The sequence below is a fragment of the Cobetia sp. 4B genome, assembly GCF_018831605.1.
GTDB classification, from domain to species: domain Bacteria; phylum Pseudomonadota; class Gammaproteobacteria; order Pseudomonadales; family Halomonadaceae; genus Cobetia; species Cobetia amphilecti.
The window spans coordinates 1,377,177-1,434,847 of record NZ_CP059843.1 but is presented as its reverse complement, the minus strand read 5'-3'; the positions used below and the strand labels follow the sequence as shown (position 1 = coordinate 1,434,847).

At 63.2% G+C, this 57,671-nt stretch carries 48 protein-coding genes and 1 tRNA gene; 18 read left to right on the top strand and 31 right to left on the bottom strand.

Annotated elements, in window-relative coordinates:
• Positions 1-303: 303 nt before the first annotated feature.
• A complete protein-coding gene (locus H2O77_RS06145) occupies positions 304-510 on the top strand; it encodes a cold-shock protein (protein WP_043334489.1) in 207 nt (68 codons plus the stop codon).
• A 265-nt stretch (positions 511-775) separates the two neighbouring features.
• Here H2O77_RS06145 and gcvT read toward each other — a convergent pair whose 3' ends face one another.
• Together gcvT and H2O77_RS06135 are read right to left on the bottom strand one after the other, a co-directional pair.
• Entirely contained in the window at positions 776-1,891 is a 1,116-nt protein-coding gene (gene gcvT, locus H2O77_RS06140; protein WP_213114338.1) for a glycine cleavage system aminomethyltransferase GcvT, read from the bottom strand.
• Positions 1,892-2,163: 272 nt separating this feature from the next.
• Positions 2,164-3,531: a sodium:alanine symporter family protein gene (locus H2O77_RS06135; RefSeq protein WP_043334493.1), complete on the bottom strand. Its 1,368-nt coding sequence runs from the start codon at positions 3,529-3,531 to the stop codon at positions 2,164-2,166.
• 891 nt (positions 3,532-4,422) lie between these two features.
• Here H2O77_RS06135 and gcvH point away from each other — a divergent pair.
• Both gcvH and gcvP read left to right on the top strand, forming a co-directional pair.
• On the top strand, positions 4,423-4,815 hold the full coding sequence (gene gcvH, locus H2O77_RS06130) for a glycine cleavage system protein GcvH (RefSeq protein ID WP_043334495.1): 393 nt from the start codon (positions 4,423-4,425) through the stop codon (positions 4,813-4,815).
• Between the two features lie 311 nt (positions 4,816-5,126).
• Positions 5,127-8,021 (top strand): aminomethyl-transferring glycine dehydrogenase, encoded by a 2,895-nt coding sequence (gcvP, locus tag H2O77_RS06125; RefSeq protein ID WP_215824173.1) that lies wholly within the window; start codon positions 5,127-5,129, stop codon positions 8,019-8,021.
• Between the two features lie 169 nt (positions 8,022-8,190).
• Here the strand turns inward: gcvP and H2O77_RS06120 are convergent, their stop codons facing one another.
• From H2O77_RS06120 to H2O77_RS06090, 7 genes are all read right to left on the bottom strand, one after another.
• Positions 8,191-9,843 (bottom strand): ABC transporter substrate-binding protein, encoded by a 1,653-nt coding sequence (locus tag H2O77_RS06120; RefSeq protein ID WP_225348116.1) that lies wholly within the window; start codon positions 9,841-9,843, stop codon positions 8,191-8,193.
• Between the two features lie 305 nt (positions 9,844-10,148).
• Positions 10,149-12,194 carry a DUF4955 domain-containing protein gene (locus H2O77_RS06115; RefSeq protein ID WP_215824172.1) on the bottom strand — a complete coding sequence of 682 codons (2,046 nt, stop codon included), beginning with the start codon at positions 12,192-12,194 and terminating at the stop codon, positions 10,149-10,151.
• Between the two features lie 156 nt (positions 12,195-12,350).
• Positions 12,351-12,623 carry a DUF2160 domain-containing protein gene (locus tag H2O77_RS06110; protein ID WP_043334560.1) on the bottom strand — a complete coding sequence of 91 codons (273 nt, stop codon included), beginning with the start codon at positions 12,621-12,623 and terminating at the stop codon, positions 12,351-12,353.
• Between the two features lie 73 nt (positions 12,624-12,696).
• Complete coding sequence (locus H2O77_RS06105) at positions 12,697-13,497, bottom strand: carbohydrate ABC transporter permease (protein ID WP_043334505.1); 801 nt, start codon at positions 13,495-13,497, stop codon at positions 12,697-12,699.
• A gap of 11 nt (positions 13,498-13,508) precedes the next feature.
• A complete protein-coding gene (locus tag H2O77_RS06100; protein WP_043334509.1) occupies positions 13,509-14,378 on the bottom strand; it encodes a sugar ABC transporter permease in 870 nt (289 codons plus the stop codon).
• Positions 14,378-15,592, bottom strand: coding sequence for an ABC transporter ATP-binding protein (locus H2O77_RS06095; RefSeq protein WP_215824171.1), 1,215 nt, complete (start codon positions 15,590-15,592; stop codon positions 14,378-14,380). The genes H2O77_RS06100 and H2O77_RS06095 overlap by 1 nt, the downstream gene beginning before the upstream one ends.
• Positions 15,592-16,746 carry an ABC transporter ATP-binding protein gene (locus tag H2O77_RS06090; protein WP_215824170.1) on the bottom strand — a complete coding sequence of 385 codons (1,155 nt, stop codon included), beginning with the start codon at positions 16,744-16,746 and terminating at the stop codon, positions 15,592-15,594. The genes H2O77_RS06095 and H2O77_RS06090 overlap by 1 nt, the downstream gene beginning before the upstream one ends.
• 649 nt (positions 16,747-17,395) lie before the next feature.
• Between H2O77_RS06090 and H2O77_RS06085 the strand changes: the two genes are divergently transcribed.
• Positions 17,396-19,291, top strand: a complete 1,896-nt coding sequence (locus H2O77_RS06085) for a sigma 54-interacting transcriptional regulator (protein WP_215824169.1) — start codon at positions 17,396-17,398, stop codon at positions 19,289-19,291.
• A gap of 193 nt (positions 19,292-19,484) precedes the next feature.
• Here H2O77_RS06085 and H2O77_RS06080 read toward each other — a convergent pair whose 3' ends face one another.
• The 6 genes from H2O77_RS06080 to H2O77_RS06055 form a co-directional block, all read right to left on the bottom strand.
• Entirely contained in the window at positions 19,485-20,336 is an 852-nt protein-coding gene (locus H2O77_RS06080) for an ABC transporter permease (RefSeq protein WP_215824168.1), read from the bottom strand.
• Positions 20,337-20,339: 3 nt separating this feature from the next.
• A complete protein-coding gene (locus tag H2O77_RS06075; protein ID WP_054556762.1) occupies positions 20,340-21,641 on the bottom strand; it encodes an ABC transporter permease in 1,302 nt (433 codons plus the stop codon).
• Between the two features lie 174 nt (positions 21,642-21,815).
• Complete coding sequence (locus H2O77_RS06070) at positions 21,816-22,952, bottom strand: extracellular solute-binding protein (protein WP_225347830.1); 1,137 nt, start codon at positions 22,950-22,952, stop codon at positions 21,816-21,818.
• Between the two features lie 161 nt (positions 22,953-23,113).
• Positions 23,114-24,262: an ABC transporter ATP-binding protein gene (locus H2O77_RS06065; protein WP_215824167.1), complete on the bottom strand. Its 1,149-nt coding sequence runs from the start codon at positions 24,260-24,262 to the stop codon at positions 23,114-23,116.
• Between the two features lie 368 nt (positions 24,263-24,630).
• Positions 24,631-24,792, bottom strand: coding sequence for a YqaE/Pmp3 family membrane protein (locus H2O77_RS06060; protein ID WP_043334518.1), 162 nt, complete (start codon positions 24,790-24,792; stop codon positions 24,631-24,633).
• 100 nt (positions 24,793-24,892) lie between these two features.
• Complete coding sequence (locus H2O77_RS06055; RefSeq protein WP_215824166.1) at positions 24,893-25,171, bottom strand: hypothetical protein; 279 nt, start codon at positions 25,169-25,171, stop codon at positions 24,893-24,895.
• 375 nt (positions 25,172-25,546) lie between these two features.
• Between H2O77_RS06055 and H2O77_RS06050 the strand changes: the two genes are divergently transcribed.
• The 4 genes from H2O77_RS06050 to H2O77_RS06035 all read left to right on the top strand — a co-directional run bounded on the left by H2O77_RS06050 (position 25,547) and on the right by H2O77_RS06035 (position 30,515).
• On the top strand, positions 25,547-26,296 hold the full coding sequence (locus tag H2O77_RS06050; RefSeq protein WP_107335176.1) for a glutathione peroxidase: 750 nt from the start codon (positions 25,547-25,549) through the stop codon (positions 26,294-26,296).
• Between the two features lie 113 nt (positions 26,297-26,409).
• Positions 26,410-27,894: a dihydrolipoyl dehydrogenase gene (locus tag H2O77_RS06045; RefSeq protein WP_192837919.1), complete on the top strand. Its 1,485-nt coding sequence runs from the start codon at positions 26,410-26,412 to the stop codon at positions 27,892-27,894.
• Positions 27,895-28,052: 158 nt separating this feature from the next.
• On the top strand, positions 28,053-28,472 hold the full coding sequence (locus H2O77_RS06040; RefSeq protein ID WP_043334523.1) for a CBS domain-containing protein: 420 nt from the start codon (positions 28,053-28,055) through the stop codon (positions 28,470-28,472).
• Between the two features lie 615 nt (positions 28,473-29,087).
• Positions 29,088-30,515 (top strand): D-serine ammonia-lyase, encoded by a 1,428-nt coding sequence (locus H2O77_RS06035; protein WP_215824165.1) that lies wholly within the window; start codon positions 29,088-29,090, stop codon positions 30,513-30,515.
• 4 nt (positions 30,516-30,519) lie between these two features.
• On the opposite strand, the gene H2O77_RS06030 is transcribed toward H2O77_RS06035, so the two are convergent.
• Positions 30,520-31,104: a VTT domain-containing protein gene (locus tag H2O77_RS06030; RefSeq protein WP_215824164.1), complete on the bottom strand. Its 585-nt coding sequence runs from the start codon at positions 31,102-31,104 to the stop codon at positions 30,520-30,522.
• 139 nt (positions 31,105-31,243) lie between these two features.
• Entirely contained in the window at positions 31,244-32,059 is an 816-nt protein-coding gene (gene glcC, locus H2O77_RS06025; RefSeq protein WP_215824163.1) for a transcriptional regulator GlcC, read from the bottom strand.
• Positions 32,060-32,470: 411 nt separating this feature from the next.
• On the opposite strand from glcC, the gene glcD reads away from it, so the two are divergent.
• The 4 genes from glcD to H2O77_RS06005 all read left to right on the top strand — a co-directional run bounded on the left by glcD (position 32,471) and on the right by H2O77_RS06005 (position 37,201).
• Complete coding sequence (glcD, locus tag H2O77_RS06020) at positions 32,471-33,970, top strand: glycolate oxidase subunit GlcD (protein WP_153635412.1); 1,500 nt, start codon at positions 32,471-32,473, stop codon at positions 33,968-33,970.
• 173 nt (positions 33,971-34,143) lie between these two features.
• Positions 34,144-35,346: a glycolate oxidase subunit GlcE gene (glcE, locus tag H2O77_RS06015; protein WP_215824162.1), complete on the top strand. Its 1,203-nt coding sequence runs from the start codon at positions 34,144-34,146 to the stop codon at positions 35,344-35,346.
• 28 nt (positions 35,347-35,374) lie between these two features.
• On the top strand, positions 35,375-36,727 hold the full coding sequence (glcF, locus tag H2O77_RS06010; protein WP_215824161.1) for a glycolate oxidase subunit GlcF: 1,353 nt from the start codon (positions 35,375-35,377) through the stop codon (positions 36,725-36,727).
• A gap of 66 nt (positions 36,728-36,793) precedes the next feature.
• Entirely contained in the window at positions 36,794-37,201 is a 408-nt protein-coding gene (locus H2O77_RS06005) for a heme-binding protein (protein WP_043334532.1), read from the top strand.
• Between the two features lie 133 nt (positions 37,202-37,334).
• Here H2O77_RS06005 and H2O77_RS06000 read toward each other — a convergent pair whose 3' ends face one another.
• Positions 37,335-38,240: a LysR family transcriptional regulator gene (locus tag H2O77_RS06000; protein WP_215824160.1), complete on the bottom strand. Its 906-nt coding sequence runs from the start codon at positions 38,238-38,240 to the stop codon at positions 37,335-37,337.
• Between the two features lie 194 nt (positions 38,241-38,434).
• Here H2O77_RS06000 and mgrA point away from each other — a divergent pair, with 194 nt between their 5' ends.
• Positions 38,435-39,463: an L-glyceraldehyde 3-phosphate reductase gene (mgrA, locus tag H2O77_RS05995; RefSeq protein ID WP_213114295.1), complete on the top strand. Its 1,029-nt coding sequence runs from the start codon at positions 38,435-38,437 to the stop codon at positions 39,461-39,463.
• 163 nt (positions 39,464-39,626) lie between these two features.
• Here the strand turns inward: mgrA and xylB are convergent, their stop codons facing one another.
• The 8 genes from xylB to H2O77_RS05955 all read right to left on the bottom strand — a co-directional run bounded on the left by xylB (position 39,627) and on the right by H2O77_RS05955 (position 48,397).
• Positions 39,627-41,144: a xylulokinase gene (gene xylB, locus H2O77_RS05990; RefSeq protein ID WP_215824159.1), complete on the bottom strand. Its 1,518-nt coding sequence runs from the start codon at positions 41,142-41,144 to the stop codon at positions 39,627-39,629.
• 24 nt (positions 41,145-41,168) lie between these two features.
• Entirely contained in the window at positions 41,169-41,870 is a 702-nt protein-coding gene (locus H2O77_RS05985; RefSeq protein WP_346428201.1) for a nucleoside/nucleotide kinase family protein, read from the bottom strand.
• 59 nt (positions 41,871-41,929) lie between these two features.
• Positions 41,930-42,772 carry an L-iditol 2-dehydrogenase gene (locus H2O77_RS05980; RefSeq protein WP_215824158.1) on the bottom strand — a complete coding sequence of 281 codons (843 nt, stop codon included), beginning with the start codon at positions 42,770-42,772 and terminating at the stop codon, positions 41,930-41,932.
• Between the two features lie 21 nt (positions 42,773-42,793).
• Positions 42,794-43,504, bottom strand: coding sequence for an HAD family phosphatase (locus H2O77_RS05975; RefSeq protein ID WP_240548727.1), 711 nt, complete (start codon positions 43,502-43,504; stop codon positions 42,794-42,796).
• A gap of 41 nt (positions 43,505-43,545) precedes the next feature.
• Positions 43,546-44,793, bottom strand: a complete 1,248-nt coding sequence (gene ugpC / locus H2O77_RS05970) for a sn-glycerol-3-phosphate ABC transporter ATP-binding protein UgpC (protein WP_215824157.1) — start codon at positions 44,791-44,793, stop codon at positions 43,546-43,548.
• 208 nt (positions 44,794-45,001) lie between these two features.
• The gene (locus H2O77_RS05965) at positions 45,002-45,889 is read right to left on the bottom strand and encodes a carbohydrate ABC transporter permease (RefSeq protein ID WP_199852368.1); all 888 of its coding nucleotides are present in this window, start codon (positions 45,887-45,889) and stop codon (positions 45,002-45,004) included.
• 28 nt (positions 45,890-45,917) lie between these two features.
• Positions 45,918-46,805: a sugar ABC transporter permease gene (locus tag H2O77_RS05960; RefSeq protein ID WP_043334545.1), complete on the bottom strand. Its 888-nt coding sequence runs from the start codon at positions 46,803-46,805 to the stop codon at positions 45,918-45,920.
• A 233-nt stretch (positions 46,806-47,038) separates the two neighbouring features.
• Entirely contained in the window at positions 47,039-48,397 is a 1,359-nt protein-coding gene (locus H2O77_RS05955) for a sugar ABC transporter substrate-binding protein (protein WP_215824156.1), read from the bottom strand.
• A 173-nt stretch (positions 48,398-48,570) separates the two neighbouring features.
• On the opposite strand from H2O77_RS05955, the gene H2O77_RS05950 reads away from it, so the two are divergent.
• Positions 48,571-48,750 carry a hypothetical protein gene (locus tag H2O77_RS05950; protein WP_215824155.1) on the top strand — a complete coding sequence of 60 codons (180 nt, stop codon included), beginning with the start codon at positions 48,571-48,573 and terminating at the stop codon, positions 48,748-48,750.
• A 455-nt stretch (positions 48,751-49,205) separates the two neighbouring features.
• Here the strand turns inward: H2O77_RS05950 and H2O77_RS05945 are convergent, their stop codons facing one another.
• Positions 49,206-50,162 carry a sugar-binding transcriptional regulator gene (locus tag H2O77_RS05945; RefSeq protein WP_215824154.1) on the bottom strand — a complete coding sequence of 319 codons (957 nt, stop codon included), beginning with the start codon at positions 50,160-50,162 and terminating at the stop codon, positions 49,206-49,208.
• A gap of 181 nt (positions 50,163-50,343) precedes the next feature.
• On the bottom strand, positions 50,344-50,937 hold the full coding sequence (locus tag H2O77_RS05940; RefSeq protein ID WP_082388794.1) for a Yip1 family protein: 594 nt from the start codon (positions 50,935-50,937) through the stop codon (positions 50,344-50,346).
• A gap of 322 nt (positions 50,938-51,259) precedes the next feature.
• On the opposite strand from H2O77_RS05940, the gene H2O77_RS05935 reads away from it, so the two are divergent.
• The gene (locus H2O77_RS05935) at positions 51,260-52,273 is read left to right on the top strand and encodes a TRAP transporter substrate-binding protein (RefSeq protein WP_215824153.1); all 1,014 of its coding nucleotides are present in this window, start codon (positions 51,260-51,262) and stop codon (positions 52,271-52,273) included.
• A gap of 168 nt (positions 52,274-52,441) precedes the next feature.
• Complete coding sequence (locus H2O77_RS05930) at positions 52,442-53,440, top strand: TRAP transporter substrate-binding protein (RefSeq protein WP_215824152.1); 999 nt, start codon at positions 52,442-52,444, stop codon at positions 53,438-53,440.
• 108 nt (positions 53,441-53,548) lie between these two features.
• Here the strand turns inward: H2O77_RS05930 and H2O77_RS05925 are convergent, their stop codons facing one another.
• Complete coding sequence (locus tag H2O77_RS05925) at positions 53,549-54,187, bottom strand: LysE family transporter (RefSeq protein WP_215824151.1); 639 nt, start codon at positions 54,185-54,187, stop codon at positions 53,549-53,551.
• Positions 54,188-54,508: 321 nt separating this feature from the next.
• Between H2O77_RS05925 and H2O77_RS05920 the strand changes: the two genes are divergently transcribed.
• Positions 54,509-54,967, top strand: coding sequence for an HIT family protein (locus tag H2O77_RS05920; RefSeq protein WP_215824150.1), 459 nt, complete (start codon positions 54,509-54,511; stop codon positions 54,965-54,967).
• A gap of 27 nt (positions 54,968-54,994) precedes the next feature.
• Positions 54,995-56,266, top strand: coding sequence for a PIN-like domain-containing protein (locus tag H2O77_RS05915; protein ID WP_215824149.1), 1,272 nt, complete (start codon positions 54,995-54,997; stop codon positions 56,264-56,266).
• A gap of 60 nt (positions 56,267-56,326) precedes the next feature.
• On the opposite strand, the gene H2O77_RS05910 is transcribed toward H2O77_RS05915, so the two are convergent.
• Positions 56,327-56,400 (bottom strand) — tRNA-Gly (locus H2O77_RS05910).
• A gap of 158 nt (positions 56,401-56,558) precedes the next feature.
• On the bottom strand, positions 56,559-57,581 hold the full coding sequence (locus H2O77_RS05905) for an adenosine deaminase (protein ID WP_215824502.1): 1,023 nt from the start codon (positions 57,579-57,581) through the stop codon (positions 56,559-56,561).
• Positions 57,582-57,671 lie beyond the last annotated feature (90 nt).

The window sequence follows — 57,671 nt, the reverse complement described above, 5'->3', positions numbered from 1 at the left end:
GCTCACACCAAGATAACGGGATAAATAACAAGCGGACTCCTTGCCCTAGGTGTGGCGAAATTCTCAGCACTATTGGCACGGCTTTGCGGGCGAATTCTGCGCACGATTATTAGGCAAAAGGATAAGTTTTTGATATTTCATTTGACCTTGCCGCCCGAGCAGCGCAGTATTGCTCTCGTTGGTTAGCAAGTCGAATATCGTCAGTCGTGATCGAAGCACTTCGGTACCTGGTGTATATCCTCCTTGTTTTACCCACGTTTATCGGGTAACTCCCGGCAATATCATCAGTAAGGAATTACGATCATGGCAACTGGCACAGTCAAGTGGTTCAACGACACCAAAGGTTTCGGCTTCATTTCTCCGGACGACAACGGTGACGACCTGTTCGCACACTTCTCCGAAATCCAGGCTGAAGGCTTCAAGTCTCTACAAGACGGTCAGAAGGTCTCCTTCGACGTCACCCAGGGCAAGAAAGGCCTCCAGGCCGCTAACATCAAGCTGATCGACTAAGCTTTGATTTTAGCTGGAAGAGGCTAACCCCTCCTCCGACAGAAAAGCCCGCTTCGGCGGGCTTTTCTGCGTCTGGCATTCGCGCACGCCGCGGGGTATCGCATCCCTCCGCATGCCCGAGTGCCAGATATGAAAAAAGGGACTGCCTGGGCAGTCCCTTCTTCGTTTCTCTTCCTTTTCGCATCTCTTCAAGGCGCTGCTACCCGCGACGGGTCGTCACGCCTCGCAGCGAGCGCTGACTGTGGCTCACCTGACCACGGCGCGCTTACCCCCGATAGTAGCGCTGCTCGACGAACGGCATCTTCGTCACCGTCATCGGCAGACGCTTGCCACGCACATCGGCAAACACTTCGGTCTCGAGAGCGCTGTGAGCGATGCCCACGTAGCCCATCGCCACCGGCTTGCCATAGGTCGGCCCGAAGCTGCCGGAGGTCACCACACCGATACGGTTGTCCTGAGCATCATAGAGCTCAGCCCCCTCGCGGATAGGCGCACGCCCCTGGGCGACCAGCCCCACCCGCTTGCGGGTGTGATCCTTGTTGGCGATCTGGGTCAGGATGACATCGGCCCCCGGGAAGCCGCCTTCACGCTCACCGCCCTGACGACGCACCTTGCCCAACGCCCAGATCAGACTGCCTTCCACCGGCGAGGTGGTGGTATCGAGATCGTGACCGTACAGGCACAGTCCCGCCTCGAGACGCAGCGAGTCCCGCGCGCCAAGACCGATGAACTCCACCTCCTCCATCGCCAGCAACAGACGCGCGAAGCGCTCTGCATCGGCATCGGGCACGGAGATCTCGAAGCCATCCTCGCCGGTGTAGCCACTGCGGCTGACCCAACACTCGATGCCCTCGATGGTGACGTGGGCATGATGCATGAAGGTCAGCTCGCAGGCCTCGGGCGACAGACGCTGCATCACCGCGTGAGCCATCGGCCCCTGCAGTGCGAGCAGTGCCCGATCATCCAGCACCTCAAGCTCGATATCCATCGGCAGGCCGACCCGCAGGTGCGCGATGTCCTGATCCTTGCAGGCAGCGTTCACCACCACGTAGAGGTGATCACCGCCATTGACGATCATCAGGTCATCCAGGATACCGCCAGTGTCGGAGGTCAGCAGGCCATAGCGCTGCATGCCCACCGGCAGGTCGATGATATCCGTCGGCACCAGGGCCTCCAGCGCCGCCTGCACATTCTCGCCACGCAGGATCAACTGCCCCATGTGCGAGACATCGAACAGCCCTGCCTTGGCGCGCGTGTGTTCATGCTCCTTCTTGACGCCAAGCGGGTACTGCACGGGCATGGAATAGCCGGCGAACTCGACCATCCTGGCCCCCTGCTCGACATGCAGGTCATGAAGGGCGGTCTGCTTGAGACCCGTCACTGCGGCGGAATCGGACATCGTCATTCTCCAGGTTGGCTTGCGATGACTCTCAGAGATGGCGCCCGAACGGCACACGCTCTCTGGAGGCTTGTTGTCATGGGCACTGCTGTCAGGGCACTGCTATCAGGAGCCCTGCCGGCATGGGCACTGCTCTCAAGAGCACTGCCGTCTTGAACAGGGCGCCCTGCGCCTGCACCGCCCAGGTCAGGTGACCCGGGCGATGCAGAAGGCAGTCAGTGGCACGGTAGGGCCAGGCGAGTCATCAGCGTCGTTCAGCGATCTTCGCCAGCCAGCACTTCCTTGCCATCAAAATAATCACGCGTCAGCTTGAAGACCACCGGCGACAGCAGCGCCAGACCGATCAGGTTCGGGATCGCCATCAGCGCATTGAAGGTGTCCGCCATCAGCCAGATCAGGTCGAGCTTGGCCATCGCGCCCAGCGGAATCGCGATCACGAACACGATGCGATACAGCATGATGGCACGCGTGCCGAACAGGTACTGGAAGCACTTCTCACCATAGAAGGACCAGCCAAGGATGGTGGTGAAGGCGAAGACCGCCAGCGCGATGGCCACCAGGTGGTTACCCACGCCCGGCAGCGCCTGATCGAAGGACATCGAGGTCAGGGCCGCGCCGGTTTCCCCGGAAGACCACAGGCCGGAAGTGATGATCGCCAGCGCCGTGATGGTGCAGATGATGATGGTGTCGATGAAGGTCCCCAGCATCGCGACCAGCCCCTGACGGACCGGGTTCTTGGTCTGCGCCGCCGCGTGGGCGATGGGCGCACTGCCCAGGCCCGCTTCATTGGAGAAGATACCGCGCGCCACACCGAAGCGGATGGCGGCCATCACCGCTGCCCCGGCAAAGCCGCCGGTAGCCGCGACCGGATTGAAGGCATAGGTGAAGATGAGGCCGAAGGCATGGCCGATCTGGTCGGCGTTGATCACCAGGATGATGATGCCGGCCAGGAAGTAGGCGATGGCCATGAACGGCACCAGCTTGCCCGCCACGCTGGAGATACGCTTGATGCCACCGAGAATCACGGCGCCGGCCAGCACCATCATCACCACACCTGAGACCCAGTGCGGGATGGCGAAGGACGTTTCCAGCGCATCCGCGACCGAGTTGGACTGCACAGTATTGCCGATGCCGAAGGCCGCGAAGCAACCGAAGAAGGCGAAGGCACCGCCCAGCCAGCCCCACTTGGCGCCCAGACCGTTGCGGATATAGTACATCGGGCCACCGACATGGTTGCCGGTGTCATCGACTTCACGATAACGCACGGCACACACGGCCTCGGCGTACTTGGTCGCCATGCCGACCAGCGCGGTGATCCACATCCAGAAGATCGCCCCCGGGCCACCCAGCGCGATGGCGGTTGCCACGCCCGCGATGTTGCCGGTACCGATGGTCGCGGACAGCGACGTCATCAGGGCATTGAAAGGAGAAATCTCGCCGTCGCCATCCTTGCCCGGCGCACGACCATTCCACAACAGCTTGAAGCCGGTACCCAACTTGCGAAGCGGCATGCCCTTGAGGCCTGCCTGAAGATAGAAGCCGACCCCGAGCAACAGGATCAGCATCAATGGGCCCCAGACGACGCCATTGATGGCACTAAAGACGGAACTGATCATTTCCACGCAGATTTCCTCCGCTGAATTGTTGTTATCACACGATGCGCAGTGACTCGTGGCGGTGCCATCCCCAGGCGGGTGATCGACCCGCGACGAGCCTCCCACGGCATTTTCACCGTTGGGACAGCTCACATTAGCGGAAGCTATCTCACTTCACTAGCCCAACAGGGCTTTACGCTGGCAGGTGAGGCAATCATTGCGTAAAAAGTACGATGAGACTGCGCCAACTCGCATGTTTCATCGCCTCATCGTGTCTTCTGGCAGCAGATCCTGCGCCAGGTGATCTCGAGACTGGCGAAAAAAATCTCACAACAAGCCAAGCCAGATGTCGAGACAAATGTCGAACCGAAAGCCGAGCTGCATGCAGGGCGCGGTAACCCTCAGGTAAAGACTCTCTCAGCGCCACCAGCGCTCTCACGCGCCCTCATCAGGTTCGCTCTGCTCGAACGCATCAGGCATTGACAGCCGGGTCTTCACGACACAACATGGAAACAAGTTTCCGATAAGAAACTGTCGGCACCATAACGCGAGTTTGAGCGCCTCGCAACAGTGACCCGGGCATCCTCGCCCACTGGCGCGACCGATCTCCCGCGCTGCTGCAATGCACTCAACCTCTCACGAGGTGTCACGGCGCGCTGGAAAGGCGCCGGGCGGCCTGGCCAGCGATGCACAGCCATGGGCCAGGCAGGCCCGTGATGGCGGGCTTCATGAGTGAACCACGCAAGACACTGGACGCCCGAAGAGTGACAGACCACGATAGAGGTACGGCCGTCAGCAACACACGCCCAAAGTCGTAGCATCACGCGGCAGTCTGCCACTGCCACACGCCGGGACCTTGGGGCATAATGACGTACCGATTCCCTGAATCAGAAAATCTTTTCACATAGGAAAACACTCATGAGCAATATTCCCGCCACGCTGAAGTACACCGAGAGTCACGAGTGGGTTCAGGACAACGGTGATGGCACCGTGACCATCGGGATCACCGACCACGCCCAGGAAGCGCTGGGCGACGTCGTCTTCGTCGAACTGCCGGAAGTCGGCCGTGAGCTGGCGCTGGAAGAAGAGTTCGGGGTCATCGAGTCCGTCAAGGCGGCCTCTGATCTGTACGCGCCGCTGGCCGGTGAAGTCATCGCCGTCAACGAGAGCCTCGAAGACGCGCCGGAATCCGTCAACGAAAGCCCCTATGACGATGCCTGGATTCTGAAGATGAAGGTCGCTGACAGCGCCGAACTCGACAAGCTGCTCGACGCTGATGCCTATTCTCAGCTGGTCGAAAGCGAAGCCTGATCGCCGTCAACCTCCTGTCCATGCCGCAGTCGCTCTGGACAGGAGGTTTCAGCGCCTTTCCGCGCTCGCATACAGCCGCACTCGCGCACAGCCACCTTCGTGACTGCGCCACCCCGTTTCGATGGCACGACGCCCCTGACACGACCGCCCTTGCAGGTCGCGCGGGGAGTGAAGCAACTGCAGCATGCTCGGCAGTGATGTCGATGCCCCCATGATTCCCGACGCCCTGCCCGCCGCTTCCTCGCTGGCACGGTGATGTTCCTCCCGCGGACTGCCCTCTGTAGTCCCCGTTGCAGCACAGGATTTCTTGCATGGCTCACGAGACGCTTACCCTGGCCCAGCTGGCCGGACACGACGATTTCATCTCCCGCCACAATGGGCCGACCGATGCCAATGTGACGCGCATGTTGGCGACGCTGGGCGAAGAGAGCATCGCCACGCTCATCGACCGCACGGTGCCCACCGCCATTCGTCTGGGCCGTGAGCTGGATCTCGAAGGGCCACGCACGGAATCCGAAGCACTGGACTACCTGAAGCGCCTCGCGCGTCAGAACAAGGTGTTCAAGACCTATATCGGTCAGGGTTACCACAACACCCACCTGCCGGCGGTCATCCAGCGCAACGTGCTGGAAAATCCGGGCTGGTACACAGCCTATACGCCGTATCAGCCGGAAATCGCCCAGGGTCGTCTCGAAGGGCTGCTCAACTTCCAGCAGGCGGTGATGGACCTGACCGGCATGGAGCTGGCCAACGCCAGCCTGCTGGACGAAGCCACCGCCGCTGCCGAGGCCATGGCGCTGTGTCAGCGCGGCAACAAGAAGAGCAAGAGCAAGCGCTTCTTCATCGCCGATGACGTGCTGCCGCAGACCCTGGACGTCATGCGCACCCGCGCCGACTACTTCGGCTTCGAGCTGATCATCGATGCCGCCGAGAACGTCGGCGAGCACGACATCTTCGGCGCCCTCTTCCAGTATCCGGGCAACACCGGCCAGGTGCGCGACCTCGCGCCACTGCTGGACGCCGCGCGCGCCAATGGCGCGATGAGCGTGGTGGCCGCCGACCTGCTGAGCCTGGTGCTGCTCAAGTCGCCGGGCAGTCTCGGCGCCGATATCGTCGTCGGTACCTCCCAACGCTTCGGTGTGCCGATGGGCTTCGGCGGCCCGCACGCGGCCTTCTTCGCCACCACCGACAAGCTCAAGCGCTCCATCCCGGGCCGCATCATCGGCGTCTCCAAGGACTCGCGCGGCAACCCGGCGCTGCGCATGGCGATGCAGACCCGCGAGCAGCACATCCGCCGCGAGAAGGCGACCTCCAACATCTGTACCGCCCAGGCGCTGCTGGCCAACATCGCCGGCTTCTATGCCGTCTATCACGGTGCCGAGGGCCTCAAGCGCATCGCCACCCGCGTGCATCGCCTGACCAGCATTCTCGCCGAGGGCGTCAGCCGTTGCGGCATGGCACTGGCCCACGACAGCTGGTTCGACGCCATCACCGTGACCGGCGTGGATGAGGGCAAGATCCACGGTCGCGAGCTGACCCACGAGATCAACCTGCGCCACCACGGCGACGGCCGCATCACCATCAACCTCGACGAGACCACCACCGCCGCTGATGTCGGCGTGCTGTTCGACGTGCTGCTCGGCGAGGAGCACGGCCTGTCCGTCGCCGCGCTGGACCAGGACCTGCTGGCCAAGGGCGCAAGCGCGATTCCGGCGGCCTGCCAGCGTGACAGCGACTTCCTGACCCATCCGACCTTCAGCCGCTACCACTCGGAAACCGAGATGCTGCGCTACCTGAAGCGTCTGGAGAACAAGGACCTGTCGCTGACCCACGCGATGATTCCGCTGGGCAGCTGCACCATGAAGCTGAACGCCACCACCGAGATGATCCCGGTCACCTGGCCCGAATTCGCCAACGTCCATCCCTTCGCACCGTCGGACCAGGTAGTCGGCTACAAGCAGATGATCGATGAGCTGTCCGCCTTCCTGGTCGAGATCACCGGCTACGACGCCATCTCCATGCAGCCGAACTCCGGCGCGCAGGGGGAATACGCGGGGCTGGTCGCGATCCGTCGCTACCAGGCCTCCATCGGCGAAGGCGCGCGCGACATCTGCCTGATCCCCAGCTCCGCCCACGGCACCAACCCGGCCTCGGCCGCGATGGCCGCCATGAAGGTGGTGGTGGTCGAGTGCGACGCCAACGGCAACATCGACATCGCCGACCTGCGTGCCAAGGCTGAACAGCACAGCGACAAGCTGTCCGCGATCATGATCACCTACCCGTCCACCCACGGCGTGTTCGAGGAAACCGTGCGCGAGGCCTGTCAGGTCGTTCACGATCACGGCGGCCAGGTCTACATCGACGGCGCCAACATGAACGCCCAGGTCGGCATCTGCCGCCCGGGTGACTTCGGCGGCGATGTCTCGCACCTCAACCTGCACAAGACCTTCTGCATTCCCCACGGCGGCGGCGGCCCGGGCATGGGCCCGATCGGCATCAAGGCCCACCTGGCGCCATTCGTCTCCAACCACGTGGTCACCCCGCTGGAAGGCGTGAAGCCGGAATGCACCGCCGTCTCGGCCGCCGCCTTCGGTTCCGCGGCGATCCTGCCGATCTCCTGGGCCTACATCAAGATGATGGGCGCGCAGGGGCTGCGTGAAGCCACCGAGCTTGCGATCCTCAACGCCAACTACATCGCCACGCGTCTCGATGGGCACTATCCGGTGCTCTATCGCGGCAAGAACGGCACCGTGGCGCATGAGTGCATCATCGATATCCGCCCGCTGAAGGCCGCTTCCGGCATCAGCGAGGAAGACATCGCCAAGCGTCTGATCGACTACGGCTTCCACGCGCCGACCATGTCGTTCCCGGTGGCGGGCACCCTGATGGTCGAGCCCACCGAGTCCGAATCGCTCTACGAGATCGACCGTTTCTGTGAAGCGATGATCGCGATTCGCGCCGAGATCACCCGTGTCGAGCAAGGCGAGTGGACACTGGAAGACAACCCGCTGGTGCACGCGCCGCACACCCAGGCCGACCTGATGGACGCCGAGTGGACGCGCAGCTACTCCCGCGAGATCGGTGCCTTCCCCAGCGAGCACGTCAAGGCCGCCAAGCAATGGCCGGCGGTCAACCGGGTCGACAACGTGCACGGCGATCGTCAGTTGATCTGCTCGTGCCCGAGCATCGATCTCTACCGTGATTGAGAGCCATGATTGAAAGCCGCGATTGAGAGCCAGCAATGAGGCGGTGATGAAACACTGTCGCTGATCGCTGTGGCACAAAAACGCCCCTGCCGGGAAACCGGCAGGGGCGTTGTCGTTGCTGCTGTCTTTCAGCAGGCTGTGCGATGGCGCAGTGTCGCGCCGGCCAAACTTACTCCTTCCAGCTCTTGAGCAGCTCGTCGTAGGCGATGGTCTCGCCCTTGGGCTTCTCGTTGTCCAGCTTGGCCTTCGGCGCACCCGGCTGAGCGAACCAGTACTCCGCATCACGCTCCTCGTTGAGCTTCGGCCCACAGTTGTCCATCACCTTGGCGCGCTCGAGACGCTCGAGGATGCGGTCCTGCGCCTTGGCCAGGCCATCGAGGGCTTCCTGCGGCGTGGCTTCGCCACTGGCGGCCTGGGAGATGTACTGCCACCACAGCTGGGCAAGCTTGGGGTAATCCGGCACGTTGGTGCCGGTAGGCGACCACTGCACCCGCGCCGGGCTGCGATAGAACTCGACCAGACCGCCCAGCTTCGGCGCGGCATCGGTCATCGCCTGGGACTGGATATCCGACTCGCGGATCGGCGTCAGCCCTTCCAGGGTCTTCTTGAGCGAGACGGTCTTGGCGGTGACGAACTGCGCGTACAGCCAGGCCGCGTGACGGTTCTTCTCCGGGGTGGAATCGAAGAAGGTCCAGGCGCCCACGTCCTGATAGCCAAGCTTCATGCCCTCTTCCCAGTACGGGCCATGCGGCGACGGCGCCATGCGCCACTTCGGGGTGCCATCGTCGTTGACTACCGGCAGGCCATCCCGCGTCATGTCGGCGGTGAAGGCGGTGTACCAGAAGATCTGCTGGGCGATGTTGCCCTGGGACGGCACCGGGCCGGACTCGGAGAAGGTCATGCCCTGGGCTTCCGGCGGTGCGTACTTGCCCAGCCAGTCGACATACTTGGTGGTGGCATAGACGGCCGCCGGGCCGTTGGCCGCGCCGCCACGTGTCACCGAGGAGCCCACCGGCTGACATTCCTCGACACGAATGCCCCACTCATCCACCGGCAGGCCATTGGGCAGGCCCTTGTCACCGGCACCCGCCATGGAGAACCAGGCATCGGTGAAGCGCCAGCCGAGTGACGGGTCCTTCTTGCCGTAATCCATGTGGCCATAGACCCGCTCACCGTCGATTTCCTTGACGTCATTGGTGAAGAAGTCGGCGATGTCCTCATAGGCCGACCAGTTGACCGGCACCCCCAGCTCGTAGCCGTACTTGTCCTTGAACTGCTTCTTCAAATCTTCGCGCTCGAACCAGTCGGCACGGAACCAGTAGAGATTGGCGAACTGCTGGTCCGGCAGCTGATAGAGCTTGTCATCCGGGCCGGTGGTGAAATCCAGCCCGATGAAGTCGTCCAGATCCAGCGTCGGCGAGGTGAAGGCCTTGCCGTCGCCTTCCATCATGTCGCTGATCGGCACGACCTTGCCATAGCGGAAGTGCGTGCCGATCAGGTCGGAGTCATTGACGTAGCCATCGTAGATATTGCGCCCGGACTGCATCTGGGTCTGCAGTTTCTCGATGACGTCGCCTTCCTGAATCAAGTCGTGGGTCAGCTTGATGCCGGTGATCTCGCTGAAGGCCTTGGCCAGCACCTTGGACTCGTATTCATGGGTGGTCAGGGTTTCCGAGGCCACCTTGATTTCCATGCCGCGCAGCGGTTCAGCGGCCTTGATGAACCATTCGAGCTCGGACATCTGCTCGTCCTTGCTCAGCGTGGAGGGTGAGAACTCCTGATCGATCCACTTCCTTGCCGCATCCTGATACTGATCGGCCATGGCCTGACTGGAAAGGCCGGCGAGCCCCGCCGCCGTGGCGAAGGCGATGGCGTAACGCAGGCGTGCGGGTCGAATGATGTGCTGACTCATGGGATGTCCCTTCATTGGCGTTATTGTTGTGTCGCGTCTTCCAACAACCACTTCCGTCAATCACGTGTCGCGCGGCGCGATTCGCCGCCTTGCTTGCTCTCGGTGCTGCTCTTCCTCCTGCCGTTGCGATCTGCTGTCGTTGGCTGCTGCTCTGTTGCCCTTGTTGCTCTGATTTCTCTGATTGCTCTGCTGCCCTGATGCTCAGCGGCTTGCTGTCACTCTCGCGTCTCCTGCAGCAGCTCGCGCTGGGCGCGGTAGAGCGAGGCGGGCTTCACGGCCTCGCCCGGTGACTCGACGCGTGCCTGCAAGGCATCCATCGGCGGCAAGGAGTCATACTCGGTCACGCCCTTGGCATTCATCACCCGGGCATAGTCATGGCGATTGGCGATGCCCAGCGCATGCCCGGTCGCCCCGACGACCGTCGGCATGATCACCTTGCCGAAGTGAGAATCGGCGCGCATGAAGGGCCAGGCTGCATGCGGCTTGCCGGTATTGACCGGATTCCACAGCACCAGCCCGCGCAGATGATTGGGCTGATGGCCGACACTGGCGCCCCAGCGGTCGCGCACATGACCGCCACGCTTGCGATCGAACACGTTGTCGCGCGATTGCTGACCATGCAGCTCGATACCACTGTCACCGGCGTGCTCCAGTTCAAGGTAGACGTTATGGGTCGCGTAGCGGGCCACCCCGGGCGCATGCCAGGCATGACTTTGGTCGACTACCTGGCGGGCCAGTACCTGATTGCTGTCACTGATCGTCATCGCGATATGCCCGGGCTTGCCGGTCATCGTCACGTCTTCGAGTGTCAGCTGTGAACTGTGGCGCACCTTCACCCCCTGATTGAAACTGTCGAGCCGTACGTCACGTACCCAGCCATCCGTGATGCCATCCAGGTCCAGAAGGCCGAAGCCGCTGTCATCCTCGGCGCTGCGGTGATGCTTGAAGTGCCCCCGCCAGTTGCCCTTGAGCGTGATGCCCTGCACCCCGACTTCCCGCGCCGGGTGCAGGCGTGCGATGCGCCACTGCTCACCGGGAAAGCGCTCATGCACCACCGGCAGCGAGAGCGTGAGGCGCTTGCCGTCACGTGCCACCACGCGATAGCGCGCCCGCTTGATCACTCCGTCACGCTCGATCAACCAGCGTGACTCGCCGGTGCTGGCGTCCTTTTCCATCTGATAGGGCGCCAGGGCACGCGCCACCGCCTCAGGCCGCTTGTCGATGCTCTCCAGCAGCACCTCATCGCCTGGCGAGAGCGCTGCGCCATCGGCCCCATCCGCCTCATCCGCCAGCGTGATCGTGTCCTGCGTATCCGCCGGCTGTCGGTGGCTCGTCGGCGTGACGGCTTGCCATTCTTCCTGCTTGCCACCCTCGGCCAGATTGCCCAGATGCAGCAGCCAGGGAGTGCTCCAGTACCAGCTGGCGTGCAACGGCAGCATCGGCCGGGTCTGCTTGAGGTGCGTCACATCACTGCCCGCGCCCATCAAGGTCCAATGACTGCCTGCCAGACTCAACCCCTGCATCTTGAGCAATGCCTCGCGCAGCGCCTGCTGGCGATCTGCATCCGCCACCGCGGCTTTCAGTGCCACCAGGCGGGAGTAAAACCAGTCGCGCTCGGCCGCCCCATACACCACGTAATCCCCCGCCGGGAAATACAGCACGCCGCGCCGCGCCGGGCGGTCAGCGTCATCACTGCCCTGGCGCTGCCAGTCACGCATGGCGGCATGCGCCCTGAGGATCGCGCGGCGATCACTCAGGGTGTCACTGCCATCCGCGCCGTAGGCCGTGACATCGAACCGGCGCAGCGCGCCCTTTTCGCTCTCACCTGCCGTGCCCTTTTCTGCCTCGCCCTTTCCTGGCGCTTCACCAGCATCATGTGACTCGAGCTCAAGTGCCAGAAGCGCCTTGCCCTGGTGGTAGCCGGCGCGGGAAACGTCAGGCAGTGGCAGTGGCTTGCGCGCCTCGGGTGGGCGAGTCTGATTGGCCTGCCACACGCGCTGATACTGCTGCCACAATGCTGATTGCCCTGCATCTTCCGCCTCGCCATTCCCGACCTGCTGATCAGGCGTCGTGGCGTCCGGGCTTTCGAGCGGTGTACCCGCCCACCAACCGAGGGCGACAACGCAGGCAATGCTCAGCCCTGTCACGCCCGCCCAGAGACGACGGCGGTTCTTGCGGCCCGGCGAGGGACAGTCGCCATGTGAAGCACCCTTTGAAGCACTACCTGTAGACAAGCGATGCGGTGAGCGAGATGACGACATGCAACGAGATTCCAGAGCGGCGAATGACACTGGCGGATGCCAGCCAGAACCGCTTGGGACTCCCCTCAGGCTGTCCGGTTCCGTGTTGCCACCGGGCGACGCTGCCTGTCGTCAGCGCTCTCTCCTCTCCACATCTCCCCGCATGTCATCCCCACTTCATCCCCACTTCATCAACACCAGCATCCAGACGACACACACGATGCTGATCATCCACAGCACCTGATCGGTAAAGCCCAGCCACAGCAGATGCAGCCAGCCACTGGAGAGCAGGCCGATGAACAGTCTGTCGCCCCGCGTGGTCGCGATGGGCAGAAATCCCTGCCGACTCAGTGTCGGGGTCACGAACTGCCAGGCGGTCATGCCCAGCAGCAGGGTGCCGATACCGGCAAAGAAGAGTGACGTGGGCAGTGTCCAGGCCATCCATTCCATCATCATGTCCTCTTGTGGGCCGCCAGCAGAGACTTGCTGACGGCAATGACAGCGGCGCTCGGCCTGGTGCCGATCACACCCGGCCCAGGGCAAAGCCCTTGGCGACATGGTTGCGCACGAAGTAGATCACCAGAATGCCGGGAATCAGCGTCAGGGCACCGGCGGCGGCCAGCACGCCCCAGTCGATGCCCGAGGCCGAGACCGTTCGCGTCATCACCGCCGCTATCGGTTTCGCCTCCGTCGAGGTCAGGGTTCGCGCCAGCAACAGCTCCACCCACGAGAACATGAAGCAGAAGAAGGCGGTCACCCCGATGCCCGGGCGAATCATCGGAATGAACAGCGTCAGGAAGAAGCGCGGGAAGCTGTAGCCGTCGATATAGGCCGTCTCATCGATCTCCTTGGGCACGCCGGACATGAAGCCTTCCAGAATCCAGACCGCCAGCGGCACGTTGAACAGACAGTGCGCGAGTGCCACCGCCAGCGGGGTATCAAACAGCCCCACCGAGGAATAGAGCTGGAAGAACGGCAGCAGGAAGACCGCCGGCGGCGCCATGCGATTGGTCAGCAGCCAGAAGAACAGATGCTTGTCGCCCAGGAAGCGATAGCGCGAGAAGGCATAGGCCGCCGGCAGCGCCACCGCCAGCGAGATGAGCATGTTGAGCACCACGTAGCTCATCGAGTTGAGGTAGCCCATGTACCAGCTGGGGTCGGTGAAGATCACCCGATAGTTGTCGAAGGTGAAGTTCTCGGGCCACAGGGTCAGGCCGCCGAGAATCTCCTGATTCGACTTGAAGGACATGATCAGCAGCCAGTAGATCGGCACCAGCAGGAACAGCAGATAGATCGTCATTACCAGACGCTTGCGTGTGGTCATCACTCGTCTCCTCAGGCGTCGTCACTGTCCTGATGGGTCATGGCGGTATAGAACAGCCACGAGACCAGCAGGATGATGAGGAAGTAGATCAGCGAGAAGGCAGCGGCACGTCCGAGATCGAACTGGCCGATCGCCATCTGGGTCAAGGTCTGGGACAGGAAGGTGGTGGTGGTACCCGGCCCGCCACCGGTGAGCACGAAGGGCTCGGTGTAGATCATGAAGCTGTCCATGAAGCGCAGCATGATGCCGATCAACAGCACGCTCTTGAGCTTGGGCAGCTGGATGTAGCGGAACACGGCCCAGGGCGAGGCACGGTCGATGCGCGCGGCCTGGTAATAGACATCGGGAATGGCACGCAGCCCCGAATAGCACAGCAGCGCCACCAGCGACGTCCAGTGCCAGACATCCATCACCAGCACCGTCACCCAGGCGTCAGCCGGATTGGAGGCGTAGTTGTAGTCGATGCCCAGCTGGCCCAGTGCCCAGCCGTAGAGTCCGATGTCCTCACGACCGATGATCTGCCAGATGGTGCCGACCACGTTCCAGGGAATCAGCAGCGGCAAGGCCAGCAGAATCATGCACAGCGAGACCATGAAGCCCTTGCGCGGCATCGAGAGCGCCACGGCGATCCCCAGTGGAATCTCGATGGCCAGCACCGCGAAGGAATAGACGAACTGACGGATCAGCGAATCGTGCAAGCGCTCGTCACGCAGGATCTCGCGATACCACTCGGTGCCGACGAAGAAGCGCGTGGAGGGATCGAAGATGTCCTGCACCGAGTAGTTGACCACCGTCATCATCGGGATGATGGCCGAGAATGCCACCACGATGACCACCGGCAGCACCAGCCACCAGGCGCGATTGTTGTGTGTGCGTTGCATCAGGCGTGTCCTCCCGGCCGCTGGTCATCTTCCCCTCTGGCAAAGCCGTCCGCCTCGCCACTGTCGTGCGCGCCGGCCTGTGACAGATCCAGCAGATGCTCATCGAGATAGAAGCGCTGCCAGCGGGCGGGCAGACGCAGGCGCACGCGGCCTGTCGGCAGCGGCGCATCTTCCTCGATACGCGCCTTGAACAGGCAGCCGCCACCGATGTCGAGATCCACCACCTTGTAGGTCCCCAGGTCCTGCACCAGCGTGACCTGACCACTCAACCAATGCTCGCGGGTGTCGGGAACCGCCGCCGCTGGTGAACTGTCGCTGGCCTCGAGCTCGACGAATTCCGGCCGGATGCCCAGCTTCAACTCGCCCTTGCGCTCCGCCAGTGTCGCCAGCAGCGCCCGTGGGAGATGCAGCAAGGGCGCATCCTCCCCCGTGCCGAGCCGCACGCCCTGCGATTCCAGCGTGATGCTGGCCAGGTTCATGCCCGGTGAGCCGATGAAGTAGCCCACGAAGGTGTGCGCGGGGTCCTCGAACAGCTCGCGCGGGGTGCCGAACTGCACGATGCGGCCTTCATACATCACCGCGATCTTGTCGGCGAAGGTCGAGGCCTCCAGCTGATCATGGGTGACGTAGACCATGGTGATGTTGAACTGCTCATGGATCTGCTTGAGCTTGCGGCGCAGCTTCCACTTGAGGTGGGGGTCGATGACCGTCAGCGGTTCATCGAACAGGATGGCGGCCACGTCATCGCGCACCAGGCCACGGCCCATCGAGACCTTCTGCTTCTCGTCGGCCGTCAGGTTGCTGGCACGCCGCGTCAGCAGGTCTTCCAGCTCCAGCACCTGGGCGATCTCACGCACCCGGGACTGCACCTTGTGCTCCGGCTGGCGCTGATTGCGCAGCGGGAAGGCCAGATTGTCGAAGACCGTCATGGTGTCGTAGACCACCGGGAACTGGAAAACCTGAGCAATGTTGCGCTCTTCCGGCGGCAGCCGATTGACCACGCGATCATCGAAGCGCACCTCGCCCTCGGAGGGGGCCAGCAGCCCGGAGATGATGTTGAGCAGCGTGCTCTTGCCACACCCCGACGGGCCGAGCAGTGCATAGGCGCCGCCCTGCTGCCAGACATGATTCATACGCCGGATGGCGTAATCACTGTCCGCGGTGGGCGCCGCCAGGTAGCTGTGCGCCAGATCATTGAGGTGTATTTCCGCCATCAGGCCAGCCCTCCGCCAGTCGTGGTGGGTCGCTCGGGCGAGCGGATCAGTGCCCCATCGCCATGCTGTTCCGCCCCGTCACCACCATCGGCGGCATAGACGAACAGCTTGTGGGCGGGGGCATAGACGCGGATGGCATCATCCACGGCGAAGTCGTGGATGCCGGCCAGATGCAGGACCAGCGAGTGATCGGCATTGCTGACATGCAGGAAGGTCTCGGAGCCGGAGATCTCGGCGATATCCACCGTGACGGCGAACTCCAGATCATCATCGGCCAGCGGTGCCAGCCCCAGGTGGCTGGGGCGGATACCGAAGCGGTAGGCCCCGCTCTCGATCCCCGCCAGTGGCGCGGGCAGCACGAAACGGCTGCCCTGCTCGCCGGCACTGGCCGCGCCGGAGAACGCCAGCTCACGTCCGCGCACCTCGGCCTCGAACAGATTGATCTGCGGCTCGGAGTAGAGCTTCGCCGCCTCGACACTCAGCGGATGATGGTAGACGGCCTCGGTAGGCCCGGACTGCAGCACCCGCCCTTCATGCATCAGCGTGGTGGTGCCGCCGAGTGCCAGTGCCTCGCCGGGCTCGGTGGTGGCGTAGACGGCAATGGTGTTGCGGGTCGCGAACAGGCTGCGCATCTCGTGGCGCAGTTCTTCGCGCAGCTTGTAGTCGAGATTGACCAGCGGCTCGTCGAACAGCACCAGGTCGGCGTCCTTGACCAGCGCCCGCGCCATGGCCGTGCGCTGCTGCTGGCCACCGGACAGCTCCGCCGGCTGACGCGCAAGAAACTGCTCGATGTGCAGCATCTCGGCGATCTCGTGCACGCGGCGACGGATTTCCTCGGGCGCCATGCGCGCCAGCTTCAGCGGCGAGGCGATATTGTCGTAGACGCTCAGGCTCGGGTAGTTGATGAACTGCTGATAGACCATCGAGATGTTGCGCTCACGCACTGGACGGCCGGTCACGTCCTCGCCGTTCATCACGATGCGGCCGTCACTGGGCACATCGAGACCCGCCATCAGGCGCATCAGCGACGTCTTGCCGGACAGGGTGCGTCCCAGCAGCACATTGAAGGAGCCGGGCTCGAAGGTCAGGTCCACCCTGTCGATATGGGTCTCGCGGCCAACCCGGCGGGTGACCGCCTCAAGGCTCAAGGACATGGCGCTGTCTCGTCTGGTGAAAGTCATCGGGGCAAGGACACGGCCAACCACTGCCGAGTGTTCACACCCACCTGGTGACTATCCTCAAGCGAACCCTGTGCCAGCCGCGCGCAGACACCTGCCCACAGACACCCTCCATCGCCCCTCGGAGGGCGTCAGATTCCGCTCTTCTGTCGATCATTCAGCTACTTGACAGATGCGACCAAGGCAGGGGCAGACCATGGTCTAGCCCGTCATCCGCCGCGTCTGCCGCTACTCTGATGAACAGTGTCTGAACACTAAAGTCCTCGGAACTGAACACTCACCACGCACAAGTGAACATTGCCGTGAACACTCCCCCAAGACCGATCACAGCACCGATAACAGCACCCATAACAACAGAGGCCTGAAAGGCCCGCCGCACAAGGGACGTCGCATGCCACTACCCCACACCGCCAAGCACTCAGCGCGCCACGCTGCCCACCATTCGGCCAATCATTCAGCTCGCCACGCGGAGGATCAGGCGCTCGATCCAGGCGCCGCCTCCACAACGTCTGCGGCTGCTCTTCCCTCTTCTCTTCCCTCTTCTTTCCCCTCGGCGCTGCCGCCCTCAACCCTCAGGTGTCCGCCGGAGGAGCTCGTCTGGCGTCAGCGTCAGGCCGCCAGCCTGATGACGACGGTGGCGTCAGCGGTGGCCGGTCATATCCTCAACCTGCTCGATCACTGGCAGGCGTGTCTGGTACTGACCGACCGCGACGGCGTGGTGCTGGCAAGCTACGGCCATCAACAGCTGCTGGGCAATGACGCCGCCCTGTTGCACCCCGGCGCGCGCTGGCGTGAGGAGTCGCTGGGCCACAACGCCATCGCCGAGACCCTGAATGCACCGCGCGCCAATCGCCTGGCGCGCATCGCGCTCGAAGCGCATGACGCCGAATGCCTCAAGGGGCTGGCCAGTGCCAGTGCCGCGCTGCTGGCCCCCGCCAGCTGGAGTGCCAGTCGCGGCCTGACGCCCGGCGCCTGCGAGGGGTGCCTGGGGCTGATCTGCGACCCCTACCGTGTCCGCCAGTACAGCCTCGGCATGCTCGGGGTACTGGCGGATGACATCGAGCAACGCCGACTGGGCGAAGCGCATGGGCACGACCATCACCTGTTGCGCCTGCATCTCAACCGCTCGCAGCTGGACTCGCCCAGCGCGGCCCTGCTGGCTGTCACGCCGCAAGGTCAGGTCGCGGCTGCCAGTCGCCGGGGACTGCAGCTGCTGGCGGCTCACCTTGAACTTCCTTCAGCCCCTGACAACGCATCGAACAGCGCGGCCAATGCATCGAACAGCGCGGCCAATGCAACGGACAGCGACAGCTGCGCCACCCGCGATGACATCCACCTGCTGCTGGGGCAGCCGCTGGCACGCTGGCAGCTGGACTGGGCGCCGCTGGCCCAGCTCGCCGATGCGCAGTGCCTGACGCTCACACAGCACCCGCGCTTAACGGGCTACACCCTGTGCGCAGCCCCGCCCAGGCCACGGGTCGTGGCCCGTGCGCCGGCCGAGCGCTCCGCAAGCCAGCCACCGACCGAGACCGCCACTCGAGAGACTGCGTGCCACCCGAGCCTTGCGCGCCTGCATCATGGCGATGCCGGCTGGGCCAGGGTCTGCGAACTGCTGGCGCGGCTGGTGAACGCCCGCCTGCCACTGCTGCTGCAGGGCGAGACCGGCGTCGGCAAGGAGGAAGTGGTCAAGGCGCTGCATCAGGCCAGTCATCGCGCCCATCAGCCGCTGGTCGCCATCAACTGCGCCGCCTTGCCTGATGAGCTGGTCGAGGCCGAACTGTTCGGCTATCGGCGCGGCGCCTTTACCGGTGCCGACCCCGCCGGACGCGAAGGCCGCCTGCTCGAGGCCAATGGCGGGCGCCTGTTTCTGGATGAGATCGGCGACATGCCACTGCATGTGCAGGCGCGTCTGCTGCGCGTGCTGCAAGAGCGTGAAGTCACCCCGCTGGGCGGCGGCAAGCCGCAGCGGGTCGATTTCGAACTGGTGGCCGCCACCCATCAGCCCCTCAGCGAGCTGGTCAATGCGGGACGCTTCCGGGCAGATCTCTACTATCGCCTGTGCGGCGCCACCATTGCCCTGCCGCCGCTGAGGGAGCGTCACGACATCGCCGGCCTGAGTCGTGCCCTGCTGACCAGGCTGTGCGGGGAGCAGCAACGTGAGCTGCCGCGCATCACGCCCGCCTTCCTCGATCGCCTCACCCAGCATGACTGGCCCGGCAACGTGCGCGAGCTGGACAACGTGCTGCGTCTGGCGCTGGCACTGTGCGATGGGCCGACCCTGGAGCCGTGCCATGTGATGCTGGCGGGCGACTGTCTCGCCTCACAGGGCGACTGCCACGCGGCAGAGGGCGAGATTGCCCACCAGCCCTCGCAACCGAGCGGCCTGCCCTCGCTGCATGATCTCTCCAGTGCCGAGGAGCTGCAGAGTGCGCTGGACGCGCTGGGCGGCAACGTCTCGCGTCTCGCGCGGGAGCTGGGCATCAGCCGCACCACGCTCTACAAGCGACTCGGCGCGGCCTGACGCAGCAGGCTTTTCCTCAAGCCCTGTCTCCAAGCCCTGTCTTCAAGCCCTGTCTTCAAGCCCTGGCCCTGAAACGCCCTTGCCCCCGCAGACAGACTCTGCGGGGGCAAGGGCGTTTCTTGCGACTCCTGTTTCTCACCGCTATCAAGCGCTCAGCACTCAAGAGCAAAGGGCAGAGGGTCGAGGACAGTGGTCAGCTCGGCGTCAGGCCGCGCAGACGTTCATTGCGGCGGCGAATCAGCTCCAGTGTCGTCAGCAGCAGGATCGAGACCATCACCAGCAGCGTGGCCACCGCCAGAATCGTCGGGCTGATCTCCTCGCGGATACCGGACCACATCTGGATCGGGATGGTGGTCTGCGCCGGCCCGGCGATGAACAGCACCACCACGACTTCATCGAACGAGGTGATGAAGGCGAACAGCGCACCGGACACCACCCCCGGCGTCACCAGCGGCAGGATGATGCGGAAGAAGGTGCGACTCGGACTGGCCCCCAGCGAGTGTGCCGCACGTGTCAGCGAGTGATCGAAGCCGGACAGCGTCGCCGTCACCGTGATCACCACGAAGGGAATGCCCAGCGCCGTATGCGCCAGAATCACGCCCAGATAGGTCTGGGTCAGCCCCAGTTTCGAGAAGAAGAAGAACATCGCCGCGGCGCTGATGATCAGCGGCACGATCATCGGCGAGATCAGGATCGCCATGATGGTATTGCGAAATGGCATGAAGCGGCTGGAAAGCCCCAGTGCGGCAAGTGTGCCCAGTACCGTGGCCAGCACCGTCGCGCACACCGCCACGATGATGCTGTTCTTGATCGAGCGCATCCACTCATCCGAGGTGAAGAACTCCTGATACCAGCGCAGCGAGTAGCCCTCCGGGTCCAGCGACAGCATCTTCTCCGAGAAGGTGAAGTAAGGTTCGGCATTGAACGAGAGCGGAATGATCACCAGGATCGGCCCGATCAGGAACAGGAAGATCAGCGCGCACAGCACGCAGAACACCCAATGCCAGATCCGCTCACCACGAGTTGCATAGGAAGGTATGGCCATCTGTCACCCCAGTTTGACCTTGTCCACACCGATCAGACGGTTGTAGACGAGATAGAAGAGGATCACCACGACCAGCAGAATCGAGCCAATGGCCGCTGCCAGCCCCCAGTTGAGCGAGGTCTGCATGTGATAGGCGATGAAGTTGGTGATGAAGCGGCCCGACTGCCCGCCCACCAGTGCCGGCGTGATGTAGTAGCCGATGGAGAGGATGAAGACCAGAATCGAGCCCGCCCCGATACCCGGCAGGGTCTGCGGGAAGTAGACGCGCCGGAAGGCGGTGATCGGCCCGGCACCCAGCGAGCGCGCCGCGTGCATGTAGCTGGGCGGGATGGTCTTCATCACCGAGTACAGCGGCAGGATCATGAACGGCAGCAGGATGTGGGTCATCGCGATGATAGTGCCGGTCTTGTTGTAGATCATCTGGATACGCGCCTCCTCGGCGAGTATCCCGACACCTACCAGCATGTCATTGAGCACCCCCTGCTGCTGCAGGATCGCGATCCAGGTGGTGGTTCGCACCAGCAGCGAGGTCCAGAACGGCAGCAGCACCAGAATCATCAGCAGATTGCCGCGACTGGCTGGCAGGGTCGCCAGCAGCCAGGCCACCGGATAGGCCAGCAACAGACACAGCCCGGTGATCGCGGCGCTCATCCAGAAGGTTCGAATGAACAGCGAGACGTGGATCTGCAGATACTCCGGTTTCTCGACGATCTCTCCGGTCGGTGAGAACTGGCGATCCACCGCCGCCAGATAGTAGGAAGCGGTGAGAGGCGACGATTCGCGCTTGATCAGACGCCAGATATCCGGGTCCTCCCAGTCCTCATCGGCCTTGATCAGCGCGGCCTTGTAAGGGGCCTCCATGCGACCGGCACGGCGGGCGCTCTTCATGAACAGCGACCGCATGCCGGACTTTTCGTAGTTGAGACGCGAGGCGACGCGTCCGAGATTGCGCGCCTTGAGTCCCGCGGCCAGATCCTGCGCCAGGGCGGCGTAGGCGGCCTCTTCCGGCAGCCCTTCGCCGTCCCAGTCGACCAGCACCTCGCTGGTGCGCGGCAGATAGGTGGAGACTTCCGGGTTGTCGACACTGCGTGACAGCATGTCGAAGATGGGCATGACGAATGCCAGCCCGATGAAGACCAGCAACGGCGCCACCAGCAGCAACGCCTTGATGCGGCTGCGACGGATGGCGCGATTGAGGCTCTGTTTCAGCGGTACGCCATCGGCGGTGGTCAGCGCCGCGCCGGGGGCACCATTGGGGTCATGTGCTGCGCTTCCGGACGTGGCCGGGGCGGAGGAATCGCTCATCCTGCACTCCTTGATCGGCTATCCGAGGATGCCTGGGCCGCCAGCCGGCTTCCGCGTGACAGTGACGGAAGCCAACCTGGCGGAATCGAGCATGGCCGAGGGGCCATCAGGCATGATCAAAAAGGCCCCGGCGCGCGGGTGTGCGCCACCGGGGCCAGCGGGTCAGTGCAGGGGTCAGCGTGCCAGCCAGGCGTTGAAGCGCTGGCTCAGCTCATCGAGGTTGTCGGCCCAGAATTCGTCATCCTTGGGGATGGCGGTCTCGAAGTTGGGGCCATAGGTGGGCATGTGCGGCTTCATGTCGATGCCGGTGTCCGCATGGGTCGAGACCAGTGCCGCGGAGGAGGTGCGCGCCGGCCCGTAGGAGATGTACTTGGCCTGATCCGCCAGACGCTGGGTATCGGTGGCGAACATCAGGTAATCCTTGACCTTGTCGAGCTTGCCGGTCGGCACCACCCAACCATCCAGCTCGAAGACCTGGGCATCCCAGACGATGGAGAATGGCTGCTTCTCGTTGACCTCGGCATCGAAGATGCGCCCGTTGTAGGCCGAGGCGAAGGCCACTTCCTTGTCCGCCAGCAGCTGCGGCGGCTGTGCGCCCTCTTCCCACCAGATCACGCTGTCCTTGATGGTATCGAGCTTGGCGAAGGCACGTTCGATGCCTTCCTCGGAATCCAGCATCTCGTAGACATCTTCCGGGGCCACGCCATCGGCCACCAGCGCCCACTCCATGTTGTTGATCGGCTTCTTCTGCAGGGCACGCTTGCCGGGGAATTCCTCGAGATTGAACACATCATCGATGGAATCCGGCTGCTTGTCCTCGGGGAACATCTCGGTATTGAAGGCCACGATGTTGGAGTAGACGATCTGCGGTACGAAGCACTCGCTGAGCGAATTCTCGATGAAGTCCTCGCTGGCCGGCGTGCCATCCGGCGCTGCCGCGAACAGGGTGTCCGGGTCCAGTGGCTCGATCAGGCCTTCCGAACAGGCGATCAAGGCATCACTGGGCAGCATGTCGACCAGGTCCCAGGTGACGTTGCCGGCCTGGACCTGTGCGCGCAGACCGGACAGCGCATTGGATGACTTGTCGATATTGACGACGGTGTCGCCGCTCTTCTCTTCCCAGGGCTCGTGATAGGCCTTGTTCTGGCTGTCGGTATAGGCGCCGCCCCACGAGACGATATTGAGCGTCTCGGCCTGGGCCGCACCGGCGCTCATGCCGGCCGCTGCCACGGCAACCGCCAGCAGGCTGCGCAGCGGCATGCCCGGGCGCGAGGTAGTGAATGACGCGGTGAACTGATTGATGACTGACATGGATGAATCTCCCTGATTTCTTGTTGTTGTGCTGCACTCTTGTCGCGAAATCTGCTCTTGCTCTGCTGAGGAGGCGTGCTTCACCTCCCTTGCTGCTTTTCCTTTCTCGCCTGCTCTTTTCTAGTCTGTCCTTTACTGGCCTGTTCTGACCTTTGCTGGCCTCAGGCATCCAGCGCCCGGCAGTCGCAGGCGTCCCATCCGACCTGCAATGTCTGCCCGGGCCGCAAGGGCGGATAACCCTCGGCGTTGGGTGTCTTGATGATGAATTCGTCACTGCCACACACCGCCACGCGCGTGCGCAGATGATCTCCAAGATAGATCACCTCGAGCACCTCGGCGGAGAAGACATTGTCGGGAGGGCTTGGCGTGCCCGCGGCGCCTGGCTCTTCCGCCGACAGCAGGCGCACCCGCTCCGGGCGCAGTGACAGCTGGGTGCGCTCGCCGACCTCATTGACGGCCACCTTGAGCGCCCGTACCTGCTCGCCACTGTCGAGGGTTACCGTGCAATGCTCACCCTGAGTGTCGAGCTGCGATACCTGGCCGTTGAGGCGATTGTTCTCGCCGATGAAATAGGCGACGAAGGCATTCTCCGGCGCTTCATACAGCGCCTCGGGGGTTGCCAGCTGCTGGACGATGCCGTCATTGAAGACCGCGATGCGGTCCGACATGGTCAGTGCTTCCGTCTGATCGTGGGTCACATAGAGCATGGTGACGCCGAGGCGCTGGTGAATGCGCTTGATCTCGAACTGCATCTCTTCGCGCAGGTTCTTGTCCAGCGCCCCCAGCGGTTCATCCATCAGCACCAGCTCCGGCTCGAAGACCAGCGCACGTGCCAGGGCGACCCGCTGCTGCTGCCCGCCGGAGAGCTGCCCCGGGCGGCGATCGCCGAATTCGCCGAGTCGCACCATGTCCAGCGCGTTGGCCACCTTGGTCGAGATTTCCTCCTTGCTCATGCCGCGCACTTCCAGCGGGAAGGCCAGATTCTCGGCCACGCTCATGTGCGGAAACAACGCATAGTTCTGGAAGACCATGCCGATACCGCGCTTGTGCGGTGGCAAGTCGTTGATGGGGGTACCGTCGAGGAGGATGTCGCCGTGGGTCGGCGTTTCGAAGCCTGCCATCATCATCAGGCAGGTGGTCTTGCCGGAACCGGACGGCCCCAGCAGGGTGACGAACTCGCCGCGCTGGACTTCAAGATTGAAGCCCTTGACCACCAGCGTTTCGCCGTCATAGCTCTTTTGCACATCATTGAAGATCGCGAAGCAGGAGCTGGTCTCCTGCGGCGCGTCGGGCTCAGCAGTCGTGACCATGCGTGGTATCCATACGTGTTGTTGTTATCGTGGAGCATGTGATCGAACAGGCTTCACCGGCCCTGATCGCTGCCCTCAGTCCCATTTGACCCTACGGGGGCAAGCGAGAGGCGACAAGCGCCGCGCTCGCTGAAAAACGTTGAAATCAGGCTATGCGAAAGTCTAAACATTGAACTACCGTCGCCTGCCATTCACCGAGGGCCCTCGGCAAGCCCCGCCGCTGAGTCACCGACGCCACATGGCGCTTCCCCGGTGAGCGCCCACTGAAAAGCCCCCGCTGCACACAAGGCAGTGGGGGCTTTGGGTCTTTCAACTCTGGGTTGCCCGAGATGGGCAGCCATATCAGAGCCTCTGGGGCTCAGCGGCGGTCAGAACTTGGTAATGACCCACACCGCGTGGATGATCCCCGGCAGGAAACCGAAGCAGGTCAGGATGATGTTGATCCAGAAATGCTTGTTGGCGACACCCACCTGCATGAGAACGCCCAGCGGCGGCAGGATGATGGCCAGAATGATGCGAATGATATCCATGAGTTGCTCCTTGCGATTGTGACAACCGTGACTCCACGGAGGTCATGAATGTTCGGTACTCGTATTGATCAGTGTCCTTCTTGATCACTGTACTTCTTGATCACTGCCCGTCTCGATCAGCGTCGGCCTTGTCGACGTCATCGTCGTGCGCAGAGGCGGATCCGCCGGCGCGGGCCTGACGATCGATCTTCTGGGACAGCTTCTCGGAGTCCGCGGCCAGCTGCTCGTGGTAGCGCTCCCAGTCTTCCCAGTCATGCGGCGTCCCGGTGCGTGGCCGATTGCTGCCGGACTCACGTGCACGTGCCCAGGCATGTTCTTCCAGACTCTGAGGCTTGTCCTCCTCCTTGTCCTTGTCGCCGTCCAGGCCGTGCTTCGCCATGTACTCTCGTGCGTTCATCTATTGCCTCGCTTGCCAGACTCGACGCCTGACGATGCTGTGACGTACCCACTACTTATGGCTGACAGGGGCAAATATCAAGTCTGTATAACTATTTCCGGCAAAAAAGCCGCTTGCCGACCAGCACGTTCCTGCCAAGAACAAGGCCATGAGCCAGCCCACGACTGACTGTCAGCAGTATCATCAAGAAAAGCTATCGCCTCGCTTGATGCAATCAAATTCACCCGCAAGAGGCTTGCCCCTAGACTGGCTCCAGTTTCGCAAGGCACTGATTTCTCATGCACTCGACATTGTCATCGAGCCTCAGTCGCCTGCCATCCCCTTTAGATACGTCTCATCGAGACCGGAGCCAATTTCATGCAACTCGAATCACACGAAGGCCAGCAGGTCCCGAACGTCAGCTTCAAGATCCGTCGCGACGGCCGTCTGGTCGAGCGCACCAGCGAGGAGATCTTCTCGGGCCGCAACGTGGTGGTCTTCGCCCTGCCGGGCGCCTTCACCCCGACCTGCTCCTCCACTCACCTGCCGCGCTACAACGAGCTGGCTGATCGCTTCTATGCTGTCGGCGTCGACGAGATCGTCTGCCTGTCCGTCAATGACGCCTTCGTCATGGAATCCTGGGGCGAGCATCAGGAAGCCGAGAACCTGAGCCTGATCGCCGATGGCAACGGTGATTTCGCCGCCGGCATGGGCATGCTGGTCGACAAGAGCGACATCGGTTTCGGCAAGCGCAGCTGGCGTTATTCCATGCTGGTACGCAACGGCGTGGTCGAGAAGCAGTTCATCGAGCCGCAGAAGCCGGGCGACCCCTTTGAAGTCTCCGATGCCGACACCATGCTCGACTATCTGGACCCGGATGCCGGCCGTCCCAGCTTCGCTACCCTGTTCAGCAAGCCGGGCTGCCCGTACTGCGCACGTGCGAAGCAGATGCTCGACGAAGCACGCATCAGCTACGAAGTCATCGAAGTCGGCACCCGCGGCGTGACCTCACGCACCCTGCGCGCCATGACCGGTCAGGCCACCGTGCCGCAGGTCTGGATCGACGGCGAGCATGTCGGCGGCAGCGATGAAGTCGCCCGCTACTTCGGCAGCCTGACCAGCGCTTGAACGCATCACGCTGACAGGCCCCGATAACTTTCTCTTTTCATCACGCGCGGGCCACGCTCGCGCTTGAGACCCCATTGTCAGGTGCGCCGCTGGCGCGCCTTGAGGAGTACGACGTGAACGAACGCCAGGTTGAAGTCGCCATCATCGGTGCCGGCAGTGCCGGTCTGGGTGCCTATCGCGCCGCCAAGGCACACACCGATTCCGTGGTCATGATCGAAGGCGGCCCCTACGGCACCACCTGTGCCCGTGTCGGCTGCATGCCGTCCAAGCTGCTGATCAGTGCGGCCGAAGCCGCGCATCACGCCCGTGACACCGCACCGTTCGGCATCAATATCGAAGGCGAGGTCAAGGTGGATGGCCGCGCCGTGATGGACCGCGTCAAGCGTGAGCGCGACCGCTTCGTCGGCTTCGTGGTCGAGTCCGTGGAAGGCATTCCCTCCCACGACAAGCTGCGCGGCAATGCGCGCTTCGAGACCGCCAATAGCCTGATCATCGGGGACAACGAGACCCGCGTCACCTTCGAGCGTGTCGTGATCGCCACCGGCTCACGCCCCAGCTACCCGGGCTTCTTCGAGAATGCCGGTGACCGCCTGATCATCAACGACAGCGTCTTCGACTGGGACGACCTGCCGGAATCCGTCGCCGTCTTCGGCCCGGGCGTCATCGGGCTGGAGCTGGGCCAGGCGCTCACGCGTCTCGGCGTGCGCATCCGCATGTTCGGTGTCGGCGGCGCCATCGGCCCGCTGCGTGACGAGAAGCTACGTGCCAATGCCGATCGCGTCTTCAACGAGGAGTTCTATCTCGACCCGGACGCCAAGGTCGAGAAGATCGAACGCGTCGAGGACGAGAACGGCGCCGGTGTCGAGATCACCTTCATCGAGCGTGGTAGCGAAGCGCGTCTCACCGAGCGTTTCGACTACCTGCTCGCGGCCACCGGCCGTCGCCCGAACGTCGATCGCCTCAATATCGAGGCATTGGGTCTGAAGCTGGACGAGCGCGGCGTGCCGATCTTCAATCGCCACACCCTGCAGACTCGTCTGAGCGACGACACGCCGAGCCATGTCTTCATCGCCGGCGACGCCAACAACGACCTGCCGCTGCTGCACGAAGCCTCCGATGAGGGCCGTATCGCCGGTGACAACGCCGGTCGCTTCCCCGACGTGCGTGCCGGTCAGCGCAAGAGCACCATCGCCGTCGTGTTCAGTGATCCGCAGATGGCCACCATCGGCCTCTCGACCGCCGAGATCGAACAGCGCTACGGTGCCTGCGACTGCTACGCGGTGGGCGAAGTCGACTTCACCGGCCAGGGTCGCTCCCGCGTGATGCGCATGAACAAGGGCATGCTGCGCGTCTATGGCGAGCAAGGCACCGGCCTGCTGCTGGGCGCCGAGATCTTCGGCCCGCGTGCCGAGCACCTCGCCCACCTGCTGGCCTGGTCCCATCAGCAACGCATGACCATCGAGCAGATGCTGGAAATGCCCTTCTATCACCCGGTGATCGAGGAAGGCCTGCGCACCGCGCTGCGTGACCTCAACGCCAACCTGCAGCTGGGCCCGGCCATCGTCGAGCGCTGCATGGAATGCGGTCCGGGTGACTGATACCCCCTCAAGGCAACGGGACGCGCAGCTCACGCAGTGATGCCCTATGCTCTGAACAGATGTTGAATGTCGCCGGCAGTCACGAAAGTGGCTGCCGGCATTCATCGCACGGCTCCCTCACCGGAGAGTCGGAGAGCAGTGACGCAGGAGACCTGCCCATGAAAGCCACCCAGCTCAAGGTGCCCTCGACCCTTCGCGACATCATGTCCCGCGACTGTTATCGCGTGAAGGCACGCACCAGCATTCTCGAACTCGCCCAGGGCCTGACCCACCACCGTCTGCCCGGCGTGCCGGTCGTGGATGACCTGGACCGCCTGATCGGCTTCATCTCCGAGCAGGACATCCTCGGCAAGCTGCTCGACAGTGCCTATCACTGCGGCCAGCATGCCCAGGTCGGCGACCTGATGCGTCACGAAGTCCTCAGCGTCGGCCCGAATGACAGCATCACGGACCTGGCGCAGCACATGAATGGCCAGCGTCCCAAGGTCTATCCGGTGGTCGAGCAGGGCCGCCTGATCGGCATGGTCACCCGCCGCGATGTCCTGAGTGCGCTGCTGGTGATGCAGAACGGCTGTTGAGACAGTTCACCCATCAAGAAACAACTCAGAGCCAGACCAAACGCACAGAGCCCCCAGCGGTCATCACCGCTGGGGGCTCTGTGCGTGATGGCTGAGAAAACCGAGTGCATCGAGAGCGTCTTCAGCATGCTTGCACCAGTAGGCCAATGCCTCGAAGATTACCCAATGGCTAATCAATCTCTGCCGCCAGCCTGACATCCAACAATTTACGCGCCGCAACCCGAGGCGGTGACAGTCACTGTAAAGCGCTGTGCCGCGCCCTGCCACCAAGACCTCTGGCCACAGTGAAAGTCGCTGAGAGCTTGGGGATATTCGAACGTCCCCAGCGAAAACCTGCCAAAACCCGCATATTTCAGGCATAAAAAAATCCGCCAGGAAAACCGTGGCGGACCAAAGAACAGTTAAAGCCAGACATAACATCGCGATAACATCATGTCCTTGCTTACTATGACTGCACCTTTTGCATTTCTATCCCGACGGTTGCCAAAAAATTCGGTCTTTTTTGTCACTGACCTTTACGGAATGTGAAAGCTGGGCTACGTGCGTTGCCAGTGGAAGACGCGCTAACCTGTGATCTGACCTGATCGCTGGATCAAGCCCCCACAAGGACACCGCATGTCTGCCACGCCCCATGACCTCCACGCCCTGACGCTGCGTCACCCGGAAATCGCCAGCCTGATGGCCGGCCGCGAAATCGGCTGGCTCAACCCTGAACGCGTCGCGACTGCCCAGGCGCTCGCCTCACCGGCGCTGCAGGCGAGTGGCGTGGGAGCCCAGGACATCGAGGACGCCAACGCACGCCTGATGCGTTTCGCTCCCTGGATTGCCGAAGCCTTCCCCGAGACCGCCGCCGCGTCAGGGCGCATCGAATCGCCGCTGGTGGCAGCGCCCGGCTTGCAGCAGGCGCTGAGCGGCATAGCCTCGGCCGCATCTCCTCTCAGCGCAGCCGAATCCCCGCTGCCCGGCCGCCTGATGATCAAGTGTGACAACGCCCTGCCCATCTCGGGTTCGATCAAGGCGCGCGGTGGCATCCATGAGGTGCTCAAGCATGCCGAGCGTCTCGCCATTGACGCAGGGCTGCTGCATCAGGAAGACGACTACCGCGCCTTCCAGCGTGATGAGATACGTGACCTGCTGGCCGGCCAACAGGTCGTGGTGGGCTCCACCGGCAATCTGGGGCTCAGCATCGGCATCATGAGCGCGCGGCTCGGCTTTCGCGTCACCGTGCACATGTCGGCGGATGCCAAGCAGTGGAAGAAGGACCTGCTGCGCGCGCGGGGCGCGGAGGTCGTGGAGCACAGCGGGGATTACGGCAAGGCCGTCGCCGCGGGGCGCCAGGAAGCGCAGCAGCCCAACGCCCACTTCATCGATGACGAAAGCTCGCGGGACCTGTTCGTCGGCTACGCCACGGCGGCCAGCCGCCTCGCGGAACAGCTCTCGGCGCAGGGCATCCCGGTGGATGCCCGCCACCCGCTCTGCGTCTATCTGCCCTGTGGCGTCGGCGGCGGCCCGGGCGGCGTGGCCTACGGCCTCAAGCAGGTCTTCGGTGACGCCGTGCACTGCTTCTTCGCCGAGCCGGTCAACTCCCCCTGCATGCTGCTGGGCATGTTGACCGGCGAGCATGACGGCATCGCGGTGGAGGATATCGGGCTGGACAATCGCACCTGCGCCGATGGCCTGGCGGTGGGTCGCGCCTCGGCCTTCGTCGGGCGCGTGATGGCACCCTTGCTCAGCGGCATCCATACCGTGCGTGACGAGCATCTGCTCGAACTGCTCGCGCTGGCATATGACAGCGAAGGCCTCATGCTTGAGCCGTCCGCGCTGGCCGGCGTACCCGGTATCCACCACGTACTGCGCAATGATGCCCCCGAGTGGCACGCCTGGCGGGCGGCCAACGGGCTGGATGACGGCGAGGTGCAGGCCAATACCACCCATGTCGTCTGGGCCACCGGCGGCAGCATGGTGCCCGAGGCGATCTGGCAGGCCGACTATCAGCGCGGCAAGGCGTTGCTGTCGCAGGTCAGCGCAAGCCGGCAAGAGTGAGCGATCAGGCGATGAAGGCCTGCCACAGCCACACGCCGGTCAACGCCAGCCCGATCACTCCCAGCGGGCGCGAGTAGCGCTGCCAGAGCGCCAGCGCCTGATCCTCGACCAGTGCCACCAGGGCTGCCAGTCCGAAATAGCGCACCCCGCGCCCGATCAGCGCCGCCAGCAGGAACAACGCGACCGGATAGCCGCTGGCACCGGCGACCAGCATGGCGCTCTGGAAGGGGATCGGCACGATGCCGATCAGCATGATGGCAAGGAAGCCCTGCTCGCTGAAGCGCTGCTGGAAGGATTCGAAGGCCTGCTGCCCGCCGAAGAAGCCGATTAGCCCATCGCCCCACGTCGCCAGCGCGAAGGCCCCCAGATAGAAGCCCAGCAATGCTGCGGTCAGGTTGCCGGCGAGTGCCACCGCGGCCACGCGCCAGCGGCGCTCGGGGTGGCGCAGCATCCACGGGATCAGAACGACCTCGATGGGAATCGGGATCAGCAGGGTTTCCAGCATCGAGGCGATGAACAGCCACAGCATGGCGTGGCGGGAGTGGTTGAGGCGGTCAAGCCAATCACTCGCGGAAGAGAGTTTCCACATGAAGGCAGCACGTTGTCCTGGGCGATGAGCTGCCCACTTTGCCTTGAGTCCGCCCCGCTTGCCAGCCTGCTTGTCCGCCAGCGCGCACTCCATTCCAGCCAGCGCACACGCCTGAGCCTGAGCCAAAAACCCAGACGCGCTACTCGAAGCCTTCCAGGCGCATGGCCGAGCGCACCAGCCGCTCGTCCTCCGCCTCCAGCTCGCGCAGGTTGTCGCGAATGCTGTGCAGATGCTCCAGCGCCGCCTTCTCCGCCGCCTCCGGCTGCTGGTCCATCACCGCGCGGTAGATGGCCGTGTGCTGGGCATTGATCTGGCCGCGGGGGATCGGGCGATGGTAGAGATTGCGCAGCGAGGCGAACACCGAGCTGAGCAGCAGGTCATTGATGCCCTTGAGCGTATGCACCAGCACCGGATTGTGGGACGCCTCACAGATGGCGTGGTGGAAGGCGTGGTCGTGACGCGCCAGCTGCTGGGCATCCGGCAGCGCTTCATCGCCCGGCGCTGAGGACGCGAAGTCGGGCGGATACTCGCGCACGCAGGCCGCCATCGCCTCGTAATGACGCCGGATCAACACTCTATCCGCCGGCGTGCCGCGCTGGGCAGCCAGTCGCGCCGACTGCCCTTCCAGCAGGGCCCGCACTTCCAGCAGGTCATACAGGGTGCGCGGCTGATCCCGAAACAGGTGCATCAGCGGGCTGATATCGCCGCTCGGCAACAGCGACGCGACGCTCGAGCCCTTGCCATGACGCGTCTCGATGATGCCCTTGCCACGCAACAGCCTGAGCCCTTCACGCAGCGAGGCCCGCGAGATGCCCAGCCGCTCACATAGCCGGCGCTCCGAGGGGATCATCTGCCCGGGCTTGAGCACGCCGTCCAGAATCAATTGCTCCAGACGCGCCGCCGCCTGATCCGCGGCGCGCGGATCCGCGCCTGACTCGGCGATGGTTCGCAGCATCCTGCCCCTCCCCTTTTGCTCGACCTTTGTGTGCTCGCCTTGATCAACCCGCTCGTGGCGCTTGATCAACCCGCCGGCGGCGCGTCATTGACTCACTGCCGGCGCCTGGCGATTCTCGACTGGTCAGACCTGTTGATCAGCGGGCGCAAAGCCGCCTGATGGCTCCAAGCGTGAGGCCAGTAAAGCGTGGTTTTCCTTGCGTAAATACTAGACGAATGTCTGGTCAGACCACTGATGTGAAGCATGGACAAGGCCGGGGAGTCAGGCCAGATTGTGTGCAGATCAGGTGCGGCGGAATCGACAGGCGACTCGCTCGAACCCCGCACCAGCCGACAGTAACGACAGACAGTAACGACAGACAGAAACGACAGACAGCAGCCGCGCAGACCCCAACCTCCCGGGAGGCAGTGCATGAATATCCTCTATGACCCGACGCTGGATGGACCGCTGGCCCAGCACGACAAGGGCCAGGTGCTGGCGCATCTCACCACCCTGCTGCCGGACTTGACGCTGCTGCACCGCGAGGAGGACCTGCACCCCTTCGAATGTGATGGCCTGTCCGCCTATCGCGTCATGCCGATGCTGGTTGCCCTGCCGGAGCGGGTCGAGCAGGTCGCCGCCCTGCTGCGTGAATGTCATGCGCTGGGCGTGCCGGTGGTGACACGTGGCGCCGGCACCGGGCTGTCCGGCGGCGCCTTGCCGCTGGCGCAAGGCGTGCTGCTGGTGATGTCGCGCATGGCGCGGATTCTCGAGATCGACCCCGACGCCCGCACCGCGCGCCTGCAGCCCGGGGTGCGCAATCTCGCCATTTCCGAGGCCGCCGCGCCCTTCGGGCTCTACTACGCGCCGGACCCCTCCTCGCAGATCGCCTGCTCCATCGGCGGCAACGTGGCCGAGAATGCCGGTGGCGTGCACTGCCTCAAGTACGGCCTCACCGTGCACAACCTGCTCAAGCTCGAGATGCTGACCATCGAAGGCGAGGCGATGACGATCGGCGCCGACAGCCTCGACTCGCCCGGCCTGGACATGCTGGCGCTGATGACCGGCTCCGAAGGCATGCTGGGGGTGGTCACGGAAGTCACGGTGCGCCTGCTGCCCAGGCCCGAGACCGCCAAGGTGCTGATGGCGAGCTTCGCCGATATCGACAAGGCCGGCCGCGCGGTGGGCGACATCATCGCCTGCGGCATCATCCCCGGCGGGCTCGAGATGATGGACAACCTGGCGATCCGCGCCGCCGAGGACTTCATCCACGCGGGCTATCCGGTCGAGGCCGCCGCCATTCTGCTCTGCGAGCTGGACGGCGCCGAGGCCGATGTCGTCGATGACTGCGCGCGAGTCCGTGAGGTACTGGAGCGCGCCGGCGCCACCGAGATCCGTCAGGCACAGGACGAGGCCGAGCGCGCGCGCTTCTGGGCCGGACGCAAGAATGCCTTCCCCGCCGTGGGTCGCATGTCGCCCGATTACTACTGCATGGATGGCACCATTCCACGTCGTGAGCTGCCCGCCGTGCTGAACGGCATCGCGGAGCTCTCGCGCCAATCGGGGCTCGCGGTGGCCAATGTCTTCCATGCCGGTGACGGCAACATGCACCCGTTGATCCTGTTCGATGCCAATCAGCCCGGCGAGCTGGAACTGGCCGAGGAGGTCGGCGGCAAGATTCTCGAACTGTGTGTGGCCGCCGGCGGCAGCATCACCGGCGAACATGGCGTGGGCCGCGAGAAGATCAATCAGATGTGCGCCCAGTTCAACCACGAGGAGATCAGCGTCTTCCATGCCGTCAAGGCCGCCTTCGACCCCGCTGGCCTGCTCAACCCTGGCAAGAACATCCCGACGCTGGCGCGCTGTGCCGAATTCGGTGCCATGCATGTGCATGACAACCAGTTGCCGCATCCCGATCTGCCGCGTTTCTAGACAGCTGCCGCGTTTCTAGACAGCTGCCACGTTTCTAGACAGCTGCCACGTAGCTGGACAGCTGCCGCGTGGCTGGACGGTTTCTCTGTCATGGACAGCTCTCGAATCCGCTGCCGCCTGACCTTTCGCTACCTGACGTTCGCCAATTCATCGCCAATTCATAGAGACATGCCATGCCAGAGCCATATGATTCGCTCCAGGATCAGGTGCCAAGCCATGCCGAGTGCGCTACGCCTGCCGCCAGCCAGCCTCCACAGCAACAGGATGCCAGCGAGGCACTCCGCGCACAGGTCCGCGCTGCCCATGAGGCGAAGCGCCCGCTGCGCATCGCCGGCAGTGGCAGCAAGGCCTTCCTCGGCCGCGAAGTGGCCGCCGAGGAAGTGCTCGACATGCGCGCGCATCATGGCATCACCCACTACGACCCGGTGGAGCTGATGGTCTCGGTGCGCGCAGGCACGCCGCTGGCGACGCTGGAGGCCGTACTCGCCGAGCAAGGTCAGCACCTGAGCTGCGAGCCGCCCCACTTCGGCCCCGCGGCGACCGTCGGCGGCACGCTCGCCTCGGGACTCAGCGGCCCACGCCGCCCCTGGAGCGGCAGCCTGCGTGACCTGGTGCTGGGCACGCGCATCATCAGTGCCGACGGCAAGGCGCTGCGTTTCGGCGGGGAAGTGATGAAGAACGTGGCGGGCTACGACCTGTCGCGCCTGATGTGCGGCGCTCAGGGCACGTTGGGCGTGATCAGCGAAGTCTCGCTCAAGGTGATGCCGCGCCCGGTGGCAAGCGAATCGCTGTGTCTGGAACTCAGCCTCGCCGAGGCGCTGACTCGCCTGAATGCCTGGGGCCGCACGCCGCTGCCGATCACGGCGACCAGCTGGCATGACGGCCACCTCACCCTGCGTCTGGAAGGAGGCGAGCGTTCGGTCCAGGCCGGGTGCGAGCAGCTGGGCGGCGAGGCCCTGACGGCGGATCAGGCGACGGCGCACTGGATTGAGCTGCGTGAGCACCGCCTGCCCTTCTTCAGCGCGCGCGCGCCGCATCAGGCGCTGTGGCGACTGTCGCTGCCGTTGGCGCTGGACCACCTCGAGTGGCAAGCCGCCGTCAGCGAACTGCTGGGCCCTCTGGATGACGCCGACCTGCTGTGTGACTGGGCGGGTGCCCAGCGCTGGCTCGCAAGCGATGCCCCGGCCCAGCGCATCCGCTCGCTGGCCAGTCGGCTGGGCGGCCATGCCATCTGTTATACCCCGGGCACCGTCGCCGCCGAGGACAGTCCGCTGATGCCGCTGGCCGCCCCCAATGCCCGCTATCACCTTCAGCTCAAGCAGCAGCTGGACCCCCACGGCATCCTCAATCCCGGGCGCCTGTATGCCGAGATGTGACTCACGCCACGACAGGAGACGCACCTGAATGCAGACCCACTTCAGTGACGCCGCGCTTGCCAGACCGCATATCCAGCGGGCCGACAAGGTCCTGCGCAGCTGCGTGCATTGCGGCTTCTGCAATGCCACCTGCCCCACCTATCAGCTGCTGGGCGATGAGCGCGACGGGCCGCGCGGGCGCATCTATCTGATCAAGCACCTGCTGGAGAGCGACCCCGAGAGCCAGGACGCCAGCACCCGCCAGCAGGCCAGCGAGATCACCCGCGAGACCCAGCGGCATCTGGATCGCTGCCTGAGCTGTCGCAGCTGCGAAACCACCTGCCCGTCGGGCGTGCAGTATCACACCCTGCTCGATATCGGGCGCCAGGAACTGGAGCGCCGCGTCGGCCGCCCGTGGCGAGAGCGCCTGCTGCGCAGTGGCCTGCGCCATGCGCTGGTCGAACCCGCGCGCTTCAAGGCCCTGCTGGCACTTGGCGTGCGCTTTCGTCCCCTCGCGCCTGGCGCGCTGGCCGACAAGATCCCGCTGACCCGCGAGCGCGACCGTCAAGCCGAGCACCCAGCTGCGCCCGTCACCGCGACGCCTTCTGATCAGGCGCTTTCACGCCAAGGGCTTCCACATCAAGTGCTATCACGCCAGGTGCTGATGCTGGAGGGCTGCGTGCAACCGGGCCTGGCCCCCAACATCAATGCCGCCACTGCCCGTGTGCTGGCGCGCTTCGGCATCGGCGTCACGCCCATTCAGGAGGCTGGCTGCTGCGGTGCCATCGACTATCACCTCAACGCCCAGCAGGCCGGACGCGCGCGCATGCGTGCCAACATCGATGCCTGGTGGCCGGCCATCGAGGCCGGTGCGGAAGCAATCGTGCAGACCGCCAGTGGCTGCGGAGCCTTCGTCAAGGAATATGGCGAGATGCTGGCCGATGATCCGGACTATGCTGAGCGCGCCGTACGTGTAAGTGCCCTGGCCCGCGATATCGTCGAAGTGCTGGGCGAGGAGATCGCCCGCCAAGATCGACAGAGTCTCGCGGCCGCGCCCGACCAACAACCGCTGGCCTTCCATTGCCCCTGCACCCTGCAACATGCCCAGGGGCTGGGCGGCGAGGTGGAGAAGATCCTGTCGCAACTGGGCTTCACGCTGGCGCCTGTCATGGAGGGCCATCTGTGCTGCGGGTCCGCCGGCACCTACTCGATCACGCAACCGGAGTTGTCACGCCAGCTGCGAGACCGCAAGCTTGAGGCGCTGGAGGCCAACGGGCCTGCGCGCATCGCCACCGCCAACATCGGCTGTCAGACGCATCTCTCGAGCGCCGGACGCACGCCGGTGAGTCACTGGATCGAACTGGTGGATGACGCCCTGCCCGAGACGCTCCCGCAGGAATGAAGCGTCGCTATCTGTTTCACTATCTCTTTCACTGTCCTTTTCCCTCACCACTGCCAAGGAAGCCCGATGATCACTCGCCACGTACTGACCCTCGCTGACGTCAATCAGATGCTGGACGCCGCCCAGAAGGAAGCCGAGGCCAATGGCTGGGCCGTCTCCATCGCCGTTGCCGACGATGGCGGCCACCCGCTGGGCCTGCGTCGCCTAGACGACACCCCGGCGATGACCGGCTACTTCGCCCAGGAGAAGGCCAAGAGCGCCGCCCTGGGTCGCCGCGAGACCCAGCTGTTCGAGGACTCCATCAACGGCGGACGCACCGCCTTCCTGTCAGCACCGCAGCTGGAAGGCATGCTGGGCGGCGGCGTGCCGGTGATGGTCGAAGGCCAGATCGCCGGCAGCATCGGCGTGTCCGGCGTCAAGCCGGAGCAGGATGCCCAGATCGCCAAGGCCGGCGTCGCCGCACTGGGCCTCTAAGGCTCCGCCAGCCTGGATAAAATAGGCGAATGAAAAGACCGCCGCGCCCATCAGGGCTCGGCGGTCTTTTTGCATATGCCCCTCATGCATATGCCGCTTTTACATATGCCCCTCTTACGCCTGTGACTTGCCGTCACGCACTGTGCGGCGGCATCGCGGCTTCCACCGCCGCCATGAAGGCACGCAGCTTGCCCGACTGCGGCAGGCGCTGGGGATAGAGCATGTAGATGCTGTTGGGCTCGCCCTCCTCGTGCGCCAGCAGACGCACCAGACGGCCTTCGGCCAGCTCACGGTCGACCAGATAATGGGCTACCCGGATGATGCCGGCATGACCCAGCGCCTGCTGCTTGAGCAGGCGGTGATCATTGATGGCCAATCCCCCCGCGAGACTGACCTCACCACTGGCCAGCGGCCAGCCGGACTGCCCTGACCAGACGTGGCAGCGATGATCACCAAGCGCCGCGGCCGTGTGCGGCGTGCCATGCGCGGCAAGGTACTCAGGCGAGGCGCAGCAGCAGTGGACGTAATCGAGCAGGCGACGCGCGATCATGTTGTCCGGTGGCGTGCGCGTGGCGCGAAATGCCACATCAAATGGCTCGCGGGTCAGGTCATGACTCTCGTAACTGACGTCCAGACGCAGCTCGACCGCCGGATGGCGGGCCTGAAAGGCATTGCAGACCTCGACCAGATAGCGCTCGGCGAACAGCACCGGCGCCGTGATGCGCAACACCCCGCTGTAGCCCTGACGCTCCGACTCACTCGACTGCTCGATGTCGTGTTCAAGCTCACGCTCCAGTGCCAGCAGTTCGCCATGCACCGATTGCATGCGCTGGCGAATACGCTCGCCCTCCTCGGTGAGGCGTACCGCCCGCGTGGTGCGGATCAGCAAGGGCGCCCCGATGTCCTGCTCCAGCCGCCGCACCTGCTCGGAAAGATGAGCACGCGACACGCCCAGCACCTTGGCCGCCCGGGTGAAGCTGAGGGTTTCCGCCACCTGAGCGAACAACATCAGTCGCTCCACCTGCTTGTGATGCCGCATCCTGCCTGCTCCTCATGTCAGTCACCCGGAATTTCAGTGATCGAGCCTGCCACAGTATTGTCCGTTCTGGCGAACAATCTATTCGTTTGCATGTGCTTATCAGACCTGCAGACGCGACCTAGACTGAAGGCGTCACTCGATATCACTTCATCTCTGTGTGACATCGACGCCTCCACTCGCGAAAGGACTCCGCCATGCGCTATACCCCGGCTGAAGATCGCTACGAACGCATGCACTACCAGCGCTGCGGCAAGAGCGGCCTCAAACTGCCCCGCCTGTCACTGGGGCTCTGGCACAACTTCGGCAACAACGCCCACGAAGACAATGCGCGCGCCATCTGCCAGACCGCCTTCGATCTGGGCATCACCCACTTCGATCTGGCCAACAACTACGGGCCGCCGCCGGGCAGCGCCGAGGAAATGTTCGGTCGCATGCTCAAGCGCGACTTCGCCGGCTATCGCGATGAGATGGTGATCTCCACCAAGGCGGGCTATCACATGTGGCCTGGCCCCTACGGCGAATGGGGCAGCCGCAAGTACCTGCTCTCGAGCCTGGATCAGAGCCTCAAGCGCATGGATCTCGATTACGTCGACATCTTCTATTCGCACCGCTTCGATCCGGACACGCCGCTGGAAGAGACGATGGGCGCGCTTGACAGCGCCGTGCGCTCCGGCAAGGCGCTCTATGCGGGCATCTCCTCCTACAATGCCCAGCGCACCCGCGAAGCCGCCGCCATCCTGCGCGAGCTGGGCACGCCGTGCATCATCCATCAGCCCAGCTACTCGATGATCAATCGCTGGATCGAGGAAGACGGCCTGCTCGACACCCTCGATGACGAGGGCATCGGCTCCATCGTGTTCTCGCCGCTGGCCCAGGGCGTACTGACCAACAAGTATCTGGGCGGCGTGCCACAGGATAGCCGCCTGGCACGCGGCGGAGCGATCAAGGAAGACCACCTCACCGAGGACAATCTGGAGCGGGTGCGCGCCCTCAACGCCATCGCCGAGCGCCGTGGCCAGTCGCTGGCCCAGATGGCCCTCGCCTGGGCGCTGCGTGGCAACCGCGTCACCACCGCACTGATCGGCGCCAGCCGTCCGGAGCAGGTCAGCGATTGCGTCAAGGCACTGGATCATCTCGACTTCACCCAGGCCGAGCTCGACGAGATCGACCGCTACGCCATCGATGGCGGAGTCAATCTATGGGCGCGCTCGTCCAATGCCTGAGCTCGTGCCTGAGCCGCGACTGATGCCGTGAAGCGCGTGAAACACATCGCCCCCGCCGAGTGAGACTCGACGGGGGCGATGTGTTTGGCGTGACGTGCTGATGCATTGAGTTCAGCCGCCGTGCTCTGACAACGAGCTCTGACAACGAGCTCTGACAACGTGCTCAGCCGCCGGCGGCAATGCCGTGCTCGCTGGCCAGCAGCGCGCGGTAATCGGCGTAGCCCTTGCGGTAGGCGGCCACTCCTTCGGCCTGAGGCCGGGCGAGTGTCGCGTGATCCAGCGCGACCAGCCGCTCGCACAGTTGCTCAAGCGTCTCGCTGTGGCGACCCTGTCCATCTGCGCCTGACTGGCCCAGACACCAGCCCGCCTGAATCGCGGCCCCCAGCGCCGCGGCCTCGGTCACCTGCGGGCAGACCACCTCGAGGCCGAGAATGTCCGCCAGCATCTGACGCCACAGCGGACTTTTGGCGCCACCGCCCACCAGGCGGATCTGGCGCGCCTCACTGCCTAACGGCCCCATGCACTCGAGTGCGTAGCGCAGGCCGTAACTTGCGCCTTCCATGGTCGCGCGGCACAGGTTGGCCGGGGTGGCATTGCGGCTGTCCAGCCCATGGAAACTGGCCTGGGCACGCGGCAGCATCGGCACACGCTCACCATTGAAGAACGGCAGCGCCTGCACGCCCTCGGCCCCGCGCGGGGCGCTTGCCACCTGGGCGGAGAAGGTGGCGATGTCGAAGCCGAACATCTCGCGTACCCGCGTGGTGGCCGAGGTCACATTCATGGTGCACACCAGCGGCAGCCAGCCACCATCGCTGGCGCTGAAACTGGCGACCTGAGGGTCACAGCCGGCCGGATAGTCCGCCGACCAGGCGCATACCGTGCCGGAGGTGCCCATGCTGAGCGTCACCCGCCCCGGCGCGATGTTGCCGGTACCGATGGCGCTCATCATGTTGTCGCCGCCACCACTGGAGACGATGACGTCGTCACGCAGCCCGAAGCGCGCGGCGATCTCGGGGCGAATGCGCCCGGCCGGCTCGTGGGATTCGATCAATCGGGGCAGCACGCGCCGGGCATCAAGCTCCGGGGCGATCTGCGCGAAGACATCCAGATGCCAGCAGCGCCGCCGCGTATCGAAATAGCCGGTGCCCGAGGCATCGCCGTATTCGGCGACGCGCTCGCCGGTCAGCCAGAAGTTGAGATAGTCATGCGGCAGCAGGATGCTGGCGATGCGCTGGTAGCGCTCGGGATGCTGCTCACGCAGCCAGGCGAGCTTGGAGGCGGTGTAACCGGTCTGCAGCACCAGGCCGAGCGTCTCCAGACAGCCCGCCTCACCTCCCAGCGCCGCGATCAGTGCGGCATTGTGCTCGCTGGTCTCGGTGTCACACCACAGCTTGGCCGGATGGAGCGGCACACCGGCCTCATCCAGCACCACCATGCCATGCTGCTGACCGGACACTCCGATCGCCGTGATGCGCTGCGGGTCCAGCCGCGAGGCGGCCAGTGCATCAGCGAAGGCGCCCTCAAGCGCCGCCACCCAGTCCTGCGGATCCTGCTCGCGGCGTCCGTTGGCACCTTCCTGCAGCGCATGACTGCGCTGGCCCTGGGCCACGATGCTGCCGCAGGCCGGATCGACGATCACCACCTTGGTACTCTGAGTCCCACAATCAACGCCTACCCACATGGGGCTCTCCCTGCCATCCGTCATTCAGCTGTCTTCCCCATCGGGGCCGATGGGGGCATTCGCAAGGCGCCAACGCCAGTCGGCGTTGAGCGAGTCCTGCTTGATCAGGTGCGCGTTGAGCATGTCCTTGTGATGGGTGCGCTCGTGGGCACCGCGGGCATCCTGGCCCATCTCGCGCCAGCGATGCAACAGACGCGGCACCAGCACCTCATCCTCGATATCCAGAAAGATGCTGATGTCGAACAAGCCGAGCAGCGCGTCCCAGGGCGCGTGGCGCAGCAGCAGATAGTTGCCCTCGACCAGCACGATGCGATGGTGAGTCTCGACCACGCGGCCACCGGCACGTGCCAGGTCCAGCGGGCGATCGAAGACCGGCACGGCGACCGGGCCATCATCGGCGCGCACCCTGACGAGATCATGATAGAGCCCGCGCGCATCGAAGGTCTCCGGTGCGCCCTTGACGTAGAGCAGGCCCTGCGGCGCCAGCACGGCGTTGTCGTAGTGATAGCCATCCATCGGCACCACCACGGCGATGCCGGATTCCAGCGCATTGAGGGTCTCGCACAGGGATTCCGACAACGTCGACTTGCCAGCCGCCGGCGGGCCGGCGAGGGCCACGATGGTACGTGTGCGCTGACTGGAGGCGTGCTCCGCCAGCACACGGCTGGCCATGTCGTCCAACGAGGGCGACATGTGGGCCAGGCGAGAATCGGGTAAAGATGTCACGTGACTACCTCATTCATGGATGCGCACCCTTGCAGCGGGACGGAAGGTGTCTCTCATCCTTAGCTCATCCAGTTGCCACCGTCGACATTGAGTGTCTGGGCGACGACGAAATCGCTGTCTTCACAGGCCAGAAATACCGCGGCGCCGGCGTGGTCATCCGGCAGCCCCATGCGTCCATAGGGTACCGCCTCACCGACCAGACGTTTCTTCTCGCCCAGCGGGCGCTGTTCATGATGGGCGAACAGCGCATCGACCTGATCCCACATCGGCGTGTCGACCACGCCCGGCGCGATGCCATTGACATTGATGCCATGGCGGATGAGATCAAGCCCGCAGGACTGGGTCAGGCTGATCACGGCGGCCTTGGAGGCACAATAGGCGCTGACCAGCGCCTCGCCGCGTCGTCCGGCCTGCGAGGCCATGTTGATGATCTTGCCGCCCTGCCCGCGCTCGACCATCGTTCTGGCCACCGCCTGCAGAGTGAAGAACAGGCCCTCGACATTGACCGCCAGCTGGTGGCGCAGCATGCCCTCGCTGACCTCCAGCACCGGCGCCATGGCGAAGACGGCGGCATTGTTGATCAGGATATCGATCGGCCCCAGCTGTGCCTGCACGCATTCCAGCATGCTCTGACGCGAGACGCTCGACGTCACGTCCAGCGTCACCGCCAGGACGCGTGCCTGTGGCCCGGCCTGCTCGCGCAGCTTCTGGGCGGCGCGCTCCGCCGCCTCGCCATTGATGTCCGCCAGCGCCACATAGGCGCCTTCGGCGACATAGCGGGTGGCGATGGCCAGGCCGATACCGCCCGCAGCGCCGGTGACCACCGCCACCTTGCCGGCGAGCCGGGCACTGCGTGGCGAAGTCAGCGGCTCACTGCTGGCCGACTCGGATAGCGTCTGCATGTAGTTACCCCCTGACGGTGCTCATGTGGCGCTCAGGTCGCTGGCCTGACCGATACGCAGCTGACTGATCAGACCACTGACCTCCTCCATGCTCGCACGGCTCTGCCAGGCACCCGCCTCCAGCTGACGCTGGGCGTGGCCCGGCGGAATATGCCCGGCGCCGGTGAAGCCGATCACGCGCAGACCGGCCGCGACCGCCGCGCTGACGCCGGCAAGGCTATCCTCGATCACCACGCACTCCTGAACATCACGTCCCAGCTGACGCAGCGCCAGCTGATAGACGTCCGGCGCGGGCTTGGGGCGCGCGACCTGCTCGGCCGTGAAGAGCGGCACCGAGCCCAGCCAGCGATCCAGACCGGTGGCGGCCAGCGAGGCGCGCACCCGCCGCTCGGCGCTGTTGGAGACGATCGCCACGGCCACGCCATTCGCCAACAGTCCGCCAAGCAGTTCCGCCATGCCACTGATGGGCGCAAGTTCATTTGCCAGACGTGACTCGATGGCGTGGTCGATGCGCTCCATCGCCTGCGGCGGCAGGGTGTGAGCACTCATGGCCTCCAGATGGCCCAGGATGGCCTCGGTGGTCATGCCCAGCGCCGCGCGCAACTCGGCCTCGGTGTCGAGGTCCGGCAGCCACTCACCCAGCTGACGCGACAGCTCCTCCTCGGCCAGCACTTCGCTGTCCACCAGCACGCCATCACAATCGAAGATCACCTGCTGCAAGGGTGTACTCATCTCATCATCCTCTCTGGCTTCCCGATTCGCGGCTGCCCGATTCATGCGCGGGCTTCCTGCGCGGCGCTGGCACTGGACAGGGAATTGTCCTGACGCGTCAGGCTGGTCAGCGGGTGACGGTTGAGATTCTGCAGCGCCAGCCCTTCACGGGTGAAGAGGTGCGCACGCTCGGTATCGAAGCCGTAGCGGATGCTGTCACCCACGCGGCTATTGACGTCGCCATCCGCCATCAGGATCCAGCCGCTGTCGGACTGCTCGTCGGACTTGAGGCCGCCGATCGGCGTGTCTCCGGAACCATCCGGAGTCGCCAGGTACAGGGAGGTCACCCCGCCCAGACGCTCGATGACCTGCACCTGGCCGCTGAACGGGCCTTGCGCGTCGAGCATCAGGTGCTCGGGGCGCACGCCCAGCGTCAGGCTGTCGCCGACGATGACCGAGGCACCATCCTCGGTCTGGCTCACCACCGGAATCAGACGCTCGCTGCCATCGGGCAGGCGCACCGTGACGCCCTCGCCGGCCACGCCAGTGACGGTGATATCGAGGAAGTTCATCTTCGGCGAGCCGATGAAGCCGGCCACGAAGCGGTTGCGCGGGTGATGGTAGAGCTCCATCGGCGAGCCGACCTGCTCGACCACGCCACCCTGCAGCACGACGATCTTGTCGGCCATGGTCATGGCCTCGACCTGGTCGTGGGTCACGTAGATCATGGTCGCCTTGAGCTCGGCATGCAGGCGCGCCAGCTCGATGCGCATCTGCACACGCAGTGCGGCGTCCAGGTTGGAGAGCGGCTCATCGAACAGGAAGATGCTCGGGTTGCGCACGATGGCGCGGCCGATGGCGACACGCTGACGCTGACCACCGGACAGAGCCTTGGGCTTGCGGTCCAGCAGCGGCCCGAGCTGCAGCACCTCGGCGGCGGCATTGACCTTCTCGGCGCGCTCTTCCTTGGAGACGCCGGCGAGCTTGAGGCTGAAGCCCATGTTCTCGCCCACCGTCATGTGCGGATAGAGCGCGTAGCTCTGGAACACCATCGCCAGGCCGCGCTCGGCCGGGCCGATATCGTTCATGCGCTTGCCATCGATCAGGATGTCACCGGAGGTCGCGTTCTCGAGACCGGCGATCATGCGCATCAGCGTGGACTTGCCGCAACCGGACGGGCCGACGAAGACCACGAATTCCTGGTCCTTCACTTCCAGGTCGACTCCCTTGATGACCTGGGTGGTGGAGGCGCTGGCGCCGCTGCCGGTGGTGAATTCCTTGACGATGTTCTTGAGCGTGAGTGTGGACATGGGAAGTTTCCTTATCCGCACCTGCCCGAGGGCAGGTGATGGCAAATTTGGGTGGCATGGCAAGGGTGCAACATGCGTGTGGCTCTCGGCCGCCTGCGCTGATCTGCTATCAGTCAATGTTCATCAGCCAATGTTCATCAGCCAATGTGGCGCAGGCGGCGTACCTCTCTGTGGCTTATGCGTCTTGCGTGTCTCTGACTGGCGCGGATTACTTGACGGCGCCGAAGGTCAGGCCGCGTACCATCTGCTTCTGGGTCATCCAGCCGAAGATCAGGATCGGCGCGATGGCGAGCGTGGAAGCCGCGGACAGCTTGGCCCAGAACAGTCCCTCAGGACTGGAGAAGGACGCGATGTAGGCGGTCAGCGGCGCGGCGTTGGAGGTGGTCAGGTTCAGGCTCCAGAACGCCTCGTTCCAGCTCAGGATCACGCACAGCAGACCGGTGGAAGCGATGCCCGGCAGGGTCAGCGGCAGCAGCAGGTGGAAGATCTCCTGCAGGGTGCTGGCGCCATCCATGCGCCCGGCTTCGAGGATGTCCTTGGGAATGTCCTTGAAGAAGGTGTAGAGCATCCAGACCACGATCGGCAGGTTCATCAGCATGTAAATGATGATCAGGCCGGTACGGCTATCAAGCAGGCCCAGATCGCGGAAGATCAGGTAGACCGGCAGCAGCACGCCCACGGACGGCAGCATCTTGGTCGACAGCATCCACAGCAGTGTCCCCTGGGTACGCTTGGTGGGCAGGAAGGCCATCGAGTAGGCGGACGGAATCGCGATCAGCAGCGCCAGCAGCGTTGCCCCGAGCGAGATCACCACACTGTTGAGGGCGTACTTGAAGTAGTCCGCACGTGCCTGGATCTCGATATAGCCCTCGACGCTGGGCGTGAAGAACAGGCTCGGCGGCGTGGCGATCGCCTCGGCCTCGGTCTTGAAGCTGGTGAGGATCATCCAGAAGATCGGGAAGAACATCACCAGCGCGATGGTCCAGGCCACCAGGGTCAGGACAAGCTTCTTGTTGATCACGCTGCGGCGCGCGCGACTGGCGCTGACGGCAGCGCTGGCGGCGGCCACGGAATTGGAAGTTGAAGTCGACATCATTGAGTCTCCCTGTGCTGAGCGCTTGTCATCAGTTCTCGAGATTCTTGGCGACGGTACGCACCAGGAAGAAGGCCACGATATTGGCCAGGATGATGGCGATCACGCCACCGGCGGAGGCACCACCCACATCGAAGTCCAGCAGGGCGCGGATGTAGATCAGGTACGCCAGGTTGGTCGAGGCAAGCCCCGGACCACCGGAGGTGGTGACGAAGATCTCGGCGAAGATGGTCAGCAGGAAGATCATCTCGATCATCACCACGACGCTGATGGCACGCTTGAGGTGCGGCAGGGTGATGTAGAAGAAGATCGCCACCGGCCCTGCCCCGTCCATGCGCGCCGCCTCGACCTGGTCGTCATCGAGTGACTGGATGGCGGTCAGCAGGATCAACACCGCGAACGGCAGCCACTGCCAGGTGACGATGATCACGATGGAGGTCAGCGGCAGGCTGGCGAACCAGTCGATGGCCGGCAGACCGAACAGCCCGGCGACCCAGGCCAGAATGCCGTTGACCGGGTGCATCATCATGTTCTTCCACACCAGGGCACTCACGGTGGGCATGATGAAGAACGGCGCGATCACGAACAGGCGCGCGACGCCGCGGCCGAAGAATTCCTGCTGCAGCAATACCGCCAGCAGCGTGCCGCCGACCACGGTGGCGACCAGCACCCAGCCCACCAGCAGCAAGGTGTTGCCCATGGCGGTCCACAGGGACGGGTCGGTCAGCAGGTAGTAATAGTTGTCGACGCCGGCAAAGCCGGACACCGACGGCATCATCAGGTTGTAACGCTGGAAGGAGAACCACAGGGTCATAACCAGTGGTACCAGCATCCACATCAACAACAGGCTTACGGCTGGGGCTTGCAGCGACAGGGTTCGCAATCCCCCGACGGTGCGTCCGGATGCTCTCGTGCGCATGGTGAGTCCTTCGATACGGTGAGGAAGTCCGGCAATGCGGTGGGCTTCAGGCCGAGGCACCCCGTGCCACGCCGCGAGGGCGTTGCAGGAGTCTCGAGAGGAAGGGGGTACCGCGGGTGCCGGACGGGGCTCCCGCCGTGCTTCGAGTCAATTTCGATTGAGGCTCAAGGCAAGACGGGAGGCCGTTGCAACGTTCAGATCAGATCGGTTGGGATCAGACCGGCTGGATCAGATCAGTAACCCGACTGGCGCATGGTGCGCTCGGTGGAACGCTGGGCGGAGGACAGTGCCTGCTCGACCGACATCTGGCCGGCCAGCGCCGCGGCGATCATCTGACCCACCTGGGTACCGATGGACTGGAATTCCGGGATGGTCACCATCTGCACGCCGACATAGGGCACCGGCTCCAGGGTCGGATCGGTCGGGTCGGCACTGGTGATGGCGTCCATCACGAAGCCGGCGAAGGGTGCGGCGTCCTTGTAGGACTGGTTCTCGTAGGTGGAGACACGGGTGCCCGGCGGGATGCTGGCCCAGCCTTCACGCTCGCCGACCAGGTTCACGTATTCCTGGGAAGTGGCCCAGGTGATGAAGGTCTGGGCGGCCTCCTTGGACTTGGAGGATTCCGGAATCGCCAGCGCCCAGGACCACAGCCAATGCGAGCCCTTCTCCGTCTTGGCGATCGGTGCCGGCGCGAAGCCCAGCTTGTCGGCCACGGAAGATTCCTTCGGGTTGTAGAGCTTGCCGGCCGCCGAGGTAGCGTCGACCCACATGCCGCACTTGCCGCTTGAGAACAGTGCCAGGTTCTCGTTGAAGCCGTTGGAAGTCGCGCCCGGCGGGCCGTACTTGCCCATCATGTCGACGTAGAAGTTGATGGCCTCGCTCCAGGCCGGGGAATCCAGCTGCGGTTCCCACTCCTCATTGAACCAGCGGCCGCCGAAGCTGTTGACCATGGTACCCAGCACCGCCATGTTCTCGCCCCAGCCCGGCTTGCCGCGCAGGCAGATGCCGTAGACGCCTTCATCCGCGGAGTTGAGCTTGGCGGCCCAGTCGTTGACCTGGCTCCAGGTCGGCTGCTCGGGCATCTCGATACCGGCCTGCTCGAAGAGGTCCTTGCGGTAGTAGAGCATGGAGCTTTCGCCATAGAACGGCAGCGCGTAGAGGCCCTTCTTCTCGCCTTCGGTCACGCTCAGACCATCACGCACCGGCTTGATCAGGTCATCGACCTGATAGTCTTCCGGCAGGTTGTCGAGCTTGGTCAGCCAGCCATGCTTGGCCCAGATAGGCACTTCATAGGTGCCGATGGTCATGACGTCGAACTGGCCACCCTGGGTCGCCACATCGGTGGTCAGACGCTGACGCAGCACGTTCTCTTCCAGTACCACCCAGTCGAGGGTGATGTCCGGATGCGCCTTCTCGAATTCGCTGGTCAGGCTCTGCATGACCACCATGTCGGCGTTGTTGACGGTCGCGACGGTGATGGTCTCGGCGCTGATGGTCTCGGCGCTGACCTGAGCGCTGAGCGGCGCCAGGGCAGCGACACTGGCGAGCGAGAGCAGATGACGGCGGGACTTGGTGATGTGAGGTAGGCGCATGAGGGCACTCCATCGGGGCGTTATTGGCATTGTTCTTTTCGAGGGCAGCGGCGCCTTGGGCACCGATACCTTCCCATCAACCGGCTTGGTGAACGGATGTCCTGGCGAGACATCGCGACGCAAACACGTTCGATCAAAACGTCATTCAGTGAACAAATGATCGGATCAGACCCGTGAAAAAGCAAACCCTGAAGCGCTATACCTTGGGCTATACAACCTTGGGATCTGATCCTTTGGGTGTAGGCCACAAGGCGGCATGGCCACTGAGCTTGCGTGCAATTCAGCATAGACAGATATTAGCGTTAAACGAAACAACGCAGGCCACGATTGCCGCCCCGATTATTTATCATTGAGGCGAACAAATGCGCTCGATTGTCAGACAAGAGAAGACAGCGTTCGCCCCAAAAGTCGTGCCTCCGACGCAAGGATGGGAGAACGAAGAGAAAATAAAGAGATGACAAAGAGCGAACCAATAGAGAGCAAAGGGCAAGAAAAAGCGCAGGTATCGCGGGGGAATGGCGAAGGAATGGCGGATCAATAGCGGCGGGAAGGTAACGGGGACGCCTGGGCATCGCGCGGGCAACGACAATGCTGAACCCTGGCAACGATAACGACACCAAGAACGACACCAGGAGCAAGGCATGGGGCCATGCGCCCCGCCCTGCTCCCGATGACTCGCTCGGCGCCTTGTACGGCGTCTTGTGCGGACTGTATCCACAGGAGCCAGTCGTCAAGCGCAAGCCATCAGCAGAAAACCATCAGGCTGCAGGCATCTCGATGAAGCCATACGAAGACGGCAGTTCTCTGCTCACTCCTTGAGGGCCGCGCAGACCCGCTGGGCAGCCACCTCATCGATGATCAGCCCCTGCAGCCAACCACCGCGCAACGCACTCAGGATGGCCGGCACCTTGTCGTGCCCGCCCGCCAGCCCGATCAGCGGCTGCGCCTTGAGCGAGGTCAGCGGCACACTGGTGATGCGCTGCGCCAGCGGGCAATCGATCAGCCGGCCATGGGTGTCCAGCGGCCAGCCCATCAACTCGCCCACGGCACCGACTTCCATCAGTTCATCGCGCTCGGCGGCGCTGATGAACTGATCCTGGAACAGCGTCGCCTGGGCATCGAGACGCCCGATGCCGATCATGCCCACATCGGCCTCACAGGCGACCTTGAACACCGCCTTGACCAGATTCTGCCCCTGCAGCGACTCCTTCTCCTCGATGCTGGCCGCTACCACGGGCGCGGGCAGCAGGAAGCGCTCAGCGCCGATCTTGTCCGCCAGCAGCATCACGCCGTCATAGCGGTTGGAGGAGCCATCCAGCGCCACATTGCCGACCAGCGACACGATGCGATGCTGGGGGCGCTCGCTGCGACTCAGCGCTTCCACCGCCGCACGCACCGCACGCCCGGTGCTCAGCGAGATGGTCTGCGGCTGCTGGCGACCGAGATAGAACGCCAGACGTTCGGCACCCGCCACCGCCAGATACTCCGCGATGCTCTCCGGTGACTGGGTGTCAGAGGGCACCACATCGCAGAAGCTCAGCCCGAAGTGCTCCACCAGCGTATCCGACAGCGCCATGCTGCTGGCCACGGGATGATCGATGGAGATCTTGACCAGCCGCTCCTGACGCGCCAGCGACAGCAGGCGCTGCACGCCGGGGCGCGACACCCCCAGCTGAACCGCGATGTCGTCCTGGGTCCGTCCACCGACATATGACAACCATGCAGCCCGCGCAGCCTGCTCCAGTCGCTGTTCAAACTTGTCCATGCGCTTTCTTCCACACTGTCGATTGAGTCCAACACTTTCCACGCCGCCGCCACCGAGCACAAGTGCCACGCGCCAACCCGCGCGCAAAACGACAACGCCCCGCCGATGAAGGCGAGGCGTTGCAGAGGCGCTTTTTCGCGCCGATGACGTCAGCAGACTGACGCCGATGTGCCGCGAAGGACTACATGAACCAGCGTGCGCCATACCCCCACAGCAGCACGGTGACCGCCAGCAGGCCCTCGAGAACCAGCACCCCGATCCCCAGTGTCGACCCGGTGACGAGGAAGCCTTCCTTGTTGGAGATGTCGAGCAGTGGCGGAATGCCCAGATACAGCAGGTATGCGCTGTAACACAGGCCAATGGTGCCCGCGAGGATACACACCCAGATGACGGGATAGAGCGCGACCAGCCCCGCGAGGAACATCGGCGTGGCGACATAACCCGCGAAGATGATGCAACGCCGGCGGCTGGGGTGCCCCGAGAAGCGCTGCGAGAGCATGTGAATGACAGTGCCCATGAAGCCGATCGCTGTCAGTATGGCGATATAGAACGCGATACCGGCGAAGAAGGCATCCAGTGGCTCCAGAAGAATGGCGTGGCCTTCCGTCAGGCTCCAACCGAACTGCGTGGTCCCGATATAGGCACAGATGACAGGCACCAGCGCCATGAGCAGCACATGATGTGCGTAGAGGTGGGTGATGGATTCGTGTTCCTTGCGGATGGTCTGCCATTCCCGTTGCGGATGCGCCATCAAGCCCCATACGTGGGTCAGCATGTGGTCTACCTCCCGTTGACAGTCGTCGACAATCCGGCCATGCGGTCCCGGCGCGGAGTTCGTGTCAGGGCAGTTGCACAGCCATGTTCTGAGCGTAGACCACATTGCGCCAACTGGCAGTTCAACGCCCGTTGCCCCTGCCGAATCGTGCCGGTGCAGGCGTGAAACAGGCCAACGAGGGAAGCGTTGACCAAGACAGCGACAGCACGCCCTGCACTTTTGAGGGATACTTGATTTACCCCCTATGGATGGATGACGACGAATGCCAATCGGACAGCGTAGCGGTATGAAGGCAGTGCTTGTCATGCAGGGAGTGCTCGACATGAAGAGAATGTTCGGCATCAAGAGAACGCTCGGCGTGAGCCTGGCAGTGGGCCTTGCCACCCTGGGCACGCCCGCCCAGGCGGAGCCTGTCGAGCTGACCATGAGCCGCGAATACGGCCCCCAGACCATGATGGGCCAGCGCGCCCAGCAGTTCGTCGATCAGGTAGCATCGCTCAGCGGGGGCGAGCTCGCGATCACCTTCGGAGAGGGCCCGCTGAGTCGGCTGCGCTCGGTGAATCACCTCGAGGCCATCAACGCCGACATCATCCAGCTGGCCGATTCGCACAGCGGCGCGCTGGCCGCCGATATGCCGCTGTTCGGCCTCAGCTCGCTGCCGACTCTGGTCGATGACCCGCATCAGGCGCGCGAACTCTACCGCCTGGCGCGCCCCAGCTATGAAGCGCTGCTGGAAGAGCATGACCAGATTCTGCTCTATGCCCTGCCCTGGCCGCCCAGCGGGCTGTGGTCACGCAAGCCGATCACCACACGCGCTGACCTCCGGGGCGTGCCCGTGCGGGCCTACGACCGCAATACCCAACGCGTACTGCTCAACCTTGGCGCCATCGCCACCGTGCTCGGCTGGGAGCCGATGCAACAGCAGCTGGCCGAAGGCCGTATCGAGGCAGTGATGACCTCGGCCCTGGGCGGCCTGACGGCGGAGCTCAACCGCACGCTGGATCACTACACCGCGCTGCAATACGCCATGCCGCTCAATATCGTTCACATGAGCCGGTCACGCTTCGAAGCGCTCGACGACACCCAGCGCGAGGCCCTTCTCAGCGCCGCGACCGAGATCGAAGACACCAGCTGGAACGCCATCGCCAGCGTCCTGGAGCAGACCCATGCCCAGCTGGAAGAGGCCGGCGTGACGGTCAGCAATCCGCTCTCGCCCGAACTCAAGCGCTCACTGGCACGCGCCAGTGTCAGCGTGATCGAGAGCTGGCGCAGCAAGGTTGACCTTGAGGAAAGCGAACTGCTGGATCGCTATCTCGCACAACGCGATGCCCTCTGAGTCAGGCACGCGCCCACGCCACCGACCTTGGCCATGACGGCCACCCCACGCGGCAACCTCTCCCGACAGCGCAGGGAAAATGCGCGACGTCACGATTCACCTGAGCATAAACGCAGGCATGCACTACCCTAGCGGGCAAAGGTCAATGACAAAAAGAAAGGATTCCCCATGACGTCTTCCTCACGCATTTCCGCGCTGTTGTCCGCTGGCCTGGCCACGGCAGGCCTGATCAGCGCACTCAGCGCGCACGCCCAGACGACCCTCAGCATGAGCAGCGACTACGAGCCCGACACGATGATGGGCCAACGCGCTGCCGAATTCAGCCAGCAGGTCGCCAGCCAGTCCGAAGGTGACCTGACGCTGAAGCTGCGCTCGGACATTCGCTCCGCCAGTCACCTGCAGGCCACCGCCGGCGGTGTCATCGACATCGCCGCGACACTCAGTGGCGCGCTCGCCGAGGAAGCCCCCTTCTTCGGCATCTCCTCACTGCCGGCGATCGCCTACGACCTCGATGAAGCTCACCGCCTGTACGTGGTCGCGAAGCCGCGCTACGAGGAACTGCTCGCCGAGTACAACCAGATCCTGCTGTATGCCCTGCCGTGGACGCCCAGCGGCCTGTGGTCGAAAACGCCCATCGCTGACGGTGGTGACCTGGAGGACATGCCGATCCGCACCTATGACCGCAATACGCAGCGTGTGCTGCTCAACCTGGGCGCGGCGCCTCAGGTCATGAGCTGGGGAGAGCTCAAACCCCTGCTGCCCGGTGGCAGCATCCACGGCGCGCTGACCTCCGCGATGGGCGGTGTCAGTGCTGAGCTCTACCGCTACATGCCCCACTTCACCACGCTCAACTACGCGATGCCGCTCAATATCATCCACATGAATCGCGATAGCTTCGACGACCTGACAGAGGCGCAGCAGCAAGCGTTGATCGATGCCGCGCATGCCGCCGAGTCTGCCGGCTGGACGGCCACCCACAGCGTGCTGGACGAGGCCTACGCCATCCTGCAGGAGAACGGCGCGAAGCTGATCACGCCGGCCCCGCCTGAGCTGCAGGATGCCCTCGAGGAGGCCAGCCAGCATGTGGTGGAAAGCTGGAACCAGAAGGTCTCCAATAAAGATCGCGAACTGCTGAGCAGGTATCTCGAATCACGTCCTGAGCGCTGAGCCCGAAAGCACTGATGATCGTCAGGCTCCAGACACGACAACGGCACCCTCGGGTGCCGTTGTCGTCTTCGTGCGCTTCACGTCTTGTGCAATAGAGCGGGGCTCTGCTCAACGATGCGACGCCGCCAGTCCCGCGCCGGCCACGACGAACAGACTGCCCGTGGTGCGATTGAACAGCCGCACGCGCCGGTGGCTATCAAACCAGCGACTGATGCTGGAACCCGCACGGGCGTAGGTGCTCATCGTCAGCAGGTCCACCACCAGCCAGGTCAGCGCCAGTACCACGAACTGGGGCAGCTGCGGCTGGGCCATGTCGATGAAGTTGGGAAACAGCGCGCCGAAGAACAGCAGGTCCTTGGGGTTGCTGATCCCGATACCGAAGCCCTTGCGGCACAGTTGCCAACGCGTGGCTCGGGCGCGCATCTGCCCGTCTTCGCCCACGGCGTCGAACACCACCGGCTGGGAAGGCGCCCGCCAGGCCTGAATACCCAGATAGATGAGATAGAGCGCCCCGACGATCTTCAGCACCAGAAACCCCGTCTCGGACGCCGCCAATGCCGCGCCGAGACCCAGCGACGACAAGGCCATCAACACCAGTGATGCCGCAGCCCCACCCGCCACCGTCGCGAACGAGCGGCGTCGGCCGTGGCGCAGGCCATGATCCATGCATAGCAACGCAAACGGTCCGGGAAAGGTGGTCAAGGCGGTAATGACGCTGACATATGCCAGCCAGACGGTGAGTTCCACTGGGTTTCCTTGTCGTTCAACGAGTGACGAACTGCTGAAAGGTGACCTGCCAATATCGCGACTCTCCGCCACGTCAGCAACACTTTTCGCACCGATCGGCTCAGCAAGACAGCCGCTCCCCTCTTTGAGCATGTTGCTGCTGCCGATAACCACTTCTGCGGGGGCTGCCTAGCATTGACAACCAGCCTCCATCACACTTCACTCATACAAGGAGACTGCCGAGCGCTATTCACAAGGGCCCTGCTCACAAAAGCTCTGATCACAGAACTCTGCCCCAGATTCAGGACGAATCTGGCGACACTTAACTACCAGGGAAGAACCATGAGTGACTGCGTGTTTTGTCAGATAGTTGCGGGCCACAGTCAAAGCCATGTCGTGGCCGAAGATGAGCACTTCCTGGCCTTCCTCTCCATCTTCCCCTCTACCCCGGGCAACACGGTCGTCATTCCCAAACGCCACCTGGGCAGCTGCGTATATGAACAAGACGATGAGGTAATTCTCGGCCTGATGCGCTTCACGCGCCGCGTGGCACGCAAGCTCGACGCCTACTTCGGGGTAGCACGCACCGCCATCATCTTCGAGGGTTACGGCGTCAACCACCTGCACGCCAAGCTAATCCCGCTGCATGGCACACAGCCAGGCGAATGGCAGGCCAGAAACTCGAAGATGAAGTACTACATGACCGAATACGATGGCTACGTCGTCAGCGCCGATGGCCCACGCGGGGGCGATGTGCAACTAGCGGCACTGGCGAAGAACATTAGCAACATGCACAAATAACCTTACAAATTTAAAAATGAGAAAAGCATGAGAAACCTATTCCCTGGTCATTTCAAGCATAGCGAAGAGACTGTTAAAGAAGACTGGAATAGTTTTGAATTTATTCTAGATACCAGCATACTTCTTAACATTTATCGCTATTCCGATTCTACTCAAAAAGAATTCCTAGGCCTACTAGACAAAATAAAAGATAGAGCTTGGCTACCCTACAGGGTCGTAGAAGAGTATTTAGACAACAGACTAAAAGTTATCGGTGAGCAAGAAGGTTCATATGACAAGATCTTAAGCGACATAGAATCTTTAAAACAAAAACTTCACAATAATAGACAACATCCATTCGCAAGCAAAAGCGCTATGGATACCATTGAGAATGCATTCGAAAAACTATCAAACGAATTTAATACCAACAAAGAAATTTATACAAAAAGAGTAAATGATGATGATATAAAAAACCAGTTCTTGAGTATGTATAATGAAAAAGTAGGCGTTAACTTCCCCCAAGAGCAGCTAGTAGCAATATTTTCTGAAGGCGAGTCTAGATACGAAGCTCTTGTACCACCAGGCTACAAAGATGCTAAGAAAGGCGGAAGAGAAGGTAGCGTAGAAAGCTCGCTAAACAAGTACGGCGATTTAATAATTTGGAAAGAAATTATTAAGCGCTCTACTGAAACAGAAAATGGCATAATATTCATCACAGATGATAAAAAAGAGGACTGGTGGCAGATTTTTAATGGAAAAACTTTAGGTCCTAGACCAGAGCTAATAAAAGAATTTGAAGATATTACAAAAAACAGGATACATATTTATCAAGCAGATAGATTCTTGGAGCTAGCCAGGACCAATTTAGGTGAGGAAGTAAGCCATAAGATTGTAGATGAAATACGCGAAGCCTTAAAGAACACCTCCTCCAAAGAGGACTTATTATACTTAGAAAGAAACAACAAAAACAAATATGATGAAGAAAACGAAGCCGAAACAGTAAAGCGAATCAACCTAATAAATCGCGAACTAGAATCTTTGACTTATAAACTAAGTCAACTAAAAAGTGCTAGAGAACTAGCCATCAGCAATAGGCAGGGCATTGAGGAAGTGCTTAACAAATCAATAAACGAACAAGTTTTTAATAGCGACACTGAGCGCGATGAATGGATAAAGAGGGCTAATGATATAAAACTAAACTTAGCAGGAGATGACCAAATGAAATACCAAACTGAAGAAGAATTAATAATGCACAAGATATCACATTTGAAAAACTTAAAAAATAGACTAGAAAGCAACATTCTTATAATAAGACCCTAAAGTAGTTCTAGCACCCCAAACACAAAAAAGCCCCCTTTCGGGAGGCTTTTTTGAAGAATCTGGAGCGGGTGAAGGGAATCGAACCCTCGTCTTAAGCTTGGGAAGCTTCTGCTCTACCATTGAGCTACACCCGCAGGGCGGTGCATTGCGCACGCCAGAACTGCATTGTACTCAACGACTTAGCGCGGTCAAGCAACATCTGATGGAGCGGTTGCCGCAGGCGGCGTCGTACTGGCGATGTTGGTGGCCAAGCCGTTGATTGTATTCAGTATTCAAGCGCCAGTGATAATTCTCAGGCTGCGTAGCTATCGAGTTGCGCCAGCAGCACGCCACGGCGGGCGTCACTCATGCCGAGACCTTCGCCGCGCTGCGGGAAGGCGGCGTCGATGGCGTTGCGACACAGGGTGAGCCACTGCGCCTCGCTGAGTTCCAGCGCTTGCTGCACGGCGATGAAGTTGTCGAGCATGCCGCCGCCGAAATAGGCCGGGTCATCCGAGTTGAGGGTGATATTGAGGCCCGCCTCGATCAGCTTCGGCAGCGGGTGATCTTCCATGCGCTCCACCACCTTGAGCGCAACATTGGACAGCGGACACACCGTCAGCGGGATACGCCGCTCGGCCAGTTCCGCGACCAGGGCGGCGTCTTCCAGACAGCGCACACCGTGGTCGATACGCTCCACCCCCAGCACCTCAAGCGCCGTGCGGATATACTCTGCCGGGCCTTCCTCGCCTGCGTGCGCGACACGATGCCAGCCGCGCTCCCCCGCAAGCTGGAAGACTTCGGTGAACTTCTCCGGCGGATTGCCTATCTCGGCGCTGTCCAGGCCGACACCCACGAAGCGCGATTCAAAGGGAATCAGCGCGTCGAACAACTCGCGCGCAGACGCCGCGGAATGACAGCGCAGGAAGCTCGGCACCAGCGCCGAGGTGATATCGAATTCCTTCACTGCCTCACGACAGGCGCGCTCCAGCCCCGCGAACTGGGTTTCCAGACTCACGCCACGCGCCAGATGCGCCTGCGGATCGAAGAACAGCTCCAGATGCTTGACGCCATCGGCGCTCGCACGGCGGAAGTAGTCCTGCGCCAGGCGGTAGAAGTGTGACTCGTCATTCAAGACGCCCATGCCCTGGTAATAGAGCGCGAGGAAGGCAGGCAGGTCCGCGAAGTCATAGGCCGCCTCGACCTCCTCCAGGGTGGCGTAGGGCAATTCGATGCCCTGCTCCGCCGCCAGCTCGAACATCAAGGCCGGCGTCAGCGAGCCTTCGATGTGCAGGTGCAGCTCCACCTTGGGCAGGCGGGCGAGAAAGTCGTGCATGCGCGGGGTAAGGGTCATGGCCCGTCTCCTCAATGAAAGGCGGCGGCTGGAAGATCGCGGAGCGCTCACCACAGCCTGATGGCGCAATTC

Coding starts and splice junctions, on each gene's coding strand:
- ugpC (WP_215824157.1), bottom strand. CDS start 44,793: ATGTCCACACTCACGCTCAAGAACATCGTCAAGGAATTCACCACCGGC.
- H2O77_RS05965 (WP_199852368.1), bottom strand. CDS start 45,889: ATGATGTCGACTTCAACTTCCAATTCCGTGGCCGCCGCCAGCGCTGCC.
- H2O77_RS06075 (WP_054556762.1), bottom strand. CDS start 21,641: ATGAGCGATTCCTCCGCCCCGGCCACGTCCGGAAGCGCAGCACATGAC.
- H2O77_RS05915 (WP_215824149.1), top strand. CDS start 54,995: ATGAGAAACCTATTCCCTGGTCATTTCAAGCATAGCGAAGAGACTGTT.
- gcvP (WP_215824173.1), top strand. CDS start 5,127: ATGGCTCACGAGACGCTTACCCTGGCCCAGCTGGCCGGACACGACGAT.
- H2O77_RS06115 (WP_215824172.1), bottom strand. CDS start 12,194: ATGTCGTCATCTCGCTCACCGCATCGCTTGTCTACAGGTAGTGCTTCA.
- H2O77_RS05975 (WP_240548727.1), bottom strand. CDS start 43,504: ATGAGTACACCCTTGCAGCAGGTGATCTTCGATTGTGATGGCGTGCTG.
- glcD (WP_153635412.1), top strand. CDS start 32,471: ATGAATATCCTCTATGACCCGACGCTGGATGGACCGCTGGCCCAGCAC.
- glcC (WP_215824163.1), bottom strand. CDS start 32,059: ATGCTGCGAACCATCGCCGAGTCAGGCGCGGATCCGCGCGCCGCGGAT.
- H2O77_RS06095 (WP_215824171.1), bottom strand. CDS start 15,592: ATGGCGGAAATACACCTCAATGATCTGGCGCACAGCTACCTGGCGGCG.
- H2O77_RS05940 (WP_082388794.1), bottom strand. CDS start 50,937: ATGCTGACCCACGTATGGGGCTTGATGGCGCATCCGCAACGGGAATGG.
- H2O77_RS06050 (WP_107335176.1), top strand. CDS start 25,547: ATGCAACTCGAATCACACGAAGGCCAGCAGGTCCCGAACGTCAGCTTC.
- H2O77_RS06005 (WP_043334532.1), top strand. CDS start 36,794: ATGATCACTCGCCACGTACTGACCCTCGCTGACGTCAATCAGATGCTG.
- H2O77_RS05980 (WP_215824158.1), bottom strand. CDS start 42,772: ATGCAGACGCTATCCGAGTCGGCCAGCAGTGAGCCGCTGACTTCGCCA.
- H2O77_RS06110 (WP_043334560.1), bottom strand. CDS start 12,623: ATGGAATGGATGGCCTGGACACTGCCCACGTCACTCTTCTTTGCCGGT.
- xylB (WP_215824159.1), bottom strand. CDS start 41,144: ATGTGGGTAGGCGTTGATTGTGGGACTCAGAGTACCAAGGTGGTGATC.
- H2O77_RS05905 (WP_215824502.1), bottom strand. CDS start 57,581: ATGCACGACTTTCTCGCCCGCCTGCCCAAGGTGGAGCTGCACCTGCAC.
- mgrA (WP_213114295.1), top strand. CDS start 38,435: ATGCGCTATACCCCGGCTGAAGATCGCTACGAACGCATGCACTACCAG.
- H2O77_RS06145 (WP_043334489.1), top strand. CDS start 304: ATGGCAACTGGCACAGTCAAGTGGTTCAACGACACCAAAGGTTTCGGC.
- H2O77_RS06055 (WP_215824166.1), bottom strand. CDS start 25,171: ATGGCGAAGCACGGCCTGGACGGCGACAAGGACAAGGAGGAGGACAAG.
- H2O77_RS05960 (WP_043334545.1), bottom strand. CDS start 46,805: ATGCGCACGAGAGCATCCGGACGCACCGTCGGGGGATTGCGAACCCTG.
- H2O77_RS05935 (WP_215824153.1), top strand. CDS start 51,260: ATGAAGAGAATGTTCGGCATCAAGAGAACGCTCGGCGTGAGCCTGGCA.
- H2O77_RS06120 (WP_225348116.1), bottom strand. CDS start 9,843: ATGGCCGATCAGTATCAGGATGCGGCAAGGAAGTGGATCGATCAGGAG.
- H2O77_RS06080 (WP_215824168.1), bottom strand. CDS start 20,336: ATGGCCATACCTTCCTATGCAACTCGTGGTGAGCGGATCTGGCATTGG.
- H2O77_RS06030 (WP_215824164.1), bottom strand. CDS start 31,104: ATGTGGAAACTCTCTTCCGCGAGTGATTGGCTTGACCGCCTCAACCAC.
- glcF (WP_215824161.1), top strand. CDS start 35,375: ATGCAGACCCACTTCAGTGACGCCGCGCTTGCCAGACCGCATATCCAG.
- H2O77_RS06060 (WP_043334518.1), bottom strand. CDS start 24,792: ATGGATATCATTCGCATCATTCTGGCCATCATCCTGCCGCCGCTGGGC.
- H2O77_RS06000 (WP_215824160.1), bottom strand. CDS start 38,240: ATGCGGCATCACAAGCAGGTGGAGCGACTGATGTTGTTCGCTCAGGTG.
- H2O77_RS06065 (WP_215824167.1), bottom strand. CDS start 24,262: ATGGTCACGACTGCTGAGCCCGACGCGCCGCAGGAGACCAGCTCCTGC.
- H2O77_RS06085 (WP_215824169.1), top strand. CDS start 17,396: ATGACGACGGTGGCGTCAGCGGTGGCCGGTCATATCCTCAACCTGCTC.
- H2O77_RS06090 (WP_215824170.1), bottom strand. CDS start 16,746: ATGTCCTTGAGCCTTGAGGCGGTCACCCGCCGGGTTGGCCGCGAGACC.
- gcvH (WP_043334495.1), top strand. CDS start 4,423: ATGAGCAATATTCCCGCCACGCTGAAGTACACCGAGAGTCACGAGTGG.
- H2O77_RS06040 (WP_043334523.1), top strand. CDS start 28,053: ATGAAAGCCACCCAGCTCAAGGTGCCCTCGACCCTTCGCGACATCATG.
- H2O77_RS06070 (WP_225347830.1), bottom strand. CDS start 22,952: ATGTCAGTCATCAATCAGTTCACCGCGTCATTCACTACCTCGCGCCCG.
- glcE (WP_215824162.1), top strand. CDS start 34,144: ATGCCAGAGCCATATGATTCGCTCCAGGATCAGGTGCCAAGCCATGCC.
- H2O77_RS05955 (WP_215824156.1), bottom strand. CDS start 48,397: ATGCGCCTACCTCACATCACCAAGTCCCGCCGTCATCTGCTCTCGCTC.
- H2O77_RS06100 (WP_043334509.1), bottom strand. CDS start 14,378: ATGCAACGCACACACAACAATCGCGCCTGGTGGCTGGTGCTGCCGGTG.
- H2O77_RS05930 (WP_215824152.1), top strand. CDS start 52,442: ATGACGTCTTCCTCACGCATTTCCGCGCTGTTGTCCGCTGGCCTGGCC.
- H2O77_RS06105 (WP_043334505.1), bottom strand. CDS start 13,497: ATGACCACACGCAAGCGTCTGGTAATGACGATCTATCTGCTGTTCCTG.
- H2O77_RS05945 (WP_215824154.1), bottom strand. CDS start 50,162: ATGGACAAGTTTGAACAGCGACTGGAGCAGGCTGCGCGGGCTGCATGG.
- H2O77_RS05920 (WP_215824150.1), top strand. CDS start 54,509: ATGAGTGACTGCGTGTTTTGTCAGATAGTTGCGGGCCACAGTCAAAGC.
- H2O77_RS06035 (WP_215824165.1), top strand. CDS start 29,088: ATGTCTGCCACGCCCCATGACCTCCACGCCCTGACGCTGCGTCACCCG.